The following is a 55125-nucleotide window of genomic DNA, read 5'->3' on the forward strand; positions in this document are numbered from 1 at the left end:
GCGCCGCCGGCCGGTGCGTCCGCGGGCTTGCAGCCGACCTTGAGCGCGTCGTTGGCGCCGGTCAGCACGCACAGCGCGCCCATGGCCACGCGCAGCTCGATGTCGACCACGTCGTCGCCCGGGCGGCGGCCGTTCGGAAAGCCCGCGAGGTCGTTGCCGGCCACGCCCAGGTTGTTCTGGTTCGCCTTGGGCGTGGGCGCCACGCTGGTGTCCAGGCGCAGCATTTCCGAGGCTTTCACGTTGGCCGGCTGGTTCACGCCGGCAATGCCGGTCAGGAACGCGGCCACCAGGTCGCTGCGCGGGAAGTTGGTGGGCGCAGGAGCGCTCGGGTAGAGCGTCTGGATCAGCGCCGGCAGCGTGGGGTTGGTCACGTAGGTGGCGAACTGGCCGTCGTCCATGGGCCGGGAGTTGTTGAACTTGTCCTTGTCCTTCAACCCGATGACCACCTCGTTGACCAGCGGCATGCCCAGCCGCGAGACCTGCGCCCAGGCGCCGCCGTTGAGCGTGGTGGTGCCGTGGCCGCTCTTGGGCGGGTTGGCGATCAGGCGGCCCTGGCGTGCGCTGGCCGTGGTCCAGCCGCCGATGATCGTGCCGTTGCCGCCCGCGGTGAGGCAGGAAATGGGCACTTCGAGCGCCATCGTCGACACGTTCTTCTGCGCCAGCGCGTCGGGGTTGCCGTTGGTGGTGCCCAGCGGGTTGAGGTTGATCAGGTCGAACACCTGGCCCAGGGCCACGGTGAACGGGTCCTTGCGCTGGCCGGCGAACACGCGGCCCGGCGTGCTGCAGCCGGGAATGTTCACGCTGTACAGGTGCTGCGCCGCATAGGCGGCATAGCCGGCCGGGCCACCGAAGGTCTTCTCGCCGATGTTGTCGGTCGGGCGGTCGAACACGTTGGAGCCGTTGGCCGCGTTGGTGACGGGGGCCGCCTGGCCCTTGCGGCGGTCGCCGCGCACCACGGTGAGCGTGAAGGTTTCGCGCAGGTTGCTGGTGGCCTGGTTGGGGCCGGTGATGGCGCCGGCCTGCACCAGCGGAATCGACACCTGCTTGCCCGAAATCGGCAGCTGGATGTCGCGCAGCGTGTTGGTGAAGCGGAACTGGAACGTGAGCGCCTCGCTCGCGCTGCCGGTGTTGTCGATGTGGATCTCGTACAGCCCGTTCGGATCCATGGTGAAGTAGTTGGGGCCGCCGTAGGCGCTCTGGTCGGGCTGGTAGTTGGCGATCAGCGTCACGAAGTCCTGTCGGTTGGCTTCGTAGCTGCGGAACATGTAGAAGTCGGTGGCGTCCAGCTTGGGCATGCCCGCGATGGAGGGCGCCTCGCGGTGGCTGGATGCGAATGCGCCTGTGGCGGCAACCGCGCACAGGGCGAGAACACAGGCCCGGACGGGCGTAGGCAGCAATCTCATCGGCGTCACCTCGGATAGTGAAATGTTGGAATGGGCACGAACGACTTGCGCGGCGCGAAGGCCGGCGCTGTCTGAGTACGCGCAACAAGTTCAGCCGGATGTGCCAATGCGGGTAGGTAGTTACGTGCATAGCCAGCGCCGCGCGTTGGGCGCACTCGCGTGCGCCCGCGGTCAGGCCGCGATCGCCTCTAGGGAAGCTGGTGCAAGGGCGCTCAGGTCGCCCAGATGCGCGGCGTGGCCGCGGGCAGCTGCCACAGCTCGCTGCGCCATGCCTGCCACACCTGCCGCAGCAGCTGCATCGCGGGCTCGACCACGGGGGCCAGCACGCGCAGCACGACGATTTCGGCATGCGGGCTGGTGGCGCCCGCGCTGTCGAACAGGGGGCTCGCCTCGAGCAGCGTGCGCGCCTGCGCGAGCAGTGCGTCGCGCCGCGCGCGTGCCAGCGGCGTGCCCGCCACGAAGAACAGCGAGGCCATGCAGCGGTGGCCGCCCAGGCCGATGGGGCTTTGCAGCAGCCGCTGGTCGGCCGCGTCGATGCGCCCGCGCTCCAGCCACATGCCGGGCACCTCGATGTGCTGCAGGTAGGTGCCCCGTTCGAAGGGCTGGTTGGCGTTGGGCAGGCCGAGCGCGGTCACGTCCCAGCCGATCAGCTCGGCGCCGGGCGCGACCTCGATGGACAGCCGGTTCTCCGCCCGGCAGCCGCTGTAGCAGAGGGCTTCGAGCGGCAGCCATTCGAGCCGCGCGCCGGCCGCCAGCCGGATGCGCGTGCGCTGCAGCGCCAGCTCGCCCTCGGAGCGGTAGAAGCGCGAGGCGCCGGGTGTGGTGATGAGGCCGTGGCTGCCGCCGGCGGCCTCGATGTCGATGTCCAGCGTGTCGCCGCCCACCAGGCCGCCCGGCGGGTGCACGAGCACGTTGTGGCAGACGGTGTCGCCCTCGGGGTACAGGCTTTGCAGGATGCGCAGCGGCCCGTCGTGGCGAAAGCGTGCGACGGTGCGGGCGGACTCGTTTTGATAGGCGAGATGGAGACGGGCGTGCCAGGGCATGCAGCGAGTCTAGAGGCAGTGCCCGCCGGTTCTGGTCAGGGCAGCAGCAGGATCGCACCGGTCACGGAGCGGCTTTCCGCGGCCCGGTGCGCATCGGCCGCGTCGGCCAACGCGAAGCGCGCGCCGATCGACGCGCGCACCGCGCCCGAGGCCATCGCGTCGAACACGTCCTTCGCGTTCGCGCGGAAGGTGGCAGGGTCGGCGTTGTGCGGAAACACCGAAGGCCGCGTGAGGAACAGGCAGCCCTTCTTGTTGAGCAGCTCGGGGTCGATGGCCGGCGCCGGGCCCGAGGCCGCGCCGTACAGCACCACCATGCCGAAGGGCGCGGTGCAGTCCAGCGAGCCCATGAAGGTGTGCCTGGCCACCGAGTCGTACACCACGCGCGCCTTGCGTCCGCCGGTGGCGTCGATCACCTGCTGCACCCAGTCGGCCTGCGAATAGTCGATGGCCACGTCGCAGCCGGCGGCGCGCGCGGCCTCGCACTTGGCCGCGGAGCCGGCGGTGCCGATGACGGTGGCGCCCAGCGCCTTGGCCCAGCCGCTGAGGATCTGGCCGACACCACCCGCGGCCGCATGCACCACCACGATGTCGCCGGGCTGCACCGCGTGCGTCTTCTTCACGAGGTACTGCGCGGTCATGGCCTTGAAGAACACGGCGGCCGCGTCCTCGTCGGAGATGGCATCGGGAATGCGCACCAGCTTGGCGGCCGGCACGTTGCGGCGCTCGGCATAGGCGCCCACGCCGGCGTTCATGTAGACCACGCGGTCGCCGATGTTCAGGTCGGCCACGCCGTCGCCGAGGGCCTCGACCACGCCCGTGGCCTCGTGGCCCAGGCCGGTGGGCGAGGGCAGCGGGTACTTGCCGCTGCGCTGGTACACGTCGATGTAGTTGAAGCCGGCGGCGGTCTGGCGCAGTTGCGCCTCGCCCGCGGCGGGCGCGGGCAGGTCGACGGTCTCCAGGCGCATGGCCTCGGGGCCGCCGAATTCGGTCACGCGGATGGCGCGGGTCTGCGCGGGCTGGGTGGGCTGGGTCATGAGGGGCTCGCTCCTTTGTCTCGTGGGCCGTGGTTGGCCGACGCGATTCTGAGCGAAGCCGCCGTTCCGGGCGGGCGCGGGTCTTTCAGACCTTCCATGCTCCGTCGTGCGCCGCGCTGGCCTCGTCGACCAGCGCGGGCCCGATGCACTCGATGGCATGCGGCGAGGCGCGGAACACGTCGCGGCACGACAGCTCGGCATCGCGCTGGTCCTGCCGCTCGCCGCGGAACACGCGCAGGCGTTCCGCGTCGATGCCGAACACCACGCGCCCGATGTTCGACCAGAAGATGGCGCCCGCGCACATCACGCAGGGTTCGCCCGAGGCATAGAGCGTGGCACCGGCCAGTTCCTCGCGCGAGATGTTGCGCCCGGCCAGCGCGCGCAGTGCATTGACCTCGGCATGCGCGGTGCAGTCGCCGGTCTCGGTGTTGCTGTTGCCGGCCTCGGCCAGCACTTCGCCCGAGGCCGAGACGATGACCGAGCCGAAGGGGCGGTTGCCCCGCCGGCGTGCCGCGTGCGACCAGACGATGGCCTTGCGCAGGTAGCGCCCGTCGCGCTCGTCGAGCGTGCTTTCGGCGGGGTAGGTGGTGTTGTAGCTGTTGAAGTTCATACCTTGGGGAGATTGCGTTCGCTGCGCAATGGGAGCATCGAAGTGTTGAAGATGGCGTCGGACGCCGGCTTGACCTTGAGGCCGAACACATCGGCCACTTCGTCGACCTGCTGCTCGAGCGTGAGCTTGCGGATGTCGCCCAGGCCGTGGCCGCGCGTGTCCGCCGCGCCCACGTACTGGGCGGTGATGCCCCAGCGCTCCAGCTCGATCTTCTCGTCGAGGATGGGCTCGCGCTGGCGCATGGCCGCGATGCTGGGCGCCGGATTGGCGAAGGTCTCGACGATGGCGCGGTTGCTCGCGCGCAGGAAGGCGGCCACCACCTTCGGGTTCTGCGCAATGAGGTTGCTGCTCGCGAGGATGGCGTTGCCGTACAGGTTGACGCCCGCGTCGGCGTACTTGAGCACCGCGAGCTCCTCGGGCTTCATGCGCGCGAACAGCGACACGGCCGAGTCGTGGAAGTAGGTGGCGGCATCCACGTCGCCGCGCACCATCACGTTGTCGCGCGCGCTGAAGTCGGTGGTCTGCCACTGGAAGGCATCGCCGCGCATGCCCTGCTTGCGCGCCACCAGGGGCCAGGCGCGGCGTGTCGATTCGACGGCGGCCGCGGCCACCTTCTTGCCCTGCAGGCTCTTGAAGTCGGCTGTCACGCCGCGGTCCTTGCGCCCGATGATCACGAACGGTGCGCGGTTGTAGTACTGGTACACCGCCTGCACCATCGGCGTGCCCGCGTTCTGCGCGTTGAACTCCACGAGCGAGCTGATGTCGCCCAGGCCCAGCTGGTACACGCCGCTGGCGATGCGCGTGATGGAGGCGACCGAGCCGGCGCCCGTGTCGATGCTCACGTCGAGCCCTTCGTCCTTGTAGTAGCCCTTGGTCATCGCGAGGAAGAAGGGCGCGGTCTGCCCGTTGATGCGGAAGTCGAGCGTGAACTTGAGCGGGGTGAGCTTGCCGCTGCCCTGCGCGAAGACGGGGGGAGCGGCGATGGCGGCTGCGGTGGTGCCGGTGGCTGCAAGAAAGAATCGACGTTGCATGGTGGGGCCTCGGAATCTTCGGATCTTGAATCCCCCCGCAAAAAAAGCGGGAGGCGTTTCAAGAGCAATTTCCGGGCGGCGCACGTTCGTGGTGCGTGCGCTGCTGAACGCTTCTACTCTTGCGGCCGGTGATGCACGACGCATGCCAAGGGCGATGCCAACCGGTTTTGCTCGGGCTTTGTGGCCGGGGCTTGAGGCGGTGGCGCAGGCGCGTCACAATCCGGGCTCGCAATTTGCATGGCAGGTTGCGCAGAGTAGAAGCGTTCAGCCGCGCGGTGTCCCCTTCCCGCACCCCCCGGCAGGAAATTGCTCTTTCAGTTCGTTCCCACACGACCACAGAAGGAGTCCGCGCATGCTCGTTACCCAACAACCCGTCTTCCGCAAGTTCTGGCATGCCGTCATGCCGCTCACCGAACTGGCCCATGGCCCCAAGCCTTTCAGGCTGCTGGGCGAGGACATCGTTCTCTTCATCGACGCCAGCGGCCAGCCGGCTGCCTTGCGCGACCGCTGCTGCCACCGCACCGCGAAGCTCTCGAAGGGCTGGTGCGTGGACAGCGAAGGCCAGGCCTGCGGCACCGGCGCCATCCAGTGCGGCTACCACGGCTGGACCTACGACCGCAGCGGCCAGGTCATCCGCATTCCGCAGTACGAGCCCGAGCGCACGATCTCGCCCGACTACAAGACCACGGCCTACCGCTGCACCGCGCGCTATAGCTACGCATGGGTGGCGCTGGAAGAACCCATTGCCGACATTCCAGCGATTCCCGAGTTCGACGACCCGGGCTACCGCACCATCTTCCAGTTCTATGAGGAGTGGCAGACCAGCCCGATGCGCGCGCTGGAAAACTCCTTCGACAACTCGCACTTCAGCTTCGTGCACCGCGCTACTTTCGGCGTGGCCGCGAGCCCGAAGCCGAGCAAGTACGAGCTGGTGGAAAACGAGTCGGGTTTCTACGCGGAGACGGTCATCGAGGCGACCAACCCTGAGAAGTTTCATGCGATCAGCGGCGTGACCGACCCAATCACCACGCGCCACATGCGCAACGCCTACTTCCTGCCGTTCTCGCGCCGGCTCGACATCGAATACCCGAGCGGGGTGCGCCACATCATCATCAACTGCTTCACGCCCATTGACGACGGGCGCATGCAGCTGTGCCAATGGCTGTTCCGCAACGACACCGAGGCCGACTGCGCGGCCCAGATGCTGATCGACTTCGACGATGCGGTGACGCGCGAGGACAAGGACATTCTCGAATCGACCGACCCCGACGCGCTGGTCGACACGCGTCGGCGCGGCGTGGAGTATTCGATGGAGTCGGACCGGCCGGGCATGCTGATCCGCAAGCACCTGATGCAGCTGCTCGCCAGGCACGGGGAGGCGGAGGTTCACCGCGGCATGGGCGCGGTCATTCCCGTTGCGAAGGCCGCGTAAGGGTCTGTGCCCGGGTCTCGGTCTAGGGCTAGGGCGCCTGCATCTGGCGGTGCTCGGGAAACGCAGGCATCGGCAGGCACTCGAAGCCCGGCTTCGCAAAGAGGTAGCCCTGGAACAGGCGCACGCCTTCGTCTTCCAGCCAGCGCAACTGGTCCGTCGACTCGATGCCTTCGGCGATCACGTCGATGCGCAGCTCGCGGCACAGGCCGACGATGGCCCGCACGATCGACTGGCGCGGCCCGCTGACCTGAATCTCGCGCATCAGGGCGATGTCCACCTTGATCTGGTCGGGCTGGAATTCGGCGAGCAGATTCAGCCCCGAGTAACCGGCCCCGAAGTCGTCGATGGCCACCTTCAACCCCTGGCGCCGGTACACGTCGATCGACTCCGAGAAGCTGCGATGGTCCTGAATGGCCTCGGTCTCCGTGATCTCGATGACGAGGCGGTCGAGCGCCATGCCGCATCGCTGGGCCGCGGCCAGGGTGCTGTCCAGAACGCGCGGGGACGCGACGGCGCTCTGCGGCATGAAGTTCAGGTTCAGGTCGCAGTCGATTCCCAGGCGGGCCGCTTGCGCGATGGCTTCGATGCGGCCTTCGGCGTCGAAGCCGTGGAGCTGCGCGGCAGGCACCGCCCCCAGAACCTGGAACGCCGATTCGCCACGGGCTCCGCGAACGAGGGCCTCATAGGACACGACCTTTCGGGCCACCGTGTCGACGATCGGCTGATAGGCGTAGCTGCGGCCGTACGCCGACGCCCAGGCCGCCGATGCAGGCGCGCGAACGTTCGGGGCGTCGGCGGCGGCGGCCGCGCCGGTGACGGCCGCCCTGCTTTGCGATGCGCGCCCGACGATGTTCTGCCGCCACCGTCCGTCGGCTAAGGCGGCAATCACCCGGCGTGCCTGCGCCGCATTCAATCGCAGGAACGTGGCGTCTGCGTCGAAGACGTCCTGCAGTCCGTCGATGGCGCCGAGCTCGCCCGGCGTCATGGCCATGAACGACATGGACCACTCGTCGAACTGGCGCGCGGCAAGGGGCTCGTTCAGGATGCAGACGATCTCGCCATGCCGCTCGTCGGCGACGATCTTGCGGAACGTCTGGTCGACAACGGCCGGCGGACCTTCCAGCAGCTGAAAGAAATGGCGGTTGTCGTAGAGAAGAAAGCCCGTGAGCCCGAGGCGTTCATTGGCGCTGCTGGCGCGCTGCATCAGCTGCGCCAAGGCGCGGGGGTCGAAGGCTTGCGTCGCTTTGCTCGCGTAGGCGATGTGAATGAGGGGTTGCATCAGTTGGATCCGTCCCCTCGAGGGTAGCGGCGGAAACCGACGGCGCAACCGCGATGTCGCGGCGATCCTGTAGGCCGATGTGCCGTGACGGCGTCCCTACGCCTTCGGCAGGTGCTTCAGGCCGGTGCTTCAGGCCGGTGCGGCAGCGGTGCTGGGGCGCGTTGCGCGCGACGAGCCCTGCTCATAACGGTCCATCGCGAGCCCGTCCGTGCGGATCTCCGGGCGCTGTCCCATCACCATGTCCGAAATCAGTTTCCCGGAACCGCAGGCCATGGTCCAGCCCAGCGTGCCGTGGCCGGTGTTGAGGAACAGGTTGGTGTAGCGCGTGCCGCCGACGATGGGCGTGCTGTCGGGCGTCATCGGGCGCAGGCCGGTCCAGAAGGTGGCGCGCGGCAGGTTGCCGCCGGGGAACAGGTCGCTCACCACCTTTTCGAGCGTGGCGCGGCGCGCGGGGTTCAGGCGCAGGTCGAAGCCGCCGAGCTCGGCCATGCCGCCCACGCGGATGCGGTTGTCGAAGCGCGTGACCGCCACCTTGTACGTCTCGTCGAGCACGGTGGACTGCGGCGCGAGCGATTCGTCCAGCAGCGGCACGGTCAGCGAGTAGCCCTTGACCGGGTACACCGGAATGTCGAGGCCCAGCGAGGCGACGGCGGCGCGCGAGTAGCTGCCGAAGGCCATCACATAGCGGTCTGCAGTGAGCACCTTGCCGGCGGTGGTGCGCACGCCGGTGATGCGGCCGCCGTCGGTTTCCAGGCCGTCGATGGTCTGGCCGAAGCGGAAGTCCACGCCCAGGCCGCGCGCGATCTCGGCCAGCCCGCGCGTGAACAGGTGGCAGTCGCCGGTCTCGTCGTTGGGCAGGCGCAGGCCGCCCGTGAGGCGGTCGCGCGCGCCGGCCAGCGCGGGCTCGACGCCGGCGAGCGCGTCGCGGTCGAGCAGTTCATAGGGCACGCCGCATTCCTCGAGCACCGCGATGTCGCGCTGCACCGCGTCGAGCTGCGCCTGCGTGCGGAACAGCTGCAGGGTGCCGCCGGTGCGCTGCTCGTACTGCAGGCCGGTGTCGGCGCGCAGCTGCTGCAGGCAGCCGCGGCTGTATTCGGCCACGCGCATCATGCGTTCCTTGTTCACCGCATAGGCCTCGGGCGAGCAGTTGCGCAGCATGGCGGCCATCCAGCGCAGCTGGAACAGCGTGCCGTCGGGGCGGATGGACAGCGGCGCGTGCTTCTTGAACATCCACTTGATCGCCTTCAGCGGAATGCCCGGCGCGGCCCACGGCGTCGAGTAGCCGGGCGAGACCTGGCCGGCATTGCCGAAGCTGGTTTCCTCGGCCGGACCGTCCTGCCGGTCGAGCAGGGTGACCTCTGCGCCGGAGCGCGCGAGGTAGTAGGCCGTGGTGGTTCCGATCACGCCGCCGCCGAGAACGATGACTTTCATGGTGTATTCGCTGATTCAGATGGAATAGATGGAATCTAAAGTGCACAATGCCGTGGATTCCATCGTTTTTAGAGATTCAGCAGTGAAAGTCGCTGCCGAAAATCGCCCAACGCCCTGCGCGAAGTGAAATGCCCGAACTCGACCGAATCGACCGCAAGATCCTCGACGTCTTGCAGCGCCAGGGGCGCATGTCCATGACCGAACTGGCCGAGCACATCGGCCTGTCGGCGTCGCCCTGCGCCGAGCGTGTGAAGCGCATGGAGCGCGACGGCGTCATCAGCGGCTACCACGCGCGGGTGTCGCCCGAGGCGCTGGGCAAGACGCTGCTGGTGTTCGTGGAAATCAAGCTTTCGGCCAAGTCGGGCGAGGTGTTCGACAAGGTCAAGCAGGAGCTGCTGCACATGCCCGAGGTGCTCGAATGCCACCTGGTGTCGGGCAGCTTCGACTACCTGGTCAAGGCGCGCCTGAGCGGCATGAGCGAGTACCGGCACCTGCTGGGCGACATCCTGAAGAAGCTCCCCGTGGCGGCCGAGTCGCACAGCTACGTCGTCATGGAGGAAATCAAGGAGACGCTGGTGCTGGCGGTGGACCGATGAGCGGCCGCGCCACCACTGCCTTGCTTTCCTTTTTCCCGATTCACCACCACGCCCCACCAAGGACACCGGCATGACCATTTCGATCCGCCGCGACGGCACCACCGGCACGCGCCACACCCTGAAGATCCGCAACCACGAAATCCCGGTCGATGCCTCGCCGGCCGGTGGCGGCAGCGATGGCGGCGCGGAGCCGCACGACCTGTACGACGCGTCGCTCGCGGCCTGCAAGGCGCTCACCGTGCTGATCTATGCGCGCCGCAAGGGCATTCCGGTGGAAGACATCGAGGTGGTGGTCGACCGCGACGACCGCGAGGAGCGCAAGGGCGTGTACCGCCTGAAGTCGGGCCTGCGCGTGACCGGCGACCTGACCGAAGCGCAGCGCGACGAGCTGCTGCGCGTGGCGGCCAAGTGCCCGGTGCACAAGCTCATGACCGAGGTGAAGACCGAGATCGAGACCGGCTGGGCGGACTGAGCGCGCCGCGGCGCATCCCGACGTACCGCGGCGCACCGTGCAGAACCGCGCCGCGGTCAGGCCCAGGTCATGAACCGGATCGCGCGCACCACCTCGGCCTCGCGCTCCATCAGGAAGTCGGCGTGGCAGGCGTTGTCGAGCGTCAGCCGGTGCGGGGTGTCCAGGGCGGCGACCAGGCGGTCCGAGTTGGTCTGGTAGACGCGGCGAATCACGCGCAGCAGGTCCGCCGCGTACTTTTCGGTGGTGGCGTCGAACGGCTGTTCGAGCCATGGCAGCAGGTCGCGCGCGGTGGCGGGCAACGCAGTGACCACCAGCGAGGGCGCGCGCACCGCGGTGTAGTCGGGCATGAAGTTGTGGGCGGCCACGTCCATGGCGGTGGCTGCGCCGTCCGGGGTGTTGGGCCGCACGCTGCCGTCGGGGCGCAGGTCGAGCGCCTCGCGCAGGTTGGCTTCGAGCGCGGGCCACCAGTTCTTCACCAGGCGGCGGTTGAAGGCCACGGCGGCTTGCAGCGAGCTGTGGTCGGCGTCGCTCGGCACGGGTTCGTCGAGCGCGGCATTGACCGGCGGGTCTTCTCCGCCCGTGTCTGGAACGTCCCGGTAATAGAAGGTGGTGTCCAGGTAGACGAGGCCTTGCACGCGCTCGGGGTGGCGGCCCGCGAAGCGGGTGAGCTCGTTGCCGGCGATCGAATGGCCGGCGAGCACCACGCGCCGCAGGCCCAGTTCGTCGAGCACCGCCTTCAGGTCGAACGTGAGCGTGTCCGTGTCGTAGTACTGCGTGGCCGAGCGCAGCGGCAGCGGCTTGTCCGAGAGGCCGTAGCCGCGCCGGCTGATGGCCACCACGCGCGAGTCGGCCGCCAGCGCGGGCGCCAGGCTGTCGAAGTAGCGCGCGTTGGCGCCCAGGCCGGCCAGCAGCACGATGGTGGGGCCCGTGTTGCCCGGGCGTTGCCAGTCGCGCACCTGCAGCGAGACCTCGGGCATGTGCGAGACCTTCACGAAACGGTCGGTGACCGAGACCGTGCCCACCGCGGGCAGGACCGCGGGGCCCGCGCCCGCGCCGCTTCCCGCACTTGCTCCGCCCCCTGCGCCGCAGGCGGCGAGCCCGGCAACGCCGGTCATCGCCATGGCGCGCAGGAGGTCCCTGCGCCGAGTCTGCAAGCGGTTCGGCCGGGGGTGATGGGGCGTGGGTGCGAGGGGGCTGTTCACGTCGTTGTTCCGTGTGTGAGGGGGGCGTTCCAGTGTCCGGTTCGCCCCTGAAGGACACCTGCGCCCTTCATGAAGATTTCCTGAAGTGCGCCGCCGGTGCTTCGCAGATACTTCGGCCTCCCCCGGCACCGTGCTGGCTAATTCGCGTGGAGCGCCATGAATCTCTTGCTGGTTGAGGATGACCTGGATCTCGGCAACGGCGTGCGCATTGCGCTGGTCAACCAGGGCATGGACGTGGTGTGGGTGCGCCGCCTCGACGACGCGCTGCGCACGCTCGACGGGGGCACCTTCGACATGGTGCTGCTCGACCTCGGCCTGCCCGACGGCGACGGGCTCGACCTGCTGTTTCGCCTGCGCCGCGACAGGCAGATCCTGCCGGTGCTGGTGCTGAGCGCGCGCGACGCATTGAACGACCGGCTGCGCAGCCTGGACGACGGCGCGGACGACTACCTGGTCAAGCCCTTCGCGCTGGCCGAACTGCTGTCGCGCGTGCGGGCGCTCGCGCGGCGCAGCTACGGCTTCAACGACGAGACCATCCGCATGCGCGGCCTGGCGCTGCACGAGCCCACGCGCGGCGTGATCGTCGACGGCGAGCCGGTGGAGCTGTCGCGCTGCGAATTCGACCTGCTGGCGCTGCTGCTCAAGCGCACCGGCCGCGTGGTCACGCGCCGCGTGATGGAAGAGCAGGTGCTGCCCGGCGGGCAGGCCAACGGCAGCAACTCGCTCGAGGTGCACATCTCCAACCTGCGCAGGAAGATCGGGCAGGGCTACATCCGCACGGTGCGCGGCATCGGCTATGTGGTCGACGTGCAGTCGCTGGTGCGGAGCACGCCGAAATGATGCCGGCGCTGTCGCGCCGCTGGAAGCACTGGAAGCAACCGTCCCTGATGCGGCGCCTGCTGCTGGCGCAGATGGCCGTGGTCGCGCTGCTGTGGACCATGACCATCGCGCTGCTGCTGTACGACTCCTACGACGACCCCGAGCTGCTGAAGTACGAGAAGATCTTCCAGTCGGTCCTGTCGATCGCGCAGAACCTGTCCGACCGGCCCGACCGGCAGCAGCAGACCCTGACGGCTTTCGACCTGGCGCTGCTCGAGTCCGCGGGCGACGGCGACGCGGCATCGGACACCTCGCCGGTCATGCAGGTGTGGCAGAAGGACAAGCTCATCTACCGCTCCACGGCCGCCGTTCCCGTCATCCTCAACACCGTGCTCAACCGCATCGAGACCGTGAAGGTGGGTGGCCGTGAATGGCGTGCACGCACCATGGTTTCGCCCAGCACCGACACGCGCGTGATGCTGGCCGAGCCCAGCGTGTGGCGGCTCACGGTGACCGTCATGAACCGGGGCTACTACCTGCTGCCGCTGGTGGTCAGCCTGCCGTTCCTGATCTTTCCCGCATGGCTGTCGATGCGCGTGGCGCTGCGCCCCTGGCGGCAGGTGACCGAGGAAACCGCCGAGCGCGGGCCGGCCGACCTGTCGCCGTTGTCGTACGCGCCGCCGCACAAGGAGCTGCAGCCGCTGGTGCAGAGCATCAACAGCCTGCTGCAGCGGGTGCGCGACAGCACCTCGCGCGAACGCAGCCTGATTGCCGACGCGGCCCACGAACTGCGAACGCCGCTCGCGGCCATGCGCGTGAACGTGGAAGCACTCAAGGAGCAGAGCACCGACGAAGGCCAGCGCGAACTCATGGGCAACCTGCTGCGCAGCAACGACCGCGCGGCGCGCCTGGTGGGGCAGCTGCTGCAGCTGATGCGCAGCGACGCGGTCTCGGACAACAGCCTGCCGGTGCTGCTGTCGCTCGATGCGCTGGTGCAGGACCGGCTCGCGATGATCGAGGGGCTCGCCAGCGCGCGCCATGTGGAGCTGGAGCTGGTCTGCGAGGAGCGCGCGCCGGTGCTGGGCGAGCGCGAGAGCCTGGTCTCGATGATCGACAACCTCATCGACAACGCCATCAAGTACAGCCCTGAGGGCGCAACGGTGGTGGTGCATGTGTCCCGCGAGGGGGCGCACGCGTCGTTGACCGTGGCCGACCGGGGGCCGGGCATTCCGGCGCCGTTGCGCGAGCGGGTGTTCGACCGGTTCTTTCGCAATCCGGAACAGACGCAGAGCGGCAGCGGGCTGGGGCTGGCCATCGTCAAGTCGGTGGTCGAGCGGCATGGCGGGGAGGTCGTGCTTGGCGAGGCTGCGGGCGGTGGGCTGCTGGCCACCGTGCGGCTGCCGCTGGCCGAGGCGGATGCGCCGCTGCCCCTGCTGTGCAGCTGAGGAAGGCCGAAATACCCTTCAAAGACCCGGTCAGCTCCATTTTGGGGCGACGATTTACACTAGCGGGCTGCCTCCGGGTGCCGTTTACAGGACACTTTCACCAATGAAGTGGGTCATTCTTGCCATCTTCGCGCTCAGCGCGCTCTACGTTCACTTCCGCGGCCAGGTGCGGCACAAGTTCTTCAGACAGCTCTCTGATCACTCGACCTTCCTCGCGCCGCTGAACGTCTTCATGTACCTGTTCTCGAAGGTGCCGGGCACGCCGTACCTGTCGCCCGCGCAGTTCCCCGAGATGCGCATCCTCGAGGAGAACTGGGAAGTCATCCGCGAGGAAGCGCTGGCCATGCGCAACGGCGGCAGCATCAAGGCCTCGAGCCAGTTCAACGACGTAGGCTTCAATTCGTTCTTCAAGAGCGGCTGGAAGCGCTTCTACCTGAAGTGGTACGACGAGGCCCACCCGTCGGCGGCCGTGTTGTGCCCGCGCACGACCGAGCTGCTCAAGGGCATCGGCACCATCAAGGCCGCCATGTTCGCCGAGCTGCCCCCGGGCAGCCGCCTGGTGCGCCACCGCGACCCCTTCGCCGGTTCGCTGCGCTACCACCTGGGCCTGTGGACGCCCGGCGTCGAAGGCTGCTACATCGACGTGGACGGCCAGCGCTACCACTGGCGCGACGGCGAGGCCGTGGTGTTCGACGAAACCTTCATCCACTACGCCGAGAACACCACCGACCACGACCGCGTGATCCTGTTCTGCGACATCGAACGCCCTCTGCGCTACCGCTGGGCCAGCGCGGTGAACCGCTGGTTCGCCAAGAACCTGCTGGCCGCCGCAAGCTCGCCCAACGAAGCGGGCGACAAGACGGGCGGCATCAACCGCGCGTTCAAGTACATCTACCAGATCCGCGTGGTCGGCAAGCGCCTGAAGGCCTGGGACAAGCGCGCCTACTACCTGGTGAAATGGGCCATCTTCGGTGGCCTGGCGCTCTGGATCTTCTGGTAAGGCTCAGGCCGGGCGGGCTGCGTCGAATGCAGCCGCGAACGCCTGCGCCACCGCCTCGACGTTGCGGCTGCCTTCGTCGGAATTTCGCCAGACCAGGGAAAGCTTCCTGAACGGCGCGCGGCTGCCGAGGTTCACCTCGCGCACCGCATAGGCCCGCACCAGCGGGCGCCTGGGCTGGGGAACCACCGAGACCCCCAGGCCGTGGGCGACCATGGCGACGATGGCGTCCATCGAGCGCAGTTCCATCACGCAGCGTGCGCTCGGCAGCAGGCTGCGCACATGCCGCGCCGCAACGCGCCCGCCCGCCAGCGACAGGTCGTACCCCACCCAATCGTGGGCCTCCAGCAGCTGCCTGGCGGTCTTTGCGGTGGCGTTCGGCGGGGCCAGCATCACGTAGGGCTGGCGGTGCAGCTCGCGCCAGATCAGCCGGCGCGAGCCGCCGGATTCCGGCCGCACCAGCAATGCCACGTCGAGCCGCGCCGCCTTCAGTTCGGAAATCAGTTCGTCGCTGTCGTTCAGCGGCGGCACGACGACGTCGAGCGACGGGTGCCGTTGGCGCAGCGCATGCAGCGCCTGCGGCAGCACGTCGCTCTGCATGCTGGTGATCACGCCCACCCTGACCCGCCCCGCGACCTCGACGACCGGGCGGGAGCGCAGCGTCTGCAGCCGGTCGGAGAAGTCGCCCACCGCGTCCACCACCTCGCGGGCGAAGGCCGTCGGCAGCATCACGCGCGTCGAGCGGTCGAACAGCGGCTGGCCGAAATACTGCTCCAGCTGCTTGACCTGCAGGCTGACCGCGCTCGGGCTGCAACCGACGACGCCGGCGGCGGCGGTGAAGCTGCCCTGCTCGATGATGGTTCGCAGCGTGACCAGCAGGGTGAGATTCATGAGAAAAACTCACAGTTGAGATTTGTAGATATCGCTTTACTCATTCTATGGCGTGCCTAGGATCGGCTCGTTCCCACCTCGATCCGCATCGATTCACTCCTCTGCCAGACTGGAAGCACCTGCCATGAACCTCATCCGACGTCACGCCGTCACGCACGCCAGACGGCTGACCTGCTTGCTCGCCATCGCGCTGACCGCGTGGCAGGCGCATGCCGCCGCCGCGTGGGTGCCCGAGCGGCCCATCCACCTCATCTCGCCGAGCCCTCCGGGCGGCGGCACCGACGCCGTCGCGCGCCTGCTCGCGGCCAAGCTGGGCGACCAGGCCAAGTGGCAGGTCGTGGTCGACACGAAGCCCGGCGCCGGCAACAACATCGGCCTGGAGTTCGGCGCCAAGTCGCCGCCGGACGGCTACACCGCGGTGCTCGGTGAAACCAGCAACCTCACGGTCAACCAGTTCCTCTACAAGAAGCTGAGCTTCGACCCCGTGAAGGACCTCGCGCCGGTCGCGCTGGTGGGCACCGGCGTGTCGGTGCTGGTGGTGAATGCGAACAGCCCGTTCGACAGCCTGGCGGCGCTGCTGGCGGGCGCGAAGAAGAAGCAGCTGGCCTATGCGTCGTCCGGCAACGGCACCGTGGGCCACCTGGTGGCCGAGAACCTGCGTGTTGCCACGGGCGCCAGCCTGCTGCACGTGCCCTACAAGGGCGGCGGCCCGGCCATGACCGACATGCTGGGCGGGCAGGTCGACTTCTACATTTCCTCCCTGGTGTCGGCGCTGCCGCTCATCAAGGACCGCAAGCTGCGCGCGCTGGCCGTGACCTCGGGCACCCGGGACGCGTCGCTGCCCGACGTGCCCACCTTCATTGAAAGCGGCTTCAAGGGCTTCGAGTACTACACGCTCTACGGCGTCGTGGTGCCCGCCAGGACGCCGGAAAACGTCGTGCAGACCATGAACCGGGAAATCAACCGCGTGCTCGATGCGCCGGACGTGCGGGCCAACCTCGCCACCCGCGGCATCTACGTGCGCACGGGCACGCCGGAAGCATTCGATGCCTTCCTGAACAGCGAGCGCAAGAAGTGGGCGGAGGTCGTGAAAGCGTCCGGCGCGACGGCCGAATGACGCAAGCCAACACCACCTCCATCTCCACCTCCACCACCACCGCGGACGCCTCGGCCGGGCACCCGCCCGTGGACCTGCGCAGCGACACCGTGACGCGGCCCACGCCGGCCATGTACGAGCGCATCGCAGCCGCCCCGCTGGGCGACGACGGGCTCGACGGCGATCCGACCGCACGGGCGCTGGAAGCGGCCGCGGCGACCTTGCTGGGCAAGGAAGCCGGCCTGTACGTGCCCAGCGCGACCATGGCCAACCTGCTGGCGATCCTCGCGCAGGCCGGGCGCCAGGAGCTGGTGCTGGCAGAGGCGGCCTCGCACATCTACGTGACCGAACGCGGCGCGGGCGCGCTGACCGGCACCTTCTACGAAGGCATTGCCGGCGTCGATGGCGCGATGGACCTGGACCGGCTCGCCGATGCGCTCGCACCCGGGCGCTACAAGCTGCGCACGGGCGTCGTGTGCCTGGAGAGCTCGCACAACAACGCCGGCGGCGCGGTGCTGCCCCTTGCCCACATGCGGGCCGTGTTCGAGGCGTCGAAGCGCGTGGGCGCCAGCGTCCACCTCGACGGCGCGCGGCTGATGAATGCCGCGGTCGCGCTGCGTGTGCCGGCCGCTGACATCACTGCCTTCACCGACACGGTGTCGCTGTGCCTTTCCAAGGGCCTGAGCGCGCCCATGGGGGCCGTGCTGGCCGGGTCGGCCGGCACCATCGAGCGCGCCAGGTCGCTCAGGAAGATGCTTGGCGGCAGCCAGCGCCAGGTGGGCGTCGTGGCCGCGGCGGGGCTGGTGGCGGTCAACTCCATGGTGGAGCGGCTTGCCGACGATCACGCCGCCGCCCGGCGGCTCGCGCAGGGCATCGGCCAGGTCCGCGGGCTTGCCGCCAACGCGCCGCAGACGAACATCGTGCAGGTCGATGTCAGCGCCACGGGGCTTGACGCGGCGCAGTGGGAGCTGGCGCTGCGCCGCCTGGGCGTGCTGGTGCGCCCCTGGGGCCGGCAGCGGTTGCGCTGCGTCACGCATCGCCATGTGGGCGAGCGCGAGGTCGACCTGGCCCTGGAGGCTTTCGCGGCGGTGGCCGCGAAGGACGCGAAGGCAACCTGAGCGGCAGTGGCGTGAAGCGCGGCTGACGCGCGGGCTCCGTCAGGCCTCGGTCCACACCAGCTGGCCGCGCGCGGTGCCGGCCCAGCCCACGGCGCCCGCGAGCAATGCGCCGCCCAGCACGTCGAGCAGCACATGCTGGCGCGTGGCCAGCGTCGAATAGACGATGCCGGCGGCCCACAGCAGGTTCACTGCGCGCACCCATGCGGGCGCGCGCACGCTGCGCAACTGGCGGCCCAGCTGCACCGCGGCGAGTACCGCGAACGCGACGTGCAGCGACGGGAAGGCGTTGCCGCCGGCGTCGGCGGTCTTGAGGAACTGCAGCGCCGGGTATTGCGCCCAGTCGACATCGAACGCGGGCACCACCGTCGGGAACAGCCAGAACACCGCAAGGCCCACGGCCGCCATCAGCGCGGCGTCGCGCGCGCAGGCCCGCAGCTCGGCCTTGTCCCTGGCGAAGGCCGGCGCCAGCGAGATGTAGAACCACAGCGAACCGTAGAGCAGCATCGCGTCGTCGCTCACGCCCACCCAATGGTCCAGCGGCGTGAGCGGCATCACCGTCGGGGCCCACAACGGGTTGTGCATCACCCAGAAGTAGACGAAGAAGAAGCCCGAGATGCCGGCCGTGGTGCCGATCATCTTCACCACCCAGAGCGTCGCGATGCGCCGGCCCAGCGCCAGGTACCAGGGGTCGCAAGGCATGCCGGGCAGGGGAGAGGGAATCGCCGAGCGGGAGTTCACCGGTGCTGCTTTCGGAGGGTTGGGGGGCGCTCCAGCTTAGGCGCCTGCATTGCGTGAACATTGCGTCGTCTGCAAGGGGCGCTCTCCTAGAATGACCGGCCTTTTCGCTCCCATCCCCCGCATCACTCCCCTATGAGAATCCTGCTCGTCGAAGACGAAGTCGACCTGGCGCAAGCCCTGGCCTCGGCATTGCGGCAGAACCAGGCGGTGGTCGATGTGGCCGGCTCGCTGCGCGAGGCCGAAGAGGCGGCGCTGTGCGCGCAGCACGACGTGATCGTGCTCGACCGCGGCCTGCCCGACGGCGACGGCCTGTCGCTCGTGGCCTTCCTGCGGCACAACGAGATTGCCGCCGCGGTGCTGGTGCTCACCGCCATGAGCGACGTGGCCGAGCGTGTGCTGAGCCTGGACGGCGGCGCGGACGACTACCTGGCCAAGCCCTTCTCGATGGACGAGCTGATGGCGCGCGTGCGCGCGCTGGCGCGCCGTCCGGCGGTGCGCGCCCACCTCGTCATGACGCTCGGGCAACTGCGCTTCGACCACCACATGCGCCAGGCCCATGTGGGCGAGACCAGCATCACGTTGCCGCGGCGCGAGCTGCTGGTGCTCGAGGCGCTGCTCGAGCACCGCGGCCGCACCGTGCTGCGCGAGGCCATGCAGGAGCGCGTGTACGGCGACCGGGACGAGATCCAGTCCAACGCGCTCGACACGCACGTCTCGCGCCTGCGCTCCAAGCTCGACAAGGCCGGTGCGCAGGTCGAGATCCATGCGATCCGCGGCGTGGGCTACCTGATCTGCGCGGCGGCACCTTCCGTGACGCCCGCGATGCCCGCATCGCCCGCGCGATGAGCCTGAGCCTGCTCTCGCTGCGCTGGCGGCTGATCTGGAGCCTGATCCTGCTGCAGGTGGTGGTGGGCTTGCTGGTGATGGGCGGCTTCCTCGGGCTGGCGTGGTCGCTGGGCCGCGTGGTCGACGAGACCGGCCAGGAGACGGTGGCGGCGATCCAGCGCGCGCTGGTGCGCGACGCCGACGGCAAGCTGTCGGCTGAGCCCACGCCCGAACTGCAGCGTCTGCAGAAGGCCGATCCGCCGTACTGGTTCATCGTGCGCGATGCGCGCGGCGCGGAACTGCGCCATGGCGAGGTGCCGCCCGAATACCTCAAGCTCCTTGTCGCGTTCGACGGCATGGGCCGCGTTGCGATCAACCCCGAGCCCGACAGCACCCGGCCCAAGGCCCGCTTCGAGCGCGTCGAGAGCCGCGCGGGCCCGGTCGAGGTGATGGCGCAGACCGGCGGGCCGCTGACCGTGCGCAACACGCTCAAGGGCACCGGCATCGCCTTCCTGTTCCTGGTCGCGCCGATGGCGCTGGTGACCTGCCTGGGCGTGATCCTGGCCACGCCCTTCGTGGTGAAGCGCGGCCTGAAGGGCGTGGTGGCCACGGCCGAGCATGCTGAGGGCATCGACGTGCACGAGCGCACCACGCGCTTGCCGCTGGCGAACGTGGCGAGCGAGATCCGCCCGCTGGTGAACGCCGTGAACCGCGCGTTCGACCGGCTCAACGAAGGGTACGACCGACAGGAGCGCTTCCTGGCCGACGCCGCGCACGAGCTGCGCACGCCCATCACCACGCTGCAGATCCACATCGAGGGCCTGCCGCACGACCCGCTCAAGGTGAAGCTGATGCAGGCTTCGGCGCGGCTGGCCACGCTGGCCGAGCAGCTGCTCGACCTGCAGCGGCTGGACCGCATCGCCTCGCAGGACCGCCAGCAGGTCGACCTGAAGGCGCTGTGCGAGCGCATGGCCGGCGACATTGCGCCGCTGGCCATCATGAACCGCTGCACGCTCTCGGTCGATGCGCCGCGCCCGCTGTGGGTGCGCGGCGACGCGCCCTCGCTGGAGCGCGCGCTGGCCAACCTGATCCAGAACGCCATCGAGCATGGCGGGCCGGGTTGCGACATCCAGGTGCGGTTGTGGGAGCCCTCGGGCTTTGAAGTGCTGGACTCGGGCCCGGGCATTCCGGAGGCCGACCGCGAGCGCGTGGTGGCGCCGTTCCACCGGCTGGTGCCGCGCGGCCGCGGCGCGGGGCTCGGGCTGCACCTGGTGGCCGAGGTGGCGCGCCTGCACGGCGGGCAGCTCACCATCGGGTCGAGTGAATCGGGTGGGGCGAAGATGCGGTTCGAGCTGAACCTCGACACTTAGAAGGCTTGCAGGCATGAACCTCATCGACCGGCTGCCGGAGCCGACGAACCTCGCCGGCGCACAGGCGCTGATCGCACGCGTGCAGGCGCTGCTCGATGCCGCAGGCGTCCCGATGCGCGCGCCGCCGCCCGAGCCCACCACCTGCTGCGGACGCGGCTGCAACGGCTGCGTGTGGGAGGGCTGGCTGGCGGCGGTGAACTACTGGCGCGACGAGGCGTCGCTGCGGCTGGGCGATGCCACCGCCGAGACGCATGCTGCACGGCCACGGACGCCGACCGGGAACTGATCAGCAGCAGATCCAGGGCGTCTTAGAGCCTGTCATTTCGTCGCCGCCCATGCGCCGGCGGCTTGCATGAAGCGATCGGCCGCCTGCAGCTGGGTGGCGCAGATCCACTCGTTCGGCTGGTGCGCCTGCGCGATGTCGCCAGGGCCGCACACCACCGTGGGAATGCCGGCCTGTTGGAAGAAGCCCGCCTCGGTGCCGAACGGCAGGTCGGCCTCCGGCCAGAGCGCGCCGAGTTCGCGCGAAATTGTGCGGCGCAGGGCGGCTTCCTGCCGCCTCGGCGCTGCGCTTCAGTGCCCGCGCGTTTCCCAGAACCCGCGGTGCGTGGCGATCATCTCGTCGGCCACTTCAGCCACCGGCCCGACCACCTCGATGTTCTTCTGGCCGCGCGCGAACACCTCGCGGCAAGGCAGGCTCAGCGTGGGGTTCTCGGGATGGTCGCCGGTGAGCGCGAGCAGCGCCGACTCTTCCGCGCCGTAGACGATGCGCCCGATGTTCGCCCAGTAGCTGGTGCCCGCGCACATGGCGCAGGGCTCGAAGGTGGTCGCCAGCGTGCATTGCCACAGGTACTCGGGCGGCCAGTTCAGCGCGGCGTGGCGCGCCAGCGTGGCCTCGGCGTGGTGCACCGTGTCGATGTTGCCCTGCTCGGCGAGGATGGTGTCGCCATCGGGCGCGACCAGCACGGCACCGAAGGGATGGCGCCCCATCGCCATCGCGCGGCGGGCCACCTCGTCGGCGCGCCGCAGCGCGCGGATTGCTTGCGCCGGCGTCATGGCCGCATGTCCGTTCGGGGAACGCCGCGGAACCGGCTTTGCCGGGCCGCTGGTGTTGCCCCCGGCGAGGGGGTTGGCGAAGCGACACGAAGTGCGCGAAGACTGGGGGAGCGCTTCATGCTTGCGAGCCGCGGTGCGCCCAGCCGGTGGTGTGCTTCTCGATCACGCTGAAGAGCTCGTACATCAGCATGGCCATCGCGCCCACCACCATCAGGCCCGCGAAGGCCAGGCCCATCTGCATGGCCGAGCCGGCGGAAATCAGCAGGTAGCCGATGCCTTCGTTGGCTGCCGTCATCTCGCTCACCGTGGTGCCGACGAAGGCCAGCGTGATCGCGACCTTCAGCGAGCCAAAGAAATAGGGCATGGAGCGCGGCAGGCCGATCTTCATGAGCACGTCCCAGCGCTTGGCGCCCAGCACGCGCAGCACGTCTTCGAGCTCGGGCTCCAGCGTGGCCAAGCCGGTCGCGATGTTCACCATGATCGGGAAGAAGCTGATCAAAAAGGCCGTGAGGATCGCCGGCCCCGCGCCGATGCCGAACCACACCACCAGGATGGGCACGAAGGCCGCCTTCGGCAGGGCGTTGAACGCCGTCATCAGCGGATACACCGCCGCATACGCGATGCGCGAACTGCCGATCACGAAGCCCAGCAGCACGCCCACCACGATCGCCAGGCCGAAGCCCGCCATCGTGACCCAGAAGGTGCGCCATGCGTGGCCCGCGATGATTTCCTTGTATTCCCAGAACTGGCTCCAGATGCGCAAGGGGCTCGGAAAGATGAAGTCCGAAACCTCGAAGCCCGCGCAGACGACCTGCCACAGCAGCAGCACCGCGACCAGCAGCAGCCAGGGCGACCAGCGTTCGATTTGCTTGGTGTTCTTCATGGCGCGACCTCAGTGGGACACCGCGGCGGCGGTCTGCGCGGCGCTGATGCCGGTGTTGCGGATGGCGCCGATGTGGCTGCGCAGTTCGAGCACGATGTCGGTGAACTCCTTGGTGTAGGTGAGCTCCAGCTCGCGCGGGCGCGGCAGCTCGATGTCGCGCTTCACCACGAAGCGCCCCGGGCTCTTGCTCATCACGTACACCGTGTCGGCCAGGAACACCGATTCGCGCAGGTCGTGCGTGACCAGGATCACGTTGAACTGCTGCTCGGTCCACAGGTCGCGCAGGATGCACCACAGCTCCTCGCGCGTGAACGCGTCGAGCGCGCCGAAGGGCTCGTCGAGCAGCAGCATCTTGGGCTCGTGGATGAGCGCGCGGCAGATGCTCGCGCGCTGCTGCATGCCGCCCGAGAGCTGCCACGGAAACTTGTCTTCATAGCCCGCGAGGCCCACCTTCTGCAGCAGCTTGCGCGCGCGCTCGACGTATTCCTTGCGCTTGGCCTTGAAGCTGGAGCGGTAGGGCTCCACGATTTCCAGCGGCAGCAGCACGTTGTCGACCGTGGTGCGCCACGGCAGCAGCGACGGCGCCTGGAAGGCCATGCCCGAGATCTTCAGCGGCCCGGTCACGGGCTGTCCGTCGATGCGGATCTTGCCCATCGAGGGCATCTTCAGCCCCGTGGTGAGCTTCATGAAGGTCGACTTGCCGCAGCCCGAGGGGCCGACGATGGCAATGAACTCGCCGCGCTTGACCTTCAGGTCGATGGCCTCGACCGCGAAGTGGTTCTCGCGCAGCAGTTCCTCGTTGTAGGCGAGCCAGACGTCCTGGAAGTCGACGAAAGGGGCGGCCGCTTGCGCTGCGTCGCTGGCCATCACTTCTTCAGGACGTTCAGTTCGGCCGCCGGCGGCAGCAGGGCCGCGGTCCACACCGCGTCGGGGCTCACGCGCGTCTTGGTGTTGAACGCGTCCGACACCTGCGAGGCCATCAGCGACATGCGGCCCGCGTTGACCGCGCCGAAGCCTTCGGCGCGCGCGTCTGCGCTGTTGATGACGGTATCGATGGCGAGCTGCAGGCGGCGCGTTTCGAGCTTGCTGTCGATGATGCCGTCGCGCGCCTTCACCGACTCGATGGCCACGGCCGGGTTGGCAATGACTTCCTTGGCGCCCTTGGCGAAGGCCGAGAGGAACTTCTTCACCGCCTCGGGGTGGTCCTTGATGAGCTTGGGCGACGCGATGATCACGTTGCCGTACAGCTTCACGCCGTAGTCGGGGTAGGGGAGCACCACCACGTCGGCCGTCTTGGCGCCGCGCGCTTCCAGGTTGAGCAGCGAGGTGAAGGTGAAGCCGGTGATGGCGTCGACGTCGCCGCGCATCAGCATGGTTTCGCGCAGCGTCGGGTCCATGGCGGTCCAGTTGACGGCGCCGATGTTGTTGGCCTTGGCAAAGATCGGGAAGGCACGGCGGCCCGCGTCGAACACCGGCGCGCCGAGCTTCTTGCCCGCGAGGTCGGCCGGCTTGGTGATGCCGCTCTTCTTGAGCGCCATGACCGAGGCGGGCGTGTTGTTGTAGACCATCATCACCGCGACCGGCTTGTTCGGGCTGTCGGGGTTGTTGGCGTGAAACTCCATCAGCGCCGCGAGGTCGGCAAAGCCCATGTCGTAGGCGCCCGAGGCCACGCGCGTGACGGTGCCGCCCGAGCCATTGCCCGCGTCGATGCTCACGTCGAGGCCGGCGGCCTTGAAGTAGCCCTTGGCCGCGGGGTGCAGGAACAGCGCGGCCGGTCCTTCGAAGCGCCAGTCGAGCTGGAACTTGATCGGCGTCGGGGCCTGCGCAAAGGCCGACGTGAGGCCGAAGCTGAGGGCCGAGGCGGCGAGGAAGGACTGGAGCAGGTGGCGCTTGTTCATGCGGGACGATCCGTGAAAGGTGAATGCAAGGTAGGTCTTCCGCATTCAAGCAAAAACGGTGCCCGCACGTGATTGGTGCGAACCCTTCCTGCGAATCAAGGTGGTGCGCTCTTGGCACCTTTCGTGGGAAATCCCTTTGATTTCAGGGGTTTTTCGCACCAAAACCAAGCCAATACGGATCGCCCACGCTCTTTCCGACGCCTGCCGCGGCGTCGCGCACGATGGCGCCGAAGCGATCGATCAGCGCCTGCGTCAGCAGCTCGGCAGGGATGGCCAGGCCGAAGGCGTAGGTCTGGCGCGTGGCCGCATCGAACACCGCCGACGAGATGCCGGCCACATTGGTCACGTACTCGCCGCGTGACAGCGCCCAGCCAGTCTCGCGGATGACGGCCAAGCGCGCGAGCAGTTCCTTGCGGGTCTTCGGTGCGTCGCCGCGGCCCTTGTCGAGTTGCAGGCCGAGCAACGCGGTCACCTCGCCGTCGTCCAGGCGGGCCAGCAGCGCGCGGCCCATGGCACTCGAGTAGGCCGGCGCACGGCTGCCCGGTGGCGTGTAGATCTGCAGCGCACCGGTGCCGGTGCGCATCTGGATCACCAGCGTGTCGGTGCCATCGAGCACGTTGACGTAGCCGGTGAAGCCGGTTTCGCGCACCAGCGCGTCGAGCGCTTCCTCCACCAGCGAGGCGGCGTTGCGCGAGGCACGGAAGTGGTACGAGGCTTCCATGATCACGCCGCCCGGGCGGTAGGCCCGCGTGGCGGGGTCGCGGTCGAGAAAGCCATAGCCGGCCATCATGCTGAGCGTGCGCGAGGCGGAACTCTTGGGCAGGCCCAGCTCGGTCACCACGTCCGTCACCGTGATGTCGCGGCGCAGCCGCGCAATCAGCTTCAGGACGTCCATGGCGTTGGCGAGAGTGCTCATATTTTGGGGTGGTGGCGGTTGGCGATCATAGGTTCGACGCGCCGGGCGGCGACCCGATCCGGGTGAAACCGGCCTTGACAGCGCATCGAGCGGTTCTATCATTGGTTCAATTTTATTGGATTGAGTTCCATAAAATGGAACTACGAAGGAATGACCATGAACCATGAGGTGACGGCGGCCGCACCGCTGCAGGCCGACAGTGCCGCCCCTGCGCAAGCACAGCAACAAGCCGAACTGCACCCGAAGGCCTTGGCGCCGGCCAACCTGATCCTCACGGTGGTGCTGAGCGTGTTCGGCGCCATCGTCGGCATCCAGATGCTGGCGAGCCTGGGCATCACGCCCAGCACCTCGCTGATCGGCGCACTGGCGGCCATGACGCTGGCGCGCGTGCCGCTGGCCATGTTCCGCGGCTTCCGCTCGGTGCACGCGCAGAACCTGGCGCAGACCAGCATCTCGTCGGCCACCTTCGGTGCGGCCAACAGCCTGTTCCTGCCGATCGGCATCCCGTTCCTGTTCGGGCTGCCCGACATGGTGGTGCCGATGCTCGTCGGCGTGAGCCTGGCGATGCTGCTGGACGCCTGGCTGCTCTACCGCATGTTCGACACGCCCGCTTTCCCCGCGAAGAACCCATGGCCGCTGGGCATTGCGGCCGCCGAGGCCATCAAGGCGGGCGACGGCGGCGGCAAGCAGGCCTGGCTGCTGCTGGGCGGCCTGGTCACGGGCGTGGCGGGCGCGGTGTTCAAGCTGCCGATGTCGGCCTTCGGCGTGGCGCTGATCGGCGGGCTGGGCGCGATGATCGCCTTCGGCGTCGGCCTGCTGGTGCGCGGGTATTCGGCGCCGCTGTTCGGGCTGGACATCGGCGCGCTCTACGTGCCGCACGGGATGATGATCGGCGCGGGCATCGTGGCGCTGGTGCAGGTGGGACGCGTGGTGCTGAAGAAGCGCGGTGCCACGCCGGGTGCTTCGGCCTCGTTCGCCGCGCAGGAGGCCCGCGGCGCCACCGCGCTCGGCCGCTCGCTGCGCCTGGGCAGCGTCGGTTACCTCGCCATCATGGTGCTGCTGGCGGTGGGCACGGGCGTGTACACGGGCATGTCGCCCGGCATGCTGGTGTGCTTCGTGGTCTACGGCACCTTCGCGGCCTTCGTGCACGAGCTGATCGTGGGCATCGCGGCCATGCACTCGGGCTGGTTCCCGGCCTTCGCGGTAGCGCTCATCTCGCTGCTGATCGGCATCCTGATCGGCTTTCCGCCCGAGGCGCTGGTGGTGCTGGCGGGCTTCTCCGCCGCCACCGGCCCGGCCTTCGCCGACATGGGCTACGACCTGAAGGCCGGGCACATCCTGCGCGGCGAGACCTCCGGCACGCCCTTCGAAACCGAGGGTCGGCGCGAACAGATGATCGCCGGCATGGTGGGCTTCGCGGTGGCCATCGTCGTGGTCGCCTGCACGTACAGGATGTTCTTTGCCAACCACCAGACGGCGCCCATCAACGCAGCCTACGTGGCCGCCATCAAGGCCGGCATCTCAGGCGACACGGCGCGCAACCTGGCGCTGTGGGCCGTGCCGGGCGCCATCCTGCAGATCCTCGGTGGCGCGCGCCAGCAACTGGGCGTGCTGTTCGCCACCGGCCTGCTCATCGCGAGCCCGATGGCCGGCTGGATGGTCGCGGCCGGCATTGGCTGCCGGCTGGTCGTGCACCAGGTGCTGGGTGCCTCGGCGCGCGAAAAGCTCGAGGTGTTCGCGGGCGGCGTGATCGCCGGCGACGCGCTCTACAGCTTCTTCTCCGGCGCGGTGAAGAGCCTTCGCAAATAGCTCTCTCAAGCAGCCGCTCTGTTCCTTTCTCCTCTTCCCTCTTTCAACACATCAGGAAATCGAATCCATGAAACGCAATCTGACAAGCGACGACGTCCGCGCGGCTATCTGGGGCGGCGCCATCCTCGGCGGCGGCGGCGGCGGGCTCATTGAAGCCGGCGAACGCGCCGCCAGGCTCGCGCTGCAGGTAGGCACGCCGCAGCTGTGGAGCATCGACAATTTCGACCCGTCCGCGCTCACCGCCACCATGGCACTGGTCGGTGCGCCGGCCGCGCCCGATCCGCACGTGCAGCCCGCGCACCTGCTGCGCACCATCGAACTGCTGCGCCGTGAACTGCCCGCGGGCCAGAAGCTGGTCGGCCTGCATGCCAACGAGAACGGCGCCGAGACCACGGTCAACGGCTGGTTTCACGCCGCCATGACGGGCCTGCCGGTGATCGACCTGGCCTGCAACGGCCGCGCCCATCCGTCGAGCGTGATGGGCGCGCTGGGCCTGCACACCGAGCCCGACTACCTGTCGGTGCAGGCCTATGCCGGCGGCGAGCCGCACCGCTACGTCGAAGGCGTGGTGTCGGGCCGGCTCGAACAGACCTCCGCCGTGGTGCGCCGCGCCTCGGTCGAGGCCGGCGGGCTGGTGGCCGTGGCGCGCAACCCGGTGAACGTGGGCTATGCGCGTCAGCACGGCGCGCCGGGCGCCATCAGCCACGCCATCGCGCTGGGCCAGGCGTACCTGGACGGCGGCGTCGATGCCGTGGCCCGTTCGCTCGACGGCCGCATCGTGGCCGAGGGCACCGTGCGCACCTACCGCTGCGAGCAGCAGGAAGGGCTGGACGTGGGCGTGGTCGAGCTCGACGACGCGGCCGGCACCACGCTGCGCTTTATCAACGAATACATGCTGCTGGAGCAGGGCGGCAAGCGCATCGCGCGCTTTCCGGACCTGGTGATGACCTTCTCGGACGAGGGCAAGCCGGTGGTGTCGGCGCATGTGCGCCAGGGTGCGAAGCTGCGCGTGCTGGTGGCACCGCGCGCGCGGCTGCTGCTGTCGCGCACGATGTTCATGCCGGAGCTGTACCGGCCGCTGGAAAAATCGCTGGGCGAGGCCTTCGCGCCTGAAGCAGAGACAGAAGCCGAAGCTCTGGCCTGATCCGCAACAACCCGAACCAACCTGCTGGGAGAAACCGCCATGACATTGCGCGTGCGATGGATCCGGACCGTCGGCAACGACACCTACAACGAACGCTTTGCCCGGGAGTTTGCCGAGGTGAAGAACCCCGGCACCGAGGTCGAGGTCATGTCGCTGCGAAACGCTTCGGTGCGGCACCACGTCGAGTACCAGAGCTACGAGGCGCTTCTGGGCGCCGACATCGTGCGCGTGGTGCGCGATGCGGCCGTGAAGAAGTTCGACGCGGTGGTGCTCGGCTACTTCTACGACCCGGTGCTGGTCGAGGCGCGCGAGATCTCGGGAGAGACGGTGGTGGTGGCGCCATGCCAGGCGTCGTTCGAGATCGCCTCGAACCTGGCGCAGAAGGTATCGATCATCGTCGGGCGCCGCAAGTGGGTGCCGCGCATCGAGTCGCGGGTGCGCGAGTACGGGCACGGCCACCTGCTGGCCTCGTGCCGCGCGCTGCAGCTGGGCGTGGAAGACTTCCAGCGCGACCGCGACGAGACCGTGCGCCGCATGATCGAGCAGGGCCGGCGTGCCATCGACGAAGACGGCGCCGAGGCGCTCGTGCTCGGCTGCACGCTGGAGTTCGGCTTCTACAGGCAACTGCAGGACGTGCTGGGCGTGCCCGTCATCGATTCGGCGCTGGCGGCCGTCAAGCGCGCGGAAGCGCTGGCCGACACCAAGCAGCGTTTCGGCTGGAAGCCCAGCCGCGTCGGTGGCTGCGAGCCGCCGCCAGAGGCCGAGGAACTGCTGGCGTGGAATGTGTTCGATCTGGCTGACGTACCGGTCGCGTCACCGTTCAACGCCTGAACGCCTGAACGGCCTCAAGAAAAAATGCCCCGCTGCGATGACCGCAGCGGGGCGTTTTTCAATGGGCTTGAAACAGGCTTACTTCAGCGCCGTCGTCGCATTCGCCACGGCCAGCGCCGTCATGTTGACGATGCGCCGCACCGTCGATGTGGGCGTCAGCACGTGCGCCGAGCCCGAGGCACCCAGCAGGATCGGACCGACCGTGATGCCGTTGGCGCCCGTCATCTTCAGCACGTTGTAGAGGATGTGCGCCGAATCCAGGTTCGGGCACACCAGCAGGTTGGCTTCGCCGGTGAGCGTGGTTTCGGGCAGGGCGGTGCGGCGCACTTCTTCGGACAGCGCCGAGTCGCCGTGCATTTCGCCGTCGCACTCGATGTCGGGCGCCATCTGCGCGAACAGGTCGCACGCCAGGCGCATCTTGCGCGCCGACCCGCGGCTGGAGGTGCCGTAATTGGAGTGCGACAGGAAGGCCACCTTGGGCGGCAGTCCGAAGCGACGCACTTCCTCGGCCGCCATCATCGCGATGCTGGCCAGCAGCTCGGCGCTCGGGTCTTCGTTCACGTTGGTGTCGGTGATGAACACCGTGCGCTTCTCCAGCGTCAGCGCGTTTAGCGTGGCAAAGCCCGGCGCGCCGCGCTTCAGGCCGATCAGGTTACGGATGTGCTCCAGGTGCACGTCGAAGCGCCCCACCAGGCCGCAGATCATGGCGTCGGCGTCGCCCAGGTGCAGCATCAGCGCGGCAATGGTGGTGTTGGAGCGGCGCACCATCGTCTTGGCGGCCTCGGGCGTCACGCCGCGGCGGCCCATGAGCTTGTGGAAGCTCTCCCAGTAGATGCGAAAGCGCGGGTCGTCTTCGGGGTTGACGATCTCGAAGTCGGTGCCGGCGCGGATGTGCAGGCCGGCCTTCTTGATGCGCGCCTCGATCACGGCCGGGCGCCCCACCAGGATCGGCTGGGCCAGGCCTTCGTCGACGGCCAGTTGCGCGGCGCGCAGCACGCGCTCGTCCTCGCCTTCGGCATACGCCACGCGCTTGGCGGTGGCCAGCTTGGCGGCGGTGAACACCGGGCGCATGAACATGCCGGTCTGGTAGACGAAGCGCGTGAGGTGCTGGCGGTAGGCCTCCATGTCCTCGATCGGGCGGGTCGCCACGCCCGACGCGGCGGCGGCCCTGGCCACGGCCGGCGCAATGCGCAGGATCAGGCGCGAATCGAAGGGCTTCGGAATGATGTAGTCGGGGCCGAAGGCCAGCTCCTGGCCGGCGTAGGCGGTGGCCACCTCTTCGCTGATGTCGGCTTTGGTCAGGTCGGCGATCTCGCGCACGCAGGCCAGCTTCATTTCTTCCGTGATCTTGGTGGCGCCGCAATCGAGCGCGCCGCGGAAGATGTATGGGAAGCACAGCACGTTGTTGACCTGGTTCGGGTAGTCCGAGCGGCCCGTGGCGATGATGCAGTCGGGCCGCACGGCCTTGGCCAGCTCGGGGCGAATTTCGGGCTCGGGGTTGGCCAGCGCCAGGATGATGGGTTGCGTGCCCATGGTCTTGACCATCTCGGCGCTCATGACGCCGGGGGCCGAGCAGCCCAGGAACACATCGGCGTCCTTGACCACGTCGGCCAGGGTGCGGGCGCCGGTGTCTTGCTGGGCGTAGCGTGCCTTCGATTCGTCGAAACCGCCCGCGCGGCCCGCATAGATCAGGCCCTTGGAGTCGCAGGCATAGATGTTGGCGGGCTTGGCGCCCAGGCCGACCATCACGTCCAGGCAGGCGATGGCGGCGGCGCCGGCGCCCGACACGGCGATCTTCACGTCCTCGATCTTCTTGCCGACCAGCTCCAGCCCGTTGAGCAGCGCGGCGGCCGAGATGATGGCCGTGCCGTGCTGGTCGTCATGGAACACCGGAATGTTCATGCGCTCGCGCAGCTTCTTCTCGATGTAGAAGCACTCCGGCGCCTTGATGTCTTCCAGGTTGATGCCGCCCAGCGTGGGCTCCAGCGCCGCGATGATCTCGACCAGCTTGTCGGGGTCGTTCTCGGCCAGCTCGATGTCGAACACGTCGATGCCGGCGAATTTCTTGAACAGGCAGCCCTTGCCTTCCATCACCGGCTTGGCGGCCAGCGGGCCGATGTTGCCCAGGCCCAGCACGGCCGTGCCGTTGGTGATGACGCCCACCAGGTTGCCGCGCGCCGTGTACTCGGTCGCCAGCGAAGGGTCGGCCGCGATGTCCAGGCAGGGATAGGCCACGCCCGGCGAATAGGCCAGCGACAGGTCGCGCTGGTTCAGCAGGGGCTTGGTCGGGGTGATCGAGATCTTGCCCTTGACGGGCGAGCGGTGGTATTCGCGCGCTGCCTCGCGAAGTGCTTCTTCTGCGGGGGAAAGGGGTGCAGCCATGAAAGTCTCCTTGGTTCGGACGGGCAACGAGGCTACCGCAAAAGCGCGGCTTGTTCTTGCGGGGGAAATGCCGAAAACGCCTGAACCCATCGCATGCGCGGGACAGGACGGCCGGTTCGCTAAACTTCGCGACTGTTAACCATAGTCAATCGAGGTTAACAAGGCCATGTCAACCGACACCACAAAACGACAACGGAGGGGCAGCGCATGAGTACAAGACCTTTCACCACCACCGACCCCGACGTCGTGGTCATCGGCGGCGGCCCTTCGGGCTCCACCGTGGCCGCGCTGCTGGCGGACAAGGGGCACGACGTGGTGCTGATCGAGAAAGCGCAGCATCCGCGCTTTCACATCGGCGAGTCGCTGCTGCCCATGAACATGCCGCTGTTCGACCGCCTGGGCGTGCGCACCGAGGTGGAGGCCATCGGCATCAGGAAGCACGGCGCCGAGTTCGTCTCGCCCTGGCACGACCACACCAGCCATTTCGACTTCGGCCAGGCGATGGACAAGAGCTTTCCGTACGCGGTGCACGTGCGCCGCTCGGAATTCGACGAGCTGCTGTTCCGCCACGCCGGCAAGCGCGGCGCGCGCACCTTCGAGGGGCAGCGCGTCACGGGCGTGGACATGGACGCGGGCAAGGGCACGCCGGACAACCGGCCGGCCGTGAAGGTCAGGGCCGACGACGGCACCGAGACCGCCTGGCGTCCGCGCTTCGTGATCGACGCCAGCGGGCGCGACACGCTGCTGTCGAACCAGTTCGACGTGAAGCAGCGCAACCGCAAGCACGCCAGCGCCGCCCTGTACGGCCACTTTGCCAATGCCGAGCGCCGGCCGGGCCGCTTCGAGGGCAACATTTCGCTGTTCTGGTTCGACCATGGCTGGTTCTGGTACATCCCGCTGAAGGACGGCACGGTGAGCGTGGGCGCGGTGGCGTCGCCCGCCTACTTCAAGCGCCGCAAGGGCTCGCTGGAAGACTTCCTGATGGAAACCATCGCGCTCGCGCCCAAGCTGGCCGCGCGCCTTGCGAACGCCACGCTGATGGAGGGCGCCACCTCCACCGGCAACTACGCCTACGACTCCAAGTTCTGCCGCGGCGACCGCTTCATGATGGTCGGCGACGCCTACGCCTTCGTCGACCCGATGTTCTCCTCGGGCGTGTACCTGGCGATGAACAGCGGCTTCGAGGCCGCCACCGCCGCCGACCACTGGCTCAAGGGCGAGGCGAAGGAGGCCGAGCGCGCCTTCCGCCACTACGAGAAGGTCATGAAGCACGGGCCGAAGATGTTCTCGTGGTTCATCTACCGCATCACCTCGCCGGCCATCCGTCGCCTGTTCATGGCGCCGCGCAACGTCTGGCGCATGCAGGAGGCGCTGCTGTCCATCCTGGCCGGCGACCTGTTCCGCGATACGCCCATCGGGCCGCGCTTCTGGGGCTTCAAGGTGACGTACTACGCGTCGTGCCTGGGCATCCTGCCGCAGGCCGTGAAGACCTGGGCATGGCGCCGGCGCAACCTGAAAGAGTCGCTGGACGCAGCCAAGACCTGAGCACAGCCTCGTGTTCAGTCGGGGGTGACCGTGTGCTGTGCCAGCGCCTCCAGCGCGCGCACCAGCGCCGAGTGGTCCAGCTGGCCGTAGCCCAACGCCGCGCACGCGTTCATCAGCTGCGCGGCGCCCGCCGTCTGCGGCAGCGACACGCCCAGCGTGCGCGCGCTCTGCATTGCCAGGTTCAGGTCCTTCTGGTGCAGCGAAATGCGGAACCCCGGCGCAAAGGTGCGCTTGATCATGCGTTCGCCGTGCACTTCGAGAATGCGCGAGCTCGCGAAGCCGCCCATCAGCGCCTGGCGCACGCGCGCCGGATCGGCGCCGGCCTTCGAGGCGAACACCAGCGCCTCGCTCACGGCCGCGATGTTCAGCGCCACGATGATCTGGTTGGCCACCTTGCACACCTGCCCGTCGCCCACGCCGCCCACCAGCGTCACGTTCTTGCCCATGCGCTCGAGCAGCGGCTTCACGCGCTCGAAGCTGCCTTCATCGCCGCCGCACATGATCGTCAGGCTCGCGGCCTTGGCGCCCACCTCGCCGCCCGACACGGGTGCGTCGACGTAGCCGGCGCCCGCGGCGGCGATGCGGCGTGCGAAGTCCTTCGTGGCGATCGGGTCGATCGAGCTGCAGTCCACCACGATCTTGCCGCTCGAGCCTTTCAGGCCCGCGGCCACGCCGTCCTTGCCCGGCTCGCCGAACAGCACCTTCTCCACGTCGGGCGTGTCGGGCACCATGATGAAGACGATGTCCGACTGGCGCGTGACCTCGGCGGCCGAGGCGCAGATGGTGGCCTTCGACACGAAGGGCTCCGGCGTGTTGCCGTGCGTGTTCACGAACAGCTGGTGGCCCGCGTCGAGCAGGTGGCCCGCCATGGGTGCGCCCATGATGCCGAGGCCGATGAATCCGATTTTCTGTTGCGTTGTCATGTCTGCGTTTCCTTGTCCGGTGCTTATTGCGGTTGCTGTTGTCCTGCCGTGAGCGCTTCACGCCAGCCGAGGCCGTCGACGGTGCCGCTGCGGGGCTTGTATTCGCAGCCGATCCAGCCGTCGTAGCCCAGCGCGTCGATGTGCTGGAACAGCCACGGGTAGTTGATCTCGCCCGTGCCCGGCTCGCCGCGGCCGGGGTTGTCGGCCAGCTGGATGTGGCCGATGCGCGCCAGGTGCCTGGCGAGCGTGTTGCCCAGCTCGCCTTCCATGCGCTGTGCGTGGTAGATGTCGTACTGCACGCGCAGGTTGGCCGAGCCGACCTCGTCGATCAGCGCCAGCGCCTGGTCGGTGCGCGTGAGAAAGAAGCCGGGAATGTCGAAGGTGTTGATCGGCTCGATGAGCAGGCGCAGGCCCGCCGCTTCCAGCTCTCGCGCGGCAATGCGCAGGTTCCCGACCACCGTGCGGTGCGCCGCTTCCGCGCTCACGCCCGCGGGCACCTTGCCCACCAGGCAGTTCACCTGCGGGCAGCCGAGCGCGCTGGCGTAGTCGATCGCCATGCCGATGCCCTCGATGAATTCGCCCGTGCGCTCGGGATGGCAGGCGATGCCTCGCTCGCCCTGGTCCCAGTCGCCGGCCGGCAGGTTGTGCAGCACCTGCTGCAGGCCGTTGGCACGCAGGGCGGCGGCGAGTTCCTTCTTGTCGAAAGCATAGGGAAAGAGGTACTCCACGCCCTTGAAGCCCGCGCGGGCGGCGGCCTCGAAGCGTTGCATGAAGGGCAGCTCGGTAAAGAGCATCGTGAGGTTGGCTGCGAACTTGGGCATGTCTTTCCTTCTCAATCGAGCATGGCCACCGCGAGGGCCGTGGGTGCGTCGGCCGTGCTCTCGGCCAGCGGTTCGAATTCGTTGATGGCGTCGATCTCGGTGCCCATCGCGATGTTGGTCACGCGCTCCAGCATCACCTCGATGACCACGGGCACGCTGAACTCGGCCATCAGCGCCTCGGCGCGGGCGATGGCGGGCGCCATCTCTTCCTGCTTGCGAACGCGGATCGCCTTGCAGCCCAGTCCTTCGACCACCTTCATGTGGTCCACGCCGTAGCTGCGCTCGATGCCGCTGTCGGGCGCCGCGTTGATGTTGTCGAACGCGAGCTGCACGCAGTAGTCCATCTCGAAGCCGCGCTGCGCCTGGCGAATGAGCCCGAGGTAGGAGTTGTTGACCACGATGTGCAGGTATGGCAGCTTGAACTGCGCACCCACGGCCAGCTCCTCGATCATGAACTGGAAGTCGTAGTCGCCCGAGAGCGCGACGATCTTGCGCGTGGGGTCTGCAGCGCGCACGCCCAGCGCGGCGGGAATGGTCCAGCCCAGCGGGCCGGCCTGGCCGCAGTTGATCCAGTGGCGCGGGTTGTACACGTGCAGGAACTGCGCCGCCGCGATCTGCGACAGGCCGATGGTGCTCACGTAGCAGGTGTCGCGCTCCAGGTGGTTGTTCATGCACTGGTACACGCGCTGCGGCTTCATCGGCACGTCGGCGAAGTTGGTCTTGCGCAGCATCGTCTTCTTGCGGTCGCGGCATTCGCCGGCCCATGCTGTGCGCGAGACCAGCTTGCCCGCGGCCTTCATTTCCTCGGCCACCTGCACGAACAGCTCGAGCGCGGCCTTGGCGTCCGACACGATGCCGAAGTCGGGCGTGAACACCCGGCCGATCTGCGTGGGTTCGATGTCCACGTGCACGAAGGTGCGGCCCTTGGTGTAGACCTCGACCGAGCCGGTGTGGCGGTTGGCCCAGCGGTTGCCGATGCCCAGCACGAAGTCGCTCGCCAGCATCGTCGCGTTGCCGTAGCGGTGGCTGGTCTGCAGGCCGCACATGCCGGCCATCAGCGGATGGTCGTCGGGTATCGCGCCCCAGGCCATCAGCGTGGGAATCACCGGCACGCCGGTGGCCTCGGCAAAGCGCACCAGCAGGTCGGCCGCGTCGGCGTTGATGACGCCGCCGCCGGCCACGATCAGCGGGCGCTCGGCCGCGTTCAGCATGCCGATGGCCTTCTCGACCTGGGCGCGCGTGGCGGCGGGCTTGTAGGGGGTGAGCGGCTGGTAGGCGTCGATGTCGAACTCGATCTGCGCCATCTGCACGTCGAAGGGCAGGTCGACGAGCACCGGGCCCGGGCGGCCCGAGCGCATCAAATGAAAGGCCTGCTGAAACACCTGCGGCACTTGGCCGGGCTCGCGCACCGTGACCGACCACTTGGTGACCGGCTTGGAGATCGACTCGATGTCCACCGCCTGGAAGTCTTCCTTGTACAAGCGCGCACGCGGCGCCTGGCCGGTGATGCACAGGATGGGAATGGAGTCGGCCCAGGCCGAGTACAGGCCCGTGATCATGTCGGTGCCCGCCGGCCCCGAGGTGCCGATGCACACGCCGATGTTGCCGGCCACAGCGCGGGTGTAGCCCTCGGCCATGTGCGAGGCGCCCTCCACGTGGCGCGCGAGGATGTGCGCGATGCTGCCGCGCTGGCGCAGCGCGGAATACAACGGGTTGATCGCCGCGCCCGGCACGCCGAAGGCCTGCGTCACGCCTTCCTTTTCCATCACCAGCACCGCGGCCTGGACCGCTGTCATCTTTGCCATTTGCATGTCTCCTTGAGGTGGGCCCACTGTAGGAAGCGGGGCGTGTTCGAAGAAGACGGCTGGAGGCCATAAAACCTATTCCGCCATGGAATAAGTGACTACGATGCGGGCCATGGATCGTTTGCTTGCAATGGAAATGTTCGTGCGCGTGGTCGAGACCGGGAGCTTCTCGAAGGCGGCGCGCGAGTTCAATACCACGCAGCCCACCGTGACCAAGCAGGTCGCGGCCACGGAAGCGCGGCTGAAGGTGCGCCTGCTCAACCGCAACACGCGCGGCGTGAGCCTCACCGAGCCCGGCGCGCTGTACTACGAGAAGTGCAAGACCATCGTGCGCGATGCCGAGGAGGCCGAGAGCATCGTGCAGCTGCGCCAGAACCAGGCGCAGGGCCTGCTGCGCGTGGGCACCTCGGTGGCCTTCGGGCGGCGCGTGGTGGTGCCGCTGGCGCTGGAATACATGCAAAGGCACCCGCAGGTGCAGCTCGACCTGAGCTTCGAGGACCGCTACGTGGACCTGATCGCGCAGGGCATCGACATCGCGATCCGCATGGGCAAGCTGGCCGATTCGTCGCTGGGCGCGCGCTACCTTGGCGCCAACCCGTGGGTCATGGTCGCCTCGCCGGCCTACCTGAAGAAGCACGGCACGCCCAGGCGCGCACAGGACCTGGGCGCGCATGTGGCGCTGATCTACAGCAGCGTGGTGGGCGACGAGTTCTGGCGCATGCACACGCCCAAGGGCGACCCGGTGACGGTGCCGGTGTCGGGCCGCTTCCGCTCCAACAACCTGTCGGCGGTGCTGGCCGCGACGCGCGACGGCCTGGGCATTGCGCTGATGCCGCGCTACGTGGCGAGCGAGTCGCTGGCCACGGGCAAGGTGCGCGAGGTGCTCGGCGACCACGCGCTGCCCGAGCAGGAGATCCACGCCGTGTTTCCGTCGCCCAAGCTCGTGCCGGGCAAGGTGTCGGGCTTCGTGGCCTTCCTGCAGGGGCGCTTCGACGAAGGCTGGTGGGCCGCCTGAGGGCGCGCCGCCTTCGCTCTCCCTCCCTCTCGTTCAAGCCGGCACGAAAGCGCCGTGCAGGCCCAGCGGCAGTGTGTACGGCAGCGTGGCCTGCGCCACCGGACCGGCCCCGAGCTGATCTGCGGCGAAGCACGACAGCACCGTCTTCTGCCGGCCGAAGTCGAGCACCGTGCCCAGCACCCACCCCGGCTTCGAGCCGTCCGGCACGAAGACATGCTCTTCCACGATCGCCTGCGCGCCGTAGCTAAAGCGCTGGCTGCGGCCGGTCTCGACGTCGGTGCGTGCGACCGCGCCGAATCCCGGCAGGTCGCGCCGTATCTGCGTGGCGTGAACCACCTGGCGATGGCGCAGGCCCACGCGGCGCGGATCGATGCGCGGAAACTCGGCCTCCTGCGCCAGGGCCGTCTGCGTGCCCGTACCCGTGGCCAGGTTCAGCGTGGCGACGGTCAGGTGCGGGTCGGTGCTCTTCACGCGGCGCGCGCGCATCACCTCGCGGTTGGTGGTGAACACCGTGTCTGCGTTGTCCGAGCGCACGTAGTCGACGTGGATCAAGGTGCCGCGCGGCGTGTCTTCTTCCCAGGCGTTGCCCACGTGGAACAGGAAGCCGGTCGGCAGCGCCAGCATCTGGCGCTTGTCCCAGTCCTGCTTGTCGACCACCAGCGCGCGCATGCCCAGCTCGGGCCGCCACACGTGGGCGTCCAGAAAGCTCGCGCCGGCCTCCTTGCGCTTGCCGTCGTACACCAGCGGCGGCATCAGGAACACCAGGTGCCGTTCCGTCACGGCGAAGTCGTGGACCATCGGCATGTCGGCCACAGGCACCACCGCCGCGCGGCGCAGCGTGCCCTCGGGCGCGATCTCGTACAGCGCCAGCAGGCCCTGGCCGGAGCTGACGCCGAAGTTCCACACCGTGCCGTCCGGGTCCACCTTCGGGTGCGCCGAAAAAGGCATGCCCGCGAGGTCGGCGCGCCAGGTCTTCACGCCCAGCGTGTCCAGCGTGCGCGCATCCACACGGGTGGCCGAGCCGCCTTCCCACAGCGCCAGCACCTCGCCCTGCAGCGGCAGCACGCTGGTGTTGGCCACGTTGATGCTGTCGGCCGAGGTCGGCGGCTCGACGCCCGGCGGCATGGTGCCGAAGGCTTCCATCAGACGGCGGCCGGCCCGCACCTCGGCCGTACGCTTGGGCGTGGCGACATAGCGGCCCTGGTGGCGCACGTCGGCACCGTCGATCACGAAGCGATGCACCATGCCGTCGCCGTCGAACCAGTGGCGGTAGCGCTCGCCGCCCAGGTCGTGGCCCGCGGGCCCGATGCGAAACAGCGTGCCGGCCACCGCATCGGGGAAGCGCCCGCGCACCGTGGCGCGGGTCAGCGGCAGGTCGCCCGGGGGCGTGGCGAAAGCGGTCTTCCAAGGCGCGCCGGCGGCTTCGAACTGGGCCTGCCAGTTCTCAGTGCCTTCGGTGCCGGCGGCGCGCGCCAGCGAGGCCAAGGGGCTCAAGGGGCCCAGCAGGGGCAGGGCGCCGGCAGTGGCGAGCAGGCGCAGGAGTTCGCGGCGTTCCATGGCGGCTCCTCAGCGCAGGTGAATGACGGTCTGCAGGTCGGCGTCGACGCTGAACGCCGCGGCCTCGAAGTCGGGCGCGGCGCGGTTGCCCTTGGCGTCGTTGGAGAAGCCGTAGCGCTCCGTCGGCATGCCCATGAGGTTGGTGTCCAGCTTGCCGTTGCCGTTCTCGTCGGCGAACACCCGCAGCGCATAGCGCCCCGGTGCCAGCCCCGCGAACACGAGCCGGGCCTTGCCGCCCTGCATGGGCGCGGTCTGCGATGCCACGGCCTTGCTGGCGGTGTAGCCGGCGGCGTCGCTGTACAGCGCAACGTAGAGCGTGGCTTCCGCCGCCGGGCCGTCGGCGACGCTCAGGCTCAGGTCGGCGGCCAGGGCCCCGAGCGGCGCGAGCGGGACCAGGGCCGCGGCGGTGCACAGTGCGCGCACGGCCGGGCGGGACAGGAGAGAGAAAACATGCATGGCGGGCCTCTTCGGAAGTTGGAGGCCCGACGATCTCGCAGGTCGGCTGCAGTGCCCAGTGCCATGCGACGAAGCGCCGGAATGGGTGCGCCAAGTGCGCGAGGTGCGCGCGGTCGGCAACCGGGCGGGCCGGCGCCCGCCGGGGCGTCAGCCCTTCTTGCGGTCCTGGGCGCCTTGCGCGTGCCTGGCGCGTTCGACCGCTTCGGGCGGCTGCTGCGGCACCTCGAGGCTCTCGTGCCCGCTGCCCACGTGCCCGGAGTCCGCGAACAGGCTCCAGGCCGCCATGAACAGCGCCGCGATCACCGGCCCGATCACGAAGCCGTTGATGCCGAAGATCGCCATGCCGCCGATGGTCGACATCAGCACGATGTAGTCGGGCATCTGCGTGTCCTTGCCCACCAGCAGCGGGCGCAGGATGTTGTCGACCAGGCCGATCACGAACACGCCCACGAAGATCAGCACGCCGCCCTGCCAGAAATGCCCCGTGGCCAGGAAGTAGATGGCCACCGGCCCCCAGATCAGCGCCGCGCCCACGGCCGGCAGCAGCGAAAGAAATGCCATCAGCACCGCCCACAGCAGCGCGCCCTGCACGCCGAGGAACCAGAAGGCCAGCCCGCCGATGGTGCCCTGCGCGATGGCCACGGCCACGTTGCCCTTCACGGTGGCGCGGATCACGGTGGTGAACTTGTTCAGCAGGTAGTGCGTGTGCGGCTTGGCCAGCGGCACGGCGTCGCGCATGGTCTTGGACAGCGTGGCGCCGTCACGCACCAGGAAGTACAGCAGATACAGCATCACGAAGAAGCTGACCACGAAGTCGAAGGTGTTCTGCCCGATCGTGAGCGCCTGGCTTGCCACCACCTGACTGCCCTGCGCGGCACCGGCCGAGATGCGCGCCTGCCATGCGGCCATGTCGCCCAGGTTGAAGCGCTCCACCAGGTTCAGCAGCCACTGCGGCGCCGCGTCCAGGATCTGCTGGAAGTAGGCCGCGAAGTTGATCTGGCCCGAGCGGATGTTCTGCGTGACCAGCGCCACCTCCTGCACCAGCGACACGCCGATCATGGCCAGCGGCAGGATCACGATGAACAGGCAGATCGCCAGCGTGGACAGTGCGGCTGCGTTGGGCTTGCCGCGCATCTTGCGCAGCAGCCACTTGTACAGCGGCGTGAACAGGATCGCCAGCGCCACGCCCCAGAGCACTGCCCCGAAGAACGGCAGGAGCACCCAGATGAAGGCACCAGTGACAGCGGCGAGCAGGGCGAGGAAGACGCCGCGCTGGAGTTGGGGAGAATTCATAAGTGAGTCGGACTGTAGCCGAGCCGGTGCGCGGCAACGTGTCAGCGGGCGCGCCCTGGTGCGGCGAGTTCCGGCGCCTTCCGGCGCCGGCCTCAGCGCTTCGCGCGCGGCAGCGCCACGGGCGCCAGCGTGGCGCGCAACCGGCTCGGCGCGTCGGGCTCGGCGGCGGCGTCGACCTCGAGCGCGCGCTCCACGTTGCCGATGTGCGCCAGCATCAGCTGGCGGGCCTTGCCGGTGTCGCCCTCTTCGAGCGCCTCGACAATGGCACCGTGCTCCGCGCACGACTGCCAGGCCTCGTGCGTCGACTGGTACAGCGTGGCGGCCAGCGTGGTGCGCGCCGTGAGGTCGCGCAGCACGTCGACCAGCAGCTGGTGGCCCATCTGCTCGGCCAGGCACACATGGAAATCGGCCAGCAGGAAGGCGCGCGTGGCGGCGTCGGCGCCGTCGATGGCGCGCTGCTCGTCGGCGATGTGGTCGCGCAGCGTGCGGATCACCTTGGCCAGCGGCCGCCCCTCGCTCGCGGCCAGGATGCCGGCCTCGACGATGCGCCGCGCCGAGAACGCGTCGCGCGCCTCCTCGGCCGAAGGCTCCACCACGTACCAGCCGCGGCGCGACTGCACCTCCACGAAGCCGCGCGCCTGCAGCTGCATCAGCGCCTCGCGCACCATGGTGCGGCTCACCGAGAAGTTCTCGGCCAGCGCCTGCTCGCCGAGCCGCTCGCCCGGTGCGAGCTTCTGCGCGAGGATGGCCTCGACCACGCGTTCGGCAATGGCGGTGGGGCTGACGTCGGCGGCGGGCATGGGCATGGGGCGGTTCAATGGGCGCTGGAGGCTGGGGCGGTGCCGGTGTTTGGCACGACGGCATCGGCCAGCGGTTCGTCGTCGGGGGAATAGCGCCCGTCGAGCACTGCGTGCGCGCGCTCGCGGTCGATGTCGCCTTCCCACGCTGCGATGGCCACCGTGGCCACGCAGTTGCCGATCAGGTTGCCCAGCGCGCGGGCGATGCCCATGAACCAGTCCACCGACAGCACCAGCACCAGCCCGATGGCCGGAATCGCCGGAATGGCGTGCAGCGTGGCCGCCAGCACCACGATGGCAGAGCCCGGCACGCCGTGCGCGCCCTTGGAGGTGACCAGCGCAATCGCAAGAATGGTCAGCAGGTCGGCCATCGAGATCGGCGTGTTGGTGGCCTGCGCGATGAACACCGCCGCCAGCGTGATGTAGATCGAGAACGCGTCGAGGTTGAAGGAATAGCCCGTGGGAATGACCAGCCCCACCGTCGAGTCGCGAATGCCCATGCGGCGCAGCTTGGCCATGATCTGCGGCAGCACGCTGTCCGACGAGGTGGTGGCGAACACGATGGTGAGCTCCTCGCGCAGGTAGCGCAGCAGCTTGATCAGGCTGAAGCCCGACAGGCGCATCACCAGGCCGAGCACCACGAACACGAAGATCAGCACCGCGCCGTAGAACAGCGCCACCAGCATGCCCAGCTGCTTGAGCGAGCCGACGCCGTACTGCCCCACCGTGAAGGCGATGGCGCCCAGCACGCCCAGCGGCGCCAGCTTGATGATGATCCCCATGATCTTGAACAGCACCAGCGACGTTGCGTCGATCACCGCCGCCACGGGCTTGCCGCGCTCGCCCAGCAGCGTGAGCGCGCAGCCGAACAGCACCGCGAACAGCAGCACCTGCAGCACGTCGCCGGTGGCGAAGGCGTTCACCACCGTGGTGGGAATGAGCTTCATCAGGAAGTCGACCGTGCCGCCGCTGGTGAGCTTGTCGGCGTTCGACGCATAGGCGCTCATCGCGGCCGGGTCGAGCTTGGCCGGGTCGACGTTCATGCCCGCGCCGGGCTGGAACACAAAGGCCAGCACCAGGCCCATGGCCAGGGCGACGGTGGTCAGCACCTCGAAGTAGATCAGCGCCTTCACGCCCACCCGGCCCACGCGCTTCAAGTCGCCCGCGCCGGCAATGCCGTGCACCACCACGCAGAACACCAGCACGGGAATGATCATCTTGATCAGCTTGATGAACCCGTCACCCAGCGGCTTGAGCTTGACGGCGTACTCGGGGGCGAACAGCCCCGCGAGTACGCCCAGCACCAGCGCGATGACCACCTGACCGAAAAGCGATTTGGCGAAGCGAGGCATGGGTGCTCCTGTTGTCCGTGTTGTCAAGGTTTGCATGCAAGCAACGCCTTGTCTTGCATACAAGAAATGTAGGCAAGAAGACTTCGGGGCCGGAAGAGGGTATTCCCGGTATTGTTGATTGCCGCCGAAAATTGACCCAGCTAACGCAGTAATTTCCGTCTAAGACTGACCCACGTAAAACTCTACCCTGCTCATTTTTAAAGCAGGGGATCCTAGGAGTGATAGACGTGGCGACATTGAGTGTCATCAGACGTTGGGCCCTGCGCGAGCAGATGTCCATCCGCGAGATAGCCAGGCGTACAGGCCTGTCTCGCAACACCGTAAAGAAGTACCTGCGAGCGGGCGAAGAAATGCCGCGCTACGCCAAGCGGGAGAGCTCAAGCAAGCTCGATCCCTATGCCGAGAAACTCGCGACCTGGCTCGCGATCGAGGCAACCAAATCGCGGAAACAGCGGCGCAATCTGCGGCAGATCCACACACCCCAACCTAAAAAGGAGAACACCAAGCACTTATCCACACCGTGAAGCCTTCAGGCTCACAAATCGGGTGGGTCAGTATTCAATGGAAATCTAGGGTCAGAGGTCGGCGGAATTCAACACCCTGGCGCCTCACGGTCCGCTTTCGCTACTTAGTGATCGTTCGCGTAAGTCTCCTAGAACGAAGCGATGGCCTGTTACGGCCACTAATGCGAGCATGTTTTCGAGCGATCTTCAGATGCGTCCATGGACTGCTGTCGTGATAAGAGCGCCTATCAGGCTTTATGCGGCAGTTGCGCCGCAGGTTGCCTGTGCGGGGGCGAGCCGGACGCACAGGCGCTATACGAATTCTTCGGACCGTCGCCGAGGCTGGAATAGGTGAGGTGCATCGAGTTGCGCGGCTCGACGATGGGTTCAACCACAACGTATGGATATTCATCGATGCCCTTTGGGCATCGATGCCTCCGGAGCTGGCAAGCTCCATCCTGCGATTCGCCGCGCCACCCGACGTGGCCTTTTGGTCGAATCGTTCGCAACGGAATGCACCCGCGAAATGAACCTCCTCAAGTCCTTGGCCTGTTGGCGCCGACCGGAAAGCAAGCCAGCGTCGGCGATCGGCGCAATCCGACACCTGAAGATGAACTGGCTCGCGCAAGGCGTGCAGGGGCGCGTGTCCGGCCCCAAGGCACCCGCCCTGGTCAGGTAGCCAGCGCTTCGTCGAGTGCCCGCCGCGCCGGATGCGCGGGCCGCTGCAGGCCCAGGTGCTCGCGCAGCGTGCGGCCTTCGTACTCGGTGCGGAACAGGCCGCGCCGGCGCAGCTCGGGCAGCACCAGCTCGATGAAGTCGTCCAGGCCGCCCGGGAACCAGGGCGACATGATGTTGAAGCCGTCCGCGCCGCCTTCCTCGAACCACTGCTGCAGCTGGTCCGCGATGCTCGACGGCGTGCCCACCACCTGCTGGTGGCCGCGTGCGCCTGCAATGCGCAGGTACAGGTCGCGAATGCTCAGGTTCTCGCGCCGCGCAAGGTCCAGCAGCAGCCGCTGGCGGCTCTTCGGGCCGTTGGTTTCCGGCAGGTCGGGCACCGGCCCGTCGACCGGCAGGTTGGAGAAGTCGAAGCCGCCGATCACGCCCGACAGCAGCGACACGCCGACCACCGGGTGCACCAGGTCCTGCAGCTGCGCGAACTTGTCTTCGGCCTCCGCCTGCGTGCGGCCGACCACCGGAAAGATGCCCGGCATGATCTTCACCGCGTCCGGGTCCCTGCCGTAGGCGACCGCGCGGCCCTTGATGTCGCTGTAGAAACTCTGCGCCTCGTCGAAGGTCTGGTGCGCCACGAAGATCACCTCGGCCGTGCGAGCCGCCAGGTCGCGCCCGGCCTCCGACGCGCCGGCCTGCACCACCACCGGACGCCCCTGCGGCGAGCGCGACACGTTGAGCGGCCCGCGCACCGAAAAGTGCTTGCCCTTGTGGTTGAGCACGTGCAGCTTGTCTTCGTCGAAGTACTGGCCGCTTTGCTTGTCGCGCACGAAGGTGTCGTCCTCCCAGCTGTCCCACAGGCCCGTCACCACGTCGTGGAACTCCGACGCGCGCTCGTAGCGCAGCGCGTGCTCGAAGTGTTCCTCGCGGTTGAAGTTCTGCGCCTCGCCGGTGCCGCTCGACGTGACCAGGTTCCAGCCCGAACGCCCGCCGCTGATCTGATCGAGCGACGCGAACTTGCGCGCCACGTTGAAGGGCTCGTTGAAGCTGGTCGACACGGTGGCGATGAGGCCGATGCGCTCGGTCAGCCCCGCCAGGGCCGACAGCAGCGTCAGCGGCTCGAAATGGTCGCTGCGCGCGGTGCGCGATAGCGAGGGCAGGTTGCTGCTGCGCACCCCCACCGAGTCGGCCAGGAAGACCGCATCGAACTTGGCGGCCTCGGCCTTCTGTGCCAGCTGCACGTAGTGGCGGAAGTTGCTGCCCGCGTCGGCCTGCGCTTCGGGGTGGCGCCAGGCGGCGATGTGGTGGCCCGTCTGCATGAGGAAGGCACCGAGCTTGAATTGTCGGGTCGATGAGGCCATGGCGGAACTGTGCGAGTGAGGGGATCGGGGGCGCAGGTTAGGCGCGATGCCTCGTGCGCGGAAAGAAGGCTTTCGCGTTTGCTTAGGCGCTGCGTGCATGCAGGCTGCAATGTGCGTGCGCGCACGCGCACGCGCACGCGCACGCACATAAGCAATAGCGGATTGATTCGTTCTCGGCATGCGCGGTACGCCGTACCGTCGAGTGCTTTCGTTCCTCGTGGCCCTTACCTTGCATCTTCTGTCTCTCATCACCCTTTCGAAAGCCCGCCGTGTTCAGCATTGAGCGGGTCGAAGCGCTGCGCGAAGTGGCGCGCCATGGCAACCTGACGCGCGCTGGTTCGGCCATGGATCTGTCGAAATCCACCGTCAGCAAATACATCACCGAGCTCGAGGCGCAGGTCGGCGTTCAACTGCTGCACCGGAGCACGCGCGTGGTGTTCGTCACCGACGCCGGTCGTCACCTGCTCAAGCGCAGCGTGGCGTTGGTGGACCTGGCCATGCGCATCCAGTCGGAACTCGATGCGCATGGCGCGTCGCAGGCCTGAGCCTTCAGCGCGGCTTCGCTGCCGGGTGCGCCGGCCGCTTCAGCCCCAGGTGCTCGCGCAGCGTGCGGCCCTCGTACTCGGCGCGGAACAGCCCACGCCGGCGCAGCTCCGGCAGCACCAGCGCAATGAAGTCGGTGAGCCCGCCGGGGAGCGTCGGCGCCATGATGTTGTAGCCGTCGGCGCCGTGGTGCACGAAGCGTTCCTCGAGCTGATCGGCGATCTGCTCCGCCGTGCCTACCAATTGCCAATGGCCGCGCGCGCCGGCCACGCGCTGGTAGAGCTGGCGGATCGTGAGGTTCTCGCGCCTCGCCAGGTCGATCATCAGCTGCTGCCGGCTCTTGCTCGCATTGGTCTCGGGCAATGGCGGAATGGGCCCGTCTAGCGGGTACTCCGACAGGTCGAAGCCGCCGGTCAGCCCTGACACCAGCGCCAGCCCGACGACCGGGTCGATCAGCGACTGCAGTTCCTCGAACTTCTCCCTGGCCTCGCTCTCGCTGCGGCCCACCACCGGAAACACGCCCGGCAGGATCTTCAGGTCTTCCGGCGCGCGGCCGTACCTGGCGAGCCGACCTTTGATGTCGGCATAGAACGCCACGGCATCTTCCAGCGTCTGCTGCGCGGTGAACACCGCTTCGGCCGTGCGCGCCGCAAGCTCCCTGCCCGCTTCCGACGACCCCGCCTGCACCACCACCGGATGCCCCTGCGGCGCGCGCGACACGTTCAGCGGCCCCTGCACCGAAAAGTGCTTGCCCTTGTGGTGCAGCACGTGGCGCTTGGCCGGGTCGTAGAAGCGGCCCGAGGCCTTGTCGCGCGCGAAGGCGTCGTCTTCCCAGCTGTTCCACAGGCCGCTGACCACGTCGGCGAATTCGCCGGCACGCTCGTAGCGGTCGGCGTGCGCAAAGTGCGCGTCGCGGTTGAAGTTGCGCGCCTCGTGCTCGCTCGACGAAGTCACCAGGTTCCAGCCAGCACGCCCCGCGGAGATGTGGTCGAGTGACGCGAACTTGCGCGCCACGTGGTACGGCTCGTTGAAACTGGTCGATGCAGTGGCCACCAGGCCGATGCGCTGCGTGACCGCGGCCAGCGCCGACAGCAGTGTGATCGGCTCGAACTGCGCCTGGTAGCTGTGCGCCGTGCGGCTCAGGAAGTCGACGTCGGTGCCGCGCGTGCCCACGCCATCGGCCAGGAAGATCAGGTCGAACTTCGCGGCCTCGGCCGCGCGCGCGAGTTCCACGTAGTGATGGAAGTCGATGCCCGCGTCGGCCTTCGCATCGGGGTGGCGCCAGGCGGCGATGTGGTGGCCGCTGGGGTACAGAAAGGCGCCCAGGCTGAAGGGGCCCTTGCGTTGGGTCATGAAGGTCGGTCCTCGAGAAGAAAGGAAAGGGAAGAAGGGGGTGTGTCGTTCACCAGGCCAGCTGGAGGCCGGCCGGGAGGCCCGGTACCGGCAGGCCGCCTTGGGGCTTGTGCGGCGGCTGAGGCGGCTGAGGCGGCTGTGTGGGGGGGCGAGCCTCGGAGCCGCTGTCGATGAAGTCGCTCAGCACGTCGTCGCGCAACCGGATGAATGCCGGGTCGCTGCGGTTGCGTGGGTGCGGCAGGTCCACATCCACCGTGCGGCGAATGCGCCCGGGCGAAGGCTGCATCACCACCACGCGGTCGCCCAGGAACACGGCCTCTTCCACGTCGTGCGTCACCAGCAGCATGGTGATGCGCTCCTTCTGCCAGATGCGCTGCAGCTCGTTCTGCAGCCGCGAGCGCGTGAGCGCGTCGAGCGCGCCGAAGGGTTCGTCCAGCAGCAGCACGCGCGGCCGGTTCACCAGCCCGCGCGCAATGGCCACGCGCTGCGCCATGCCGCCGGAAATCTGGTGGGGCCACGAGCGCTCGAAGCCTTCCAGGCCCACCAGCGCCACATGCGCGGCCACCAGCTCGGCTTTCTCCCGGGCGGTGTACGGCGCATTGCGCAGGCCGACCGCGATGTTCTGCGCCACCGTGAGCCACGGAAACAGCCGGTGGTCCTGGAACACGATGCCACGCTCGCGCCCCGTGCCCGAAATGGGTTGGCCGCCCAGCAATATCTGCCCTTCGTACTGCGTGTCGAGGCCGAGGATGAGCCGCAGCAGCGTCGACTTGCCGCAGCCGCTCGCGCCCACGATGCTCACGAAGCTGCCTTCGCTCACGTGCAGGTCGATGCCTTCGAGCACCTGCAGCTCGCCGCTTTTCGCCTGGTCGTGGGTGTAGCGCTTGCCGAGGCCGCGAATGTCGAGTTCGTTGGAGGTCTGTGGTTTCAGGAGAGTGGTCATGGCGTTACGCGGTGAAGGGAGATCGTCAGGTTGCGCGGCCGGTCCAGCGCGCCAGCCGGCGCTCCAGCGCGCGGGCCGCGGCGTTCATCAGCCAGCCGACGGTGCCGATCACCAACATGCCGAAGATCACCAGGTCCATCTGGAAATGCTCGCTGCCTTCGATCAGCGTGTTGCCGATGCCCTTGCCGGCCACCAGCAGGTATTCGGCGCCGATGGTCGCGAGCCAGGAATAGATGAGCGCGAGGTACACGCCCGTGAAGATCGACGGCAGCGCGGCCGGCAGCACCACCTGCGTGACGGTCTGCCAGCGCGTGAAGCCGTACACCCGCGCCACCTCCAGAAGCCCGGGCGGGACGGTGCGGATGCCGTCGCAGGTGTTCACCACCACCGGCACCAGCGCGGCCAGCGACAGGAACACCACCTTGGCCACGTCGCCCAGCCCGAACCACACCGAGATGAGCGGAATCCACGCGAACAGCGAGATCTGCTTGAAGGTGTTGAAGCTGGGGCCGACGATGCGGTTGAAGAGCGGCGACAACCCCAGCAGCGCACCCAGCAGCAGGCCCGACACGGTGCCGATCACGAAGCCCGTCGCCTCGCGCGCAAGGCTGGCGCTCAGCGCCCGCCACAGCCGACCGGTCACGACCTGGTCGACGGCGGTGTCGAACACCTTGGCCGGCGACACCAGCAGGGCCGAGTTGGCGATGTCCAGCGACGACAGCAGCCACCACAGCGCGATGGCCGCCACCGGCAGCACGAAGCCGCGCCAGCGGCTGCGATCGGCCGGGCGCAGCGGTTGCACGGCGGCCAGCTCCGCCGCGTCCCTGGCACTTTCTCTTGCCGTGCCGCTCATCGCGCGCCTCCGGGCCGGTGCCGATGGGCCGCGGCCTCCAGGCGGTCGAGCAGCCGATCGATGGCATAGCCGATGGCACCCACCACGATCACCGCGGCCATCACCAGGTCGAGCTGGAACAGCTGGCGGCCGTAGACGATGAGGTAGCCCAGCCCTTCGCTCGACGCCACCAGCTCCACCACCACCAGCGACAGCCAGGCCTTGGTGAAGCCCAGCCGCACGCCGGTGAAGAGCGTGGGCACCGCGTGCGGCAGCACGATCTCCAGCACCTGCTGGCGCCGGTTGTAGCCGTACACCTGGCCGACCTCGCGCAGCGCCACCGGCGTCTGGCGAAAGCCCTGCAGCGTGTTGAGCGCCACCGGCACCATCGCGGCCTTGGCGATGAGGATGTACTTCAGCGGCTCGCCGATGCCCACGATCAGCAGCACGAAGGGCAGCCAGGCCAGCACCGGGATCTGCACCAGCGCGTTGAAGCTCGGCAGCACATAGGCCTCGAAGCGCCGCGACAGTCCCATGGCCGCGCCCAGTAACAGCCCGAGCGAGGTGCCGATGGCAAAGCCCACGCCCACGCGCGTGAAACTGGTGCTCACGTGCAGCCACAGGTCGCCGTTGAGGGCCAGGTCGCGCAGCGTCTCCCACACGAACTGCGGCGGGGGCAGCACTTGTGGGGAGATCCACCCTTGCTCGGCGCCGGCGAACCACAGGGCGATGAGGCCGAGGGGCAGGAGCCAGGGGAGCGCGGCGTCGCCGAGTCGGGCGGCGATGCGGCGCCAGGGCAGCGGCGCGCGTGTCGTCGGGGTGTCGTCGCGTTCGAGGACGGCCGACAGTTCGGCTTCGGCGCTCATCGGTGTTGCTCCGTCTCCCGCAAGCGGGAGAGGGGACAAGAAAATGCACTCATTTCGCCGCGACCGATTGACCCGCCTTCGGTTGCCCCTTGGCATCGAAGGCCGTCCAGTAGTTCTCCAGCCCCTGCTTCTTCAACGCCGCCTTCAGGTAGCGCGTGTCGAACCAGTCGTCGACCGACACCTCCCGGCGGATCAGCTTGAGCTTGAGCGCATCGGCCACCACGGCCTTGTAGCGGGCGACGATGAAGTCGTCGACCAGCGGCGAATTGCGCGCGGCCAGCGGCTGCTGGTCGAACTCGGCCGCCCACGAGGTCACCGGCGTTCCGCTGCGCGCCCAGATGCCGAACAGCTCGTCGCGGTTCTTCTCGTCCGACGACCAGCGTGCCGCGCGCACGAACACATCGACCACGCGCTGCACCTCGGCCGGGTTGGCCTGCTCGAACTCGCTGCGCACCAGCAGCGAGGCCTGCCGCGTGAGGGCCGGGTCCTTGCCCTGCGTGGAATACACCACCTTGGCCAGCCCCGCGTCGCGCACCTTGAACCACTCGTAGCCGCCGAAGGCCGCGTCCACGCCGTTGGACACCAGTGCGGCCTGCGCGCTGCCCGCGTCCAGGTTCACGCCCTTGACGTCGCGCTCGGCCAGCCCGCTCGCGGCCAGCACGTTGATGGCGACCAGGTGCCCGTTGGTGCCGCGAAAGATCGACACGTTGCGTCCCTTCAAGTCCTTGACCGACTGGATGTCGGACTTGGGTGGCGTCACCAGGTACAGGTTGTTGCGTGCGCCGCTCACCATCAGCAGCTTGGTCTTCAGCCCATTGGAGCGCCCGACGATCTGCGGCAGGTCGCCCTGGTAGGCGAAGTCGATCTGCTTGTTCGACAGTGCCTCGTTCACCGCCGGGCCCGCGCCCTTGAAGAACAGCCACTCGACCTTGATGCCCGAGGCCTTGAACTCGTCTTCCAGCCAGTTGTTGCTGCGCGCCACGCCGCCGGGCGAGCCGCCGAAGGTGACCGGGTCGCCGCCGCCGGCCGATGCGACGCCGATGCGGATGGTGTCGGGCGCGGCATGGGCCGAAGCGGCAAAAGCCAGCGCGAGCGTTGTGGCCCAGCGCGCAAGACGTGCCGTGCCGTTCATTTCGCTTCCTTCAGCGCGAGCTTGCGGCCCACTTCGGTGCCTTCGAAGAAGCGCGGGTTGGCTTCGGTGTAGAAGCGGTGCGGGTTGCCGAAGACGAAGGCCTTGAAGTCCTCCGCCGAGATCACGCCCTGCTGCACCAGGTCCCAGGTTTCCGCGAGCGGCTCGGTGAACTCGGGCACGTCCCAGTGGCCCACGTCGGACGACCAGATCGCATTGATCTTGGTGCCCAGCGGATTCACCCTGGTGTTGAAGGCCGCAGCCACCGTGCGGTCGTCGGCCTCGGAGCCGAAGTAGAAGTTGTTCACCCATCGGTCGCGGATGTCTTCCACCTTCTCGATGCCGGCCAGCGCGAAGTCGTCGATTTCGGACTCGTTCGGCTCGCGGCTGTGGGGCAGCGCCGAAATGCCCAGGCTGTCGCGCAACAGGGTCGACTTGTCGAGCGTGCGGCCCTTGACGAAGTCGCCGCCGTAGCGCTCGAACAGCGAGGCGAGCAGCTCGATGTCGGCCTCTGCCGGATCGTAGTTGCGCACCGCATGCTTGTTGCGCTTTTCCCAGCGGTCCACCAGGTGCGTGTAGACGTGCGAACCCCAGTCGGCGCCGCCTTCGAGCAGGCCCACGCGCAGGTCCGGAAAGCGCCGCGTCACGCCGCCGAAGAACAGCGCCTTGGCAAAGGCCTGCGAGCCGTCGGCGAAGTGGCCGATGTGGTTGTTCATGTAGTTGCTGATCGACTGCCGCCCGGTCCAGCCCTGGCTGCCGTAGTGCGTGGTCACCGGCACGCCGAGCTCGACCACCTTGGCCCAGAAGGGGTCGTAGTCGTGCTCGCTGTCGATGCCGTAGAAGTCGATGTAGCCGACCTGCTTGGCGATGTCGGGGTGCTCGGCGGCGGGGTACTTCTCGGCAATGGCGCGAATCGGCCGGCGCACGCCACCGGCGATGTTGATCACCTTCAGGCCCAGCGTCTTCACCGCGAACTCCAGCTCCTCGATGCCTTCCTGCGGCGTGTGCAGCGGAATGCCCGCCACCGGCGTCAGGCGGTCGGCGTAGGGGCGGTACTGGTCGGCGTGGAAGTGGTTGATGGCGCGGTGCAGCGGCTGGCGGTATTCGCTGCCGGCTGCGGCGGGCGAGAGCACGTCGTTGGGGAAAAGAATCGAATAGTCCGAGCCCTGCTCGCCCAGGCGCTCATGCAGCAGCGCGGGCAGCGTGTAGGTGGCCAGGTCGTACGTGTTGCGCGTCACGCGGGCCCACCAGGGGGCGCGCAGCGTGCGGTGGAACTGGCGCTCCTCGGCGCTTTGCTGGTACCAGTCCTTGCCGCCGCCGTTGCGCGTGACGAAGCGCCCGCCCAGCGCCTTGCGCAGCGCATCGACCAGCTTGTTGCCGCCGTACTGGGCCACGTAGTCCTCCAGCACGGGGGCGAAGTCGTTGACGTGGACATCCGTGTCGATCACGGGATGGTCGAGGCCGGCCTTGACGGCGGCGGAGCGCGATGCGTGCACGCGGTTCAAACGATCGTTCATCTGTGGGTTCCTCGGTGACCGACTCAGTGGAAGAAGGAACGCCGCAGGCTACGCGCGGCCTGCGCGCTTGCCAAAGAAGGGTTTGGCTGTTGCTTAGGCAAAGCTCGCATTAGGAGAGAACGGGGCGCTCGGGAACCTCGGGATGGCCGCGGCAAGCGCCGCGGTGCATGCATGGCGCGGCTGGTCGGTCGTCGAGGAGCAGCGCAAACCGGCGCTGGGCGCATCAAGGATCGTTCGCGGCCGCGGCCTGCTCGATCACCGCGCGCACCAGCGGCGGTGCGAACGACTCGATGAAGGCATACACATAGCTGCGCAGGTAGCTGCCGCGGCGAACCGCCAGCTTGGTCTGGTTCTCGCCGAAGAGATGGCCCGCGTCGAGCGCGCGCAGCGGCGTGTCGCGGCCGGCGTCGTAGGCGAGGTCGGCCACGATGCCCACGCCCATGCCCAGCGCGACGTAGGTCTTGATGACGTCCGCGTCCATGGCGGCCAGCACGATGTCCGTGGCGAGGCCTTCGCGGGCAAAGGCCTCGTCGATGCGCGAACGCCCGGTCAGCCCGTTGTCGTAGGTGATGAGCGGCCATGCCGCGAGCTGATCGAGCGTGAGGGGCCCCGCGCCCCCCAGCAGCGGATGTCCGATGGGCGCAATGACCACGTGGTTCCAGCACCGACAGGGCAGCACCAGCAGTTGCGGGTAGTCGCTGAGCGCTTCGGTGGCGATGCCCACGTCGACCTCGCCGTCCAGCAGCATCTGCGCCACCTGCTTGGGCGAGCCTTGGTGCAGCTGCAGCGTGACCCCCGGAAACCTGCTGCGAAACGCCTGCACCGCGGCGGGCAGCGCATAGCGTGCCTGCGAATGCGTGGTGGCCAGCGACAGCACGCCTTGCTGTTGCGACAGGAAGCTCTGCCCCGCCTCGCGCAGGTTTCGGCTTTCGGCGAGCACGCGCTCGATGATCGGCAGCAGGTGGTCGCCGGGCGGCGTGAGTCCGGTGAGCCGCTTGCCCGAACGCACGAAGAGCTCGATGCCGAGTTCCTGCTCCAGGTCACGAATCTGTCGGCTCACGCCGGACTGGGATGCCCGCAGCGTCTGCGCCGCCTCGGTCAGGTTGAAGCCGCTTCGAACGGTCTCCCGCACGGAGCGCAGTTGCTGGAAGTTCATGGACAGGTAGGAGCGGAGTCTGCGTTGTCTCTGTGGGGCGCGGCAGTGTGAACCTGCATCGGCCTGCGAGTGTGGGTTGCGCACGCGCTCGCGGCCAAAGAAGAAATGCGGCTATGGATATGCGCTCGTGGGCATCGGTATCGGGGCGCTGTTGTTCAGGGCGCCCTGAACGACAGCGCCCGGAACAACAGCACCGCTGCCATCCACTCAGGAGTGGCAGACCAGCCCGTCCTTGAGCAACGTGATCTCGAACTGCAGGTTGCCCGCGCGCGCGCTGCGCGCCTTGGCAAGGGTGCCGTCGGCACGCCATCGGCGCAGCGCCGTCGCCAGGTAGTCGCGCGACAGCGCATCGCCCTCGGCCAGCCGAACCGATGCGTCGCTGCGCGATTGCAGGCCCTGCGCCAGCGGCTTGTAGAAGCGCCACTCCTCGTTGCGCATCAGCCGTTCCAGCACCTCGCCGTCTTCGGCCAGGGCCGCGCATTCGCCCGCCATGAAGGCCGAGGCCGCATGCACCGACGACGGGTAGCTGCGCGGCTGTGCGCCGTAGCGTTGTGCCACCGCACCCGCATAGCCGGAGCCTTCGCCCACGCAGACCGACGCGCCGCGCAGCGCGGCCTCGTCCTGCAGACGGCCGTGCCGTAACGCCACCACGAGACCGCGGCCCGTGTCGTAGCTGCCCGGTGCCGCGGCAATGCCCTGCTGGCGCACCTCGTCGGCCGCCACCCCAGCCATCAACAGGTCGATGCGCCCTTCGCGCAAGGCGGCTTCCCGCTCGTCGGGTGCCAGGCCGACCAGCCTGAGCTTCACGCCCAGCGCGTCGGCCAACTGGCGCGCCAGCGTGGCGTCGAAGGCGTCGGGTTCGGGCGGGGTGGGCGCCTCCGGCGGGGCGGGGCGCGGATAGCGGCGCACGCCGACGACCAGTTCGCCGCGTGCCACTG

Annotated in this window: 51 protein-coding genes and 1 pseudogene (1 of these 52 only partly in view); 18 read left to right on the plus strand and 34 right to left on the minus strand. The window is 68.3% G+C overall.

Features of this window, described 5'->3' with window-relative positions; translation table 11 throughout:
- From AC0IYU_RS31935 to AC0IYU_RS31955, 5 genes are all read right to left on the minus strand, one after another.
- Positions 1–1403: DUF4331 domain-containing protein (locus AC0IYU_RS31935; RefSeq protein ID WP_472125571.1), on the minus strand; the 1403-nt coding region annotated here is incomplete at its 3' end.
- A gap of 212 nt (positions 1404–1615) precedes the next feature.
- The gene (locus AC0IYU_RS31940; protein ID WP_472125574.1) at positions 1616–2446 is read right to left on the minus strand and encodes an urease accessory protein UreD; all 831 of its coding nucleotides are present in this window, start codon (positions 2444–2446) and stop codon (positions 1616–1618) included.
- Positions 2447–2481: 35 nt separating this feature from the next.
- Positions 2482–3480: a quinone oxidoreductase family protein gene (locus AC0IYU_RS31945; RefSeq protein WP_472125577.1), complete on the minus strand. Its 999-nt coding sequence runs from the start codon at positions 3478–3480 to the stop codon at positions 2482–2484.
- Positions 3481–3565: 85 nt separating this feature from the next.
- Positions 3566–4090, minus strand: a complete 525-nt coding sequence (locus AC0IYU_RS31950; RefSeq protein ID WP_472125580.1) for a nucleoside deaminase — start codon at positions 4088–4090, stop codon at positions 3566–3568.
- Positions 4087–5121: an ABC transporter substrate-binding protein gene (locus tag AC0IYU_RS31955; protein WP_472125583.1), complete on the minus strand. Its 1035-nt coding sequence runs from the start codon at positions 5119–5121 to the stop codon at positions 4087–4089. The genes AC0IYU_RS31950 and AC0IYU_RS31955 overlap by 4 nt, the downstream gene beginning before the upstream one ends.
- 352 nt (positions 5122–5473) lie before the next feature.
- Here AC0IYU_RS31955 and AC0IYU_RS31960 point away from each other — a divergent pair, with 352 nt between their 5' ends.
- Positions 5474–6553 (plus strand): aromatic ring-hydroxylating dioxygenase subunit alpha, encoded by a 1080-nt coding sequence (locus tag AC0IYU_RS31960; protein ID WP_472125586.1) that lies wholly within the window; start codon positions 5474–5476, stop codon positions 6551–6553.
- Between the two features lie 28 nt (positions 6554–6581).
- On the opposite strand, the gene AC0IYU_RS31965 is transcribed toward AC0IYU_RS31960, so the two are convergent.
- Together AC0IYU_RS31965 and AC0IYU_RS31970 are read right to left on the minus strand one after the other, a co-directional pair.
- A complete protein-coding gene (locus AC0IYU_RS31965) occupies positions 6582–7832 on the minus strand; it encodes a diguanylate phosphodiesterase (RefSeq protein ID WP_472125589.1) in 1251 nt (416 codons plus the stop codon).
- A 129-nt stretch (positions 7833–7961) separates the two neighbouring features.
- Complete coding sequence (locus AC0IYU_RS31970; protein ID WP_472125592.1) at positions 7962–9263, minus strand: D-amino acid dehydrogenase; 1302 nt, start codon at positions 9261–9263, stop codon at positions 7962–7964.
- Between the two features lie 128 nt (positions 9264–9391).
- Here AC0IYU_RS31970 and AC0IYU_RS31975 point away from each other — a divergent pair, with 128 nt between their 5' ends.
- Together AC0IYU_RS31975 and AC0IYU_RS31980 are read left to right on the plus strand one after the other, a co-directional pair.
- A complete protein-coding gene (locus AC0IYU_RS31975) occupies positions 9392–9859 on the plus strand; it encodes a winged helix-turn-helix transcriptional regulator (RefSeq protein WP_472125595.1) in 468 nt (155 codons plus the stop codon).
- A 70-nt stretch (positions 9860–9929) separates the two neighbouring features.
- A complete protein-coding gene (locus tag AC0IYU_RS31980; protein WP_435486010.1) occupies positions 9930–10331 on the plus strand; it encodes an OsmC family protein in 402 nt (133 codons plus the stop codon).
- Between the two features lie 56 nt (positions 10332–10387).
- Here AC0IYU_RS31980 and AC0IYU_RS31985 read toward each other — a convergent pair whose 3' ends face one another.
- Positions 10388–11533: an alpha/beta fold hydrolase gene (locus AC0IYU_RS31985; protein ID WP_472125598.1), complete on the minus strand. Its 1146-nt coding sequence runs from the start codon at positions 11531–11533 to the stop codon at positions 10388–10390.
- 156 nt (positions 11534–11689) lie between these two features.
- Between AC0IYU_RS31985 and AC0IYU_RS31990 the strand changes: the two genes are divergently transcribed.
- The 3 genes from AC0IYU_RS31990 (at position 11690) to lpxO (ending at position 14797) form a co-directional block, all read left to right on the plus strand.
- Positions 11690–12373 carry a response regulator gene (locus tag AC0IYU_RS31990; protein ID WP_472125601.1) on the plus strand — a complete coding sequence of 228 codons (684 nt, stop codon included), beginning with the start codon at positions 11690–11692 and terminating at the stop codon, positions 12371–12373.
- Complete coding sequence (locus AC0IYU_RS31995; RefSeq protein WP_472125604.1) at positions 12370–13797, plus strand: sensor histidine kinase; 1428 nt, start codon at positions 12370–12372, stop codon at positions 13795–13797. The genes AC0IYU_RS31990 and AC0IYU_RS31995 overlap by 4 nt, the downstream gene beginning before the upstream one ends.
- A gap of 103 nt (positions 13798–13900) precedes the next feature.
- Positions 13901–14797 carry a lipid A hydroxylase LpxO gene (gene lpxO, locus AC0IYU_RS32000; protein WP_472125607.1) on the plus strand — a complete coding sequence of 299 codons (897 nt, stop codon included), beginning with the start codon at positions 13901–13903 and terminating at the stop codon, positions 14795–14797.
- 3 nt (positions 14798–14800) lie between these two features.
- Here the strand turns inward: lpxO and AC0IYU_RS32005 are convergent, their stop codons facing one another.
- On the minus strand, positions 14801–15685 hold the full coding sequence (locus AC0IYU_RS32005; RefSeq protein WP_472125610.1) for a LysR family transcriptional regulator: 885 nt from the start codon (positions 15683–15685) through the stop codon (positions 14801–14803).
- 124 nt (positions 15686–15809) lie between these two features.
- On the opposite strand from AC0IYU_RS32005, the gene AC0IYU_RS32010 reads away from it, so the two are divergent.
- Entirely contained in the window at positions 15810–16802 is a 993-nt protein-coding gene (locus tag AC0IYU_RS32010) for a Bug family tripartite tricarboxylate transporter substrate binding protein (protein ID WP_472125613.1), read from the plus strand.
- A complete protein-coding gene (locus AC0IYU_RS32015; protein WP_472125615.1) occupies positions 16799–17899 on the plus strand; it encodes a GntG family PLP-dependent aldolase in 1101 nt (366 codons plus the stop codon). Before AC0IYU_RS32010 ends, AC0IYU_RS32015 begins: the two co-directional genes overlap by 4 nt.
- A gap of 39 nt (positions 17900–17938) precedes the next feature.
- Here AC0IYU_RS32015 and AC0IYU_RS32020 read toward each other — a convergent pair whose 3' ends face one another.
- Positions 17939–18637: a phosphatase PAP2 family protein gene (locus AC0IYU_RS32020; RefSeq protein WP_472125617.1), complete on the minus strand. Its 699-nt coding sequence runs from the start codon at positions 18635–18637 to the stop codon at positions 17939–17941.
- Between the two features lie 132 nt (positions 18638–18769).
- Between AC0IYU_RS32020 and AC0IYU_RS32025 the strand changes: the two genes are divergently transcribed.
- Genes AC0IYU_RS32025 through AC0IYU_RS32035 form a run of 3 tightly spaced genes read left to right on the plus strand, consistent with a single transcriptional unit; the run spans position 18770 to position 21118 of the window.
- On the plus strand, positions 18770–19483 hold the full coding sequence (locus tag AC0IYU_RS32025) for a response regulator transcription factor (RefSeq protein WP_435486016.1): 714 nt from the start codon (positions 18770–18772) through the stop codon (positions 19481–19483).
- A complete protein-coding gene (locus AC0IYU_RS32030) occupies positions 19480–20832 on the plus strand; it encodes a sensor histidine kinase (RefSeq protein ID WP_472125619.1) in 1353 nt (450 codons plus the stop codon). Before AC0IYU_RS32025 ends, AC0IYU_RS32030 begins: the two co-directional genes overlap by 4 nt.
- A gap of 13 nt (positions 20833–20845) precedes the next feature.
- Positions 20846–21118, plus strand: coding sequence for an oxidoreductase-like domain-containing protein (locus AC0IYU_RS32035; protein WP_472125622.1), 273 nt, complete (start codon positions 20846–20848; stop codon positions 21116–21118).
- 32 nt (positions 21119–21150) lie between these two features.
- Here AC0IYU_RS32035 and AC0IYU_RS32040 read toward each other — a convergent pair whose 3' ends face one another.
- The 6 genes from AC0IYU_RS32040 to AC0IYU_RS32065 all read right to left on the minus strand — a co-directional run bounded on the left by AC0IYU_RS32040 (position 21151) and on the right by AC0IYU_RS32065 (position 25585).
- Positions 21151–21375, minus strand: coding sequence for a M20/M25/M40 family metallo-hydrolase (locus tag AC0IYU_RS32040; RefSeq protein WP_472125717.1), 225 nt, complete (start codon positions 21373–21375; stop codon positions 21151–21153).
- 30 nt (positions 21376–21405) lie between these two features.
- Positions 21406–21888 (minus strand): nucleoside deaminase, encoded by a 483-nt coding sequence (locus AC0IYU_RS32045; protein ID WP_472125625.1) that lies wholly within the window; start codon positions 21886–21888, stop codon positions 21406–21408.
- 115 nt (positions 21889–22003) lie between these two features.
- Positions 22004–22771, minus strand: a complete 768-nt coding sequence (locus AC0IYU_RS32050) for an ABC transporter permease (protein WP_472125627.1) — start codon at positions 22769–22771, stop codon at positions 22004–22006.
- Between the two features lie 9 nt (positions 22772–22780).
- Entirely contained in the window at positions 22781–23638 is an 858-nt protein-coding gene (locus AC0IYU_RS32055; RefSeq protein ID WP_435486030.1) for an ABC transporter ATP-binding protein, read from the minus strand.
- The gene (locus AC0IYU_RS32060) at positions 23638–24669 is read right to left on the minus strand and encodes an ABC transporter substrate-binding protein (RefSeq protein WP_472125630.1); all 1032 of its coding nucleotides are present in this window, start codon (positions 24667–24669) and stop codon (positions 23638–23640) included. The genes AC0IYU_RS32055 and AC0IYU_RS32060 overlap by 1 nt, the downstream gene beginning before the upstream one ends.
- Positions 24670–24811: 142 nt before the next feature.
- Positions 24812–25585, minus strand: a complete 774-nt coding sequence (locus AC0IYU_RS32065; RefSeq protein WP_472125632.1) for an IclR family transcriptional regulator — start codon at positions 25583–25585, stop codon at positions 24812–24814.
- Positions 25586–25741: 156 nt separating this feature from the next.
- On the opposite strand from AC0IYU_RS32065, the gene AC0IYU_RS32070 reads away from it, so the two are divergent.
- The 3 genes from AC0IYU_RS32070 (at position 25742) to AC0IYU_RS32080 (ending at position 29369) form a co-directional block, all read left to right on the plus strand.
- On the plus strand, positions 25742–27394 hold the full coding sequence (locus tag AC0IYU_RS32070) for an OPT/YSL family transporter (RefSeq protein WP_472125635.1): 1653 nt from the start codon (positions 25742–25744) through the stop codon (positions 27392–27394).
- A gap of 67 nt (positions 27395–27461) precedes the next feature.
- Positions 27462–28538 carry an S-methyl thiohydantoin desulfurase domain-containing protein gene (locus AC0IYU_RS32075; protein WP_472125637.1) on the plus strand — a complete coding sequence of 359 codons (1077 nt, stop codon included), beginning with the start codon at positions 27462–27464 and terminating at the stop codon, positions 28536–28538.
- 39 nt (positions 28539–28577) lie between these two features.
- The gene (locus tag AC0IYU_RS32080; protein ID WP_472125640.1) at positions 28578–29369 is read left to right on the plus strand and encodes an aspartate/glutamate racemase family protein; all 792 of its coding nucleotides are present in this window, start codon (positions 28578–28580) and stop codon (positions 29367–29369) included.
- A gap of 78 nt (positions 29370–29447) precedes the next feature.
- Here AC0IYU_RS32080 and AC0IYU_RS32085 read toward each other — a convergent pair whose 3' ends face one another.
- The gene (locus AC0IYU_RS32085) at positions 29448–31751 is read right to left on the minus strand and encodes an NADP-dependent malic enzyme (protein ID WP_472125642.1); all 2304 of its coding nucleotides are present in this window, start codon (positions 31749–31751) and stop codon (positions 29448–29450) included.
- A gap of 207 nt (positions 31752–31958) precedes the next feature.
- Here AC0IYU_RS32085 and AC0IYU_RS32090 point away from each other — a divergent pair, with 207 nt between their 5' ends.
- Positions 31959–33296 (plus strand): NAD(P)/FAD-dependent oxidoreductase, encoded by a 1338-nt coding sequence (locus tag AC0IYU_RS32090; RefSeq protein WP_435486036.1) that lies wholly within the window; start codon positions 31959–31961, stop codon positions 33294–33296.
- 14 nt (positions 33297–33310) lie between these two features.
- Here the strand turns inward: AC0IYU_RS32090 and AC0IYU_RS32095 are convergent, their stop codons facing one another.
- The 3 genes from AC0IYU_RS32095 to gcl are packed head-to-tail and all read right to left on the minus strand — an operon-like array spanning position 33311 to position 36845.
- Positions 33311–34219 carry a 2-hydroxy-3-oxopropionate reductase gene (locus tag AC0IYU_RS32095; protein WP_435486037.1) on the minus strand — a complete coding sequence of 303 codons (909 nt, stop codon included), beginning with the start codon at positions 34217–34219 and terminating at the stop codon, positions 33311–33313.
- Positions 34220–34242: 23 nt separating this feature from the next.
- Positions 34243–35040, minus strand: a complete 798-nt coding sequence (gene hyi, locus AC0IYU_RS32100) for a hydroxypyruvate isomerase (protein ID WP_472125645.1) — start codon at positions 35038–35040, stop codon at positions 34243–34245.
- A gap of 11 nt (positions 35041–35051) precedes the next feature.
- Positions 35052–36845: a glyoxylate carboligase gene (gene gcl, locus AC0IYU_RS32105; RefSeq protein ID WP_472125648.1), complete on the minus strand. Its 1794-nt coding sequence runs from the start codon at positions 36843–36845 to the stop codon at positions 35052–35054.
- A 112-nt stretch (positions 36846–36957) separates the two neighbouring features.
- Between gcl and AC0IYU_RS32110 the strand changes: the two genes are divergently transcribed.
- Positions 36958–37860: a LysR family transcriptional regulator gene (locus tag AC0IYU_RS32110; protein ID WP_435441588.1), complete on the plus strand. Its 903-nt coding sequence runs from the start codon at positions 36958–36960 to the stop codon at positions 37858–37860.
- Between the two features lie 33 nt (positions 37861–37893).
- Here AC0IYU_RS32110 and AC0IYU_RS32115 read toward each other — a convergent pair whose 3' ends face one another.
- The 5 genes from AC0IYU_RS32115 to AC0IYU_RS32135 all read right to left on the minus strand — a co-directional run bounded on the left by AC0IYU_RS32115 (position 37894) and on the right by AC0IYU_RS32135 (position 43315).
- Positions 37894–39417, minus strand: coding sequence for a carotenoid oxygenase family protein (locus AC0IYU_RS32115; RefSeq protein WP_472125651.1), 1524 nt, complete (start codon positions 39415–39417; stop codon positions 37894–37896).
- A 9-nt stretch (positions 39418–39426) separates the two neighbouring features.
- Complete coding sequence (locus tag AC0IYU_RS32120) at positions 39427–39873, minus strand: DUF2141 domain-containing protein (protein ID WP_472125654.1); 447 nt, start codon at positions 39871–39873, stop codon at positions 39427–39429.
- Positions 39874–40020: 147 nt separating this feature from the next.
- Positions 40021–41166 (minus strand): AI-2E family transporter, encoded by a 1146-nt coding sequence (locus tag AC0IYU_RS32125; RefSeq protein ID WP_472125657.1) that lies wholly within the window; start codon positions 41164–41166, stop codon positions 40021–40023.
- A gap of 92 nt (positions 41167–41258) precedes the next feature.
- Positions 41259–41966, minus strand: a complete 708-nt coding sequence (locus tag AC0IYU_RS32130; RefSeq protein WP_435441592.1) for a GntR family transcriptional regulator — start codon at positions 41964–41966, stop codon at positions 41259–41261.
- Between the two features lie 14 nt (positions 41967–41980).
- Entirely contained in the window at positions 41981–43315 is a 1335-nt protein-coding gene (locus AC0IYU_RS32135) for a C4-dicarboxylate transporter DctA (RefSeq protein ID WP_472125660.1), read from the minus strand.
- A 218-nt stretch (positions 43316–43533) separates the two neighbouring features.
- On the opposite strand from AC0IYU_RS32135, the pseudogene AC0IYU_RS32140 reads away from it, so the two are divergent.
- Positions 43534–43791: pseudogene (locus AC0IYU_RS32140) on the plus strand (helix-turn-helix domain-containing protein); the annotation flags it as partial.
- A gap of 698 nt (positions 43792–44489) precedes the next feature.
- Here the strand turns inward: AC0IYU_RS32140 and AC0IYU_RS32145 are convergent.
- Positions 44490–45848, minus strand: coding sequence for an LLM class flavin-dependent oxidoreductase (locus AC0IYU_RS32145; RefSeq protein WP_472125664.1), 1359 nt, complete (start codon positions 45846–45848; stop codon positions 44490–44492).
- 269 nt (positions 45849–46117) lie between these two features.
- Between AC0IYU_RS32145 and AC0IYU_RS32150 the strand changes: the two genes are divergently transcribed.
- The gene (locus AC0IYU_RS32150) at positions 46118–46393 is read left to right on the plus strand and encodes a LysR family transcriptional regulator (protein ID WP_472125667.1); all 276 of its coding nucleotides are present in this window, start codon (positions 46118–46120) and stop codon (positions 46391–46393) included.
- Between the two features lie 4 nt (positions 46394–46397).
- Here AC0IYU_RS32150 and AC0IYU_RS32155 read toward each other — a convergent pair whose 3' ends face one another.
- The 8 genes from AC0IYU_RS32155 to AC0IYU_RS32190 all read right to left on the minus strand — a co-directional run.
- Positions 46398–47744 (minus strand): LLM class flavin-dependent oxidoreductase, encoded by a 1347-nt coding sequence (locus AC0IYU_RS32155; RefSeq protein WP_472125670.1) that lies wholly within the window; start codon positions 47742–47744, stop codon positions 46398–46400.
- Between the two features lie 49 nt (positions 47745–47793).
- Complete coding sequence (locus tag AC0IYU_RS32160) at positions 47794–48687, minus strand: ABC transporter ATP-binding protein (RefSeq protein ID WP_472125674.1); 894 nt, start codon at positions 48685–48687, stop codon at positions 47794–47796.
- Positions 48688–48712: 25 nt separating this feature from the next.
- On the minus strand, positions 48713–49540 hold the full coding sequence (locus AC0IYU_RS32165; protein WP_472125677.1) for an ABC transporter permease: 828 nt from the start codon (positions 49538–49540) through the stop codon (positions 48713–48715).
- Entirely contained in the window at positions 49537–50385 is an 849-nt protein-coding gene (locus AC0IYU_RS32170; RefSeq protein ID WP_472125680.1) for an ABC transporter permease, read from the minus strand. The genes AC0IYU_RS32165 and AC0IYU_RS32170 overlap by 4 nt, the downstream gene beginning before the upstream one ends.
- A gap of 49 nt (positions 50386–50434) precedes the next feature.
- Positions 50435–51517, minus strand: a complete 1083-nt coding sequence (locus AC0IYU_RS32175) for an ABC transporter substrate-binding protein (RefSeq protein WP_472125683.1) — start codon at positions 51515–51517, stop codon at positions 50435–50437.
- Positions 51514–53031 carry an amidohydrolase family protein gene (locus AC0IYU_RS32180; RefSeq protein ID WP_472125685.1) on the minus strand — a complete coding sequence of 506 codons (1518 nt, stop codon included), beginning with the start codon at positions 53029–53031 and terminating at the stop codon, positions 51514–51516. The genes AC0IYU_RS32175 and AC0IYU_RS32180 overlap by 4 nt, the downstream gene beginning before the upstream one ends.
- A 223-nt stretch (positions 53032–53254) precedes the next feature.
- Positions 53255–54187: a CysB family HTH-type transcriptional regulator gene (locus AC0IYU_RS32185; RefSeq protein WP_472125688.1), complete on the minus strand. Its 933-nt coding sequence runs from the start codon at positions 54185–54187 to the stop codon at positions 53255–53257.
- A 207-nt stretch (positions 54188–54394) separates the two neighbouring features.
- A protein-coding gene (locus tag AC0IYU_RS32190) for a substrate-binding periplasmic protein (RefSeq protein WP_472125691.1) crosses the window boundary here: on the minus strand, positions 54395–55125 show its 3' portion. The gene runs 232 nt beyond the window's last position; the window shows 731 of its 963 coding nt (coding positions 233–963); its start codon lies off the right edge, out of view — the gene reads right to left on this strand; it ends in the stop codon at positions 54395–54397.

The sequence above is a fragment of the Variovorax sp. AC103 genome (assembly GCF_979254005.1).

Excerpts from the sequence above, each read along its gene's own strand:
- AC0IYU_RS31980 (WP_435486010.1), top strand. The coding sequence starts at position 9,930 with ATGACCATTTCGATCCGCCGCGACGGCACCACCGGCACGCGCCACACC.
- AC0IYU_RS32175 (WP_472125683.1), bottom strand. The coding sequence starts at position 51,517 with ATGAACGGCACGGCACGTCTTGCGCGCTGGGCCACAACGCTCGCGCTG.
- AC0IYU_RS32160 (WP_472125674.1), bottom strand. The coding sequence starts at position 48,687 with ATGACCACTCTCCTGAAACCACAGACCTCCAACGAACTCGACATTCGC.
- AC0IYU_RS32130 (WP_435441592.1), bottom strand. The coding sequence starts at position 41,966 with ATGCCCGCCGCCGACGTCAGCCCCACCGCCATTGCCGAACGCGTGGTC.
- gcl (WP_472125648.1), bottom strand. The coding sequence starts at position 36,845 with ATGGCAAAGATGACAGCGGTCCAGGCCGCGGTGCTGGTGATGGAAAAG.
- AC0IYU_RS32045 (WP_472125625.1), bottom strand. The coding sequence starts at position 21,888 with ATGACGCCGGCGCAAGCAATCCGCGCGCTGCGGCGCGCCGACGAGGTG.
- AC0IYU_RS32015 (WP_472125615.1), top strand. The coding sequence starts at position 16,799 with ATGACGCAAGCCAACACCACCTCCATCTCCACCTCCACCACCACCGCG.
- hyi (WP_472125645.1), bottom strand. The coding sequence starts at position 35,040 with ATGCCCAAGTTCGCAGCCAACCTCACGATGCTCTTTACCGAGCTGCCC.
- AC0IYU_RS32090 (WP_435486036.1), top strand. The coding sequence starts at position 31,959 with ATGAGTACAAGACCTTTCACCACCACCGACCCCGACGTCGTGGTCATC.
- AC0IYU_RS32125 (WP_472125657.1), bottom strand. The coding sequence starts at position 41,166 with ATGAATTCTCCCCAACTCCAGCGCGGCGTCTTCCTCGCCCTGCTCGCC.
- AC0IYU_RS32065 (WP_472125632.1), bottom strand. The coding sequence starts at position 25,585 with ATGAGCACTCTCGCCAACGCCATGGACGTCCTGAAGCTGATTGCGCGG.
- AC0IYU_RS31940 (WP_472125574.1), bottom strand. The coding sequence starts at position 2,446 with ATGCCCTGGCACGCCCGTCTCCATCTCGCCTATCAAAACGAGTCCGCC.
- AC0IYU_RS31990 (WP_472125601.1), top strand. The coding sequence starts at position 11,690 with ATGAATCTCTTGCTGGTTGAGGATGACCTGGATCTCGGCAACGGCGTG.
- AC0IYU_RS32050 (WP_472125627.1), bottom strand. The coding sequence starts at position 22,771 with ATGAAGAACACCAAGCAAATCGAACGCTGGTCGCCCTGGCTGCTGCTG.
- AC0IYU_RS31995 (WP_472125604.1), top strand. The coding sequence starts at position 12,370 with ATGATGCCGGCGCTGTCGCGCCGCTGGAAGCACTGGAAGCAACCGTCC.
- AC0IYU_RS31970 (WP_472125592.1), bottom strand. The coding sequence starts at position 9,263 with ATGAAAGTCATCGTTCTCGGCGGCGGCGTGATCGGAACCACCACGGCC.
- lpxO (WP_472125607.1), top strand. The coding sequence starts at position 13,901 with ATGAAGTGGGTCATTCTTGCCATCTTCGCGCTCAGCGCGCTCTACGTT.
- AC0IYU_RS32060 (WP_472125630.1), bottom strand. The coding sequence starts at position 24,669 with ATGAACAAGCGCCACCTGCTCCAGTCCTTCCTCGCCGCCTCGGCCCTC.
- AC0IYU_RS32055 (WP_435486030.1), bottom strand. The coding sequence starts at position 23,638 with ATGGCCAGCGACGCAGCGCAAGCGGCCGCCCCTTTCGTCGACTTCCAG.
- AC0IYU_RS32185 (WP_472125688.1), bottom strand. The coding sequence starts at position 54,187 with ATGAACTTCCAGCAACTGCGCTCCGTGCGGGAGACCGTTCGAAGCGGC.
- AC0IYU_RS31945 (WP_472125577.1), bottom strand. The coding sequence starts at position 3,480 with ATGACCCAGCCCACCCAGCCCGCGCAGACCCGCGCCATCCGCGTGACC.
- AC0IYU_RS32005 (WP_472125610.1), bottom strand. The coding sequence starts at position 15,685 with ATGAATCTCACCCTGCTGGTCACGCTGCGAACCATCATCGAGCAGGGC.
- AC0IYU_RS31960 (WP_472125586.1), top strand. The coding sequence starts at position 5,474 with ATGCTCGTTACCCAACAACCCGTCTTCCGCAAGTTCTGGCATGCCGTC.
- AC0IYU_RS31950 (WP_472125580.1), bottom strand. The coding sequence starts at position 4,090 with ATGAACTTCAACAGCTACAACACCACCTACCCCGCCGAAAGCACGCTC.
- AC0IYU_RS31975 (WP_472125595.1), top strand. The coding sequence starts at position 9,392 with ATGCCCGAACTCGACCGAATCGACCGCAAGATCCTCGACGTCTTGCAG.
- AC0IYU_RS32180 (WP_472125685.1), bottom strand. The coding sequence starts at position 53,031 with ATGAACGATCGTTTGAACCGCGTGCACGCATCGCGCTCCGCCGCCGTC.
- AC0IYU_RS32025 (WP_435486016.1), top strand. The coding sequence starts at position 18,770 with ATGAGAATCCTGCTCGTCGAAGACGAAGTCGACCTGGCGCAAGCCCTG.
- AC0IYU_RS32165 (WP_472125677.1), bottom strand. The coding sequence starts at position 49,540 with ATGAGCGGCACGGCAAGAGAAAGTGCCAGGGACGCGGCGGAGCTGGCC.
- AC0IYU_RS32070 (WP_472125635.1), top strand. The coding sequence starts at position 25,742 with ATGAACCATGAGGTGACGGCGGCCGCACCGCTGCAGGCCGACAGTGCC.
- AC0IYU_RS32095 (WP_435486037.1), bottom strand. The coding sequence starts at position 34,219 with ATGACAACGCAACAGAAAATCGGATTCATCGGCCTCGGCATCATGGGC.
- AC0IYU_RS32170 (WP_472125680.1), bottom strand. The coding sequence starts at position 50,385 with ATGAGCGCCGAAGCCGAACTGTCGGCCGTCCTCGAACGCGACGACACC.
- AC0IYU_RS32085 (WP_472125642.1), bottom strand. The coding sequence starts at position 31,751 with ATGGCTGCACCCCTTTCCCCCGCAGAAGAAGCACTTCGCGAGGCAGCG.
- AC0IYU_RS32075 (WP_472125637.1), top strand. The coding sequence starts at position 27,462 with ATGAAACGCAATCTGACAAGCGACGACGTCCGCGCGGCTATCTGGGGC.
- AC0IYU_RS32035 (WP_472125622.1), top strand. The coding sequence starts at position 20,846 with ATGAACCTCATCGACCGGCTGCCGGAGCCGACGAACCTCGCCGGCGCA.
- AC0IYU_RS32110 (WP_435441588.1), top strand. The coding sequence starts at position 36,958 with ATGGATCGTTTGCTTGCAATGGAAATGTTCGTGCGCGTGGTCGAGACC.
- AC0IYU_RS32080 (WP_472125640.1), top strand. The coding sequence starts at position 28,578 with ATGACATTGCGCGTGCGATGGATCCGGACCGTCGGCAACGACACCTAC.
- AC0IYU_RS31965 (WP_472125589.1), bottom strand. The coding sequence starts at position 7,832 with ATGCAACCCCTCATTCACATCGCCTACGCGAGCAAAGCGACGCAAGCC.
- AC0IYU_RS32135 (WP_472125660.1), bottom strand. The coding sequence starts at position 43,315 with ATGCCTCGCTTCGCCAAATCGCTTTTCGGTCAGGTGGTCATCGCGCTG.
- AC0IYU_RS32145 (WP_472125664.1), bottom strand. The coding sequence starts at position 45,848 with ATGGCCTCATCGACCCGACAATTCAAGCTCGGTGCCTTCCTCATGCAG.
- AC0IYU_RS32030 (WP_472125619.1), top strand. The coding sequence starts at position 19,480 with ATGAGCCTGAGCCTGCTCTCGCTGCGCTGGCGGCTGATCTGGAGCCTG.
- AC0IYU_RS32155 (WP_472125670.1), bottom strand. The coding sequence starts at position 47,744 with ATGACCCAACGCAAGGGCCCCTTCAGCCTGGGCGCCTTTCTGTACCCC.
- AC0IYU_RS31955 (WP_472125583.1), bottom strand. The coding sequence starts at position 5,121 with ATGCAACGTCGATTCTTTCTTGCAGCCACCGGCACCACCGCAGCCGCC.
- AC0IYU_RS32120 (WP_472125654.1), bottom strand. The coding sequence starts at position 39,873 with ATGCATGTTTTCTCTCTCCTGTCCCGCCCGGCCGTGCGCGCACTGTGC.
- AC0IYU_RS32115 (WP_472125651.1), bottom strand. The coding sequence starts at position 39,417 with ATGGAACGCCGCGAACTCCTGCGCCTGCTCGCCACTGCCGGCGCCCTG.
- AC0IYU_RS32010 (WP_472125613.1), top strand. The coding sequence starts at position 15,810 with ATGAACCTCATCCGACGTCACGCCGTCACGCACGCCAGACGGCTGACC.